This is a genomic window from Neolewinella aurantiaca (assembly GCF_008014675.1).
Classification (GTDB): Bacteria; Bacteroidota; Bacteroidia; order Chitinophagales; family Saprospiraceae; genus Neolewinella; species Neolewinella aurantiaca.
Genome location: NZ_VOXD01000036.1, coordinates 1 through 57,671 on the forward strand (window position 1 = coordinate 1; position 57,671 = coordinate 57,671).

Consider the following 57,671-nt stretch of genomic DNA (forward strand, 5'->3'; position numbering starts at 1 on the left):
TGAGTACCGGTACGCACCAGCCACAGAATGGCGTCAAGTACATCCCGGAGTTGATGTTTTGTCTTGCGGTTGATTGGTAGATAATCTTTAACTTCGTTCCACTGGCTGTCAGTCAACCGAGTCCACTGCTTGGTCATATTTGTAGTGTTTAGCGACTTACAAGATACGACTGGCAGCCTTTATATCTAAATTTTCATAATTTTAGACACGCTCTAAGTAAACTGACATTCCTATTTATCCTCCCGATGCTATTCATCGGCTGTCCACAAAGTAATCAAGGGGGAATGTTCGGAGACGACGACGATGATGGCAGCGGCGGTGGGTCGATGAACGAATGCCCCGATGGCTTCGTTCGTATCGCTGACGACTGTGTTTGTGAATCCGATTTCCAATTTGGTGCTGAAGATTGCATAACATCAATAGATAGCGGATTCATGTATTCTCCCCTAGTTGGGTGCCCGGGAGGTATGGCTATTAAGCTAACTAATGATTTTAAACACAGAGTTGAGCTGTCGGGAGAGTCTTATGAAAGGTTTGGAATGTTTTTTATTCAACCTAGGAGAAATATTAGTGGCAATGAAATTACTCCAATATCTTATCTCAGTAAAAGCCTGGAAGCAGGAAAGGATAGTATTATTTTTGAACTGTCAATAGATAACTACTTTAGTTATGATACTTTAGCTTTTCTTCCCTCTTTCATCTTTCACGGAGTACGCGAAGATTCTACAAGCCTGAGGGGGACAATGTCTTGGGGAGAGCGTCTTGACTATTGGAAGTTTGGTGAAATCTACGGAAGTTGTGACGCTGTTTTTCAGCTGCCTGAATAACTTACCTCTCCGTATTAGCCATCAATACCTCCAACTCATCCTCCCGCAACTCCCGCCATTCGCCTACGGGCAATTTGTCCAGCCGGACATTCATGATGCGGATGCGCTTGAGTGTCTGCACCTCGAAGCCGAGGTATTCACACATCCGGCGGATCTGGCGGTTGAGGCCCTGGGTGAGGATGATTCTGAATTTGAATTTGCCTAGTTTTTCGACTTCGCACTTCTTCGTTACTTGGTCAAGGATAGGCAGGCCTCCGGCCATCCGCTTGATGAATTCACGGTTGATGGGCTTGTTGACGGTAACGATGTATTCTTTGTCGTGCGCGTTTTCGACGCGGAGGATTTTGTTGACGATGTCGCCGTCGTTGGTGAGCAGGATCAGTCCGGTAGAAGGCTTGTCGAGCCGGCCGATGGGAAAGATGCGTTCGGGGTAGTTGACGAAGTCGATGATGTTGGTCTTGTCCCGCCGGTCGGTGGTGCAGGTAATGCCCGGAGGCTTGTGCAGGGCGAGGTAAACGGCTGGGGGCTTAGAGGTGAGGGACTTCCCGTCGACGGTTACGTCGTCGCCGGGTTCTACGCGGTTGCCCTTGCGGGCAACGGTTCCGTTGAGCATAACCCTGCCGGCATCCAGCATTTTGTCGGCCTCCCTGCGGGAGCACATGCCGGTACCGGCAATGAATTTGTTGATGGAGGTGGAAGTATCGTTTGGCATAAGTAGCGAAATATTCAGGGCGCGGCCGCAGGATGCAGAGAAAGTTAAGGGGCTTGGTCTTAAAGGAGCAAGACTTCGTTTCCAGGGCGCAAGGTACAGGTTGTCGGGCTGGTCCCGTTTCCTTGAAGCGTTTTCGTGCGAATAACAGTGGTCCGCTACGGTTTGTAGCTAATGAGATGACTTTACTTCCGTGTCGGCAGGCAAGGTGAGACGGGCGGGAACGCGGAGTAATCGTTTCCTCCCCAAAGACTTCGCTTCTTCCCGTTTTGCCCGTTCATTTTTTCTTGATAAAAAACGAACCAAAAAATCAAGGCTGTGCCACCGGCTGGTCGTGGAATCCAGTTCTTGAAGCCTAAAATGGAAAAACTCGCGGCGGCGTTGGTCAGGTTGCTTCTAAACCCATCGGTTCGTTGAAATCTGGGTAGCTGCGTCCTATGCCTTGAGAACGCTCAGACAGTTTCCATTTTTAAACGGCTTCAAAAACCGGATTCTACTGCCGGTGCCAAGGCCGAAGCCGGAGTGTCGGAGCTCTGTGCTTTGCTTTGAATTGCGGGGCTTAGAGCATTCAGGAAAATCTTTGGTTCGGCCGCCTTCACCCCCGGGGAATAGCAGGGATAAGCGACCTCTGGTCGCGTAATTGGTACGTATGGATTTAATCGGAGTGAAACTCCTCCACCGACACTTTCGACTATAATCATTGCGAAGCGACTTTGGCCTTGGCTCCGGCCACTGATTCGGTTGCTGATGGCCGTTAAAAAAAGCAAACTGTATGAGCCAAAACCGAGTCGCTGCATTTCCGAAGGGCTTCGACTCCCGACGGTTCCAGACTTTGAAGGATCAGTTTGAGGCGAGTTTTTGCTTTTTAGGCCAGCAGTAACCGGATTAGTGATCAGCCGGAGGCACAGCCCGAGGGGTTTGCTTCTTTGCCCCGTCAAAGAAGGCCGCCGGCAGGCAAGGTGAGACGGGCGGTGACGCTAGCCTGCCACCGGTGCCCAAGGATTGTGCTTCTTCCCGTTTTGCCCGTTCATTTTTTTTTGATAAAAAACGAACCAAAAAATCAAGGCTGTGCCACCGGCTGATCGTGGAATCCAGTTCTTGAAGCCTAAAATGGAAAAACTCGCGGCGGCGTTGGTCAGGTTGCTTCTAAACCCATCGGTTCGTTGAAATCTGGGTTGCTGCGTCCTGGGCCTTGAGAACGCTCAGACAGTTTCCATTTTTAAACGGCTTCAAAAACCGGATTCCACTGCCGGTGCCAAGGCCGAAGCAAGAGGGACTGAACTCTGCGTTCCGCACTCTACACTTTGATTACTGAGCGAATATTTAGAATCCCGATCCGGTTTGGCTCTCCTGAAAACTGAAGTTTGGCATTGAAGGCCGCCGGCCGGCATGTTAGACGAGATATGACGCTGTTGTCACCCTGCAAGATTTGCTAAGCACGGAAGTAAAGTCATCTCATTGGCTATAAACTGTAGTGGACCATTGTTCTTCAAACGGCAAGCACTGCATCCTGCGGCCGCGCCCTGAATTATTCAATCTTAACGTTTACTCCGCAATTATTAGTTTTTCCTGCCGTTGTTAAGTCAGTCTCACGAAAAGACATACAGAGGCCCCGGCGCTTCTGAACACCTTACCGGAATCACCGATTCCGAAACCGATATAGAGTAGTTTGAATCTTTGTGCGGCAAACGGAATGAGTTTCGTTTGCCGCTTTTGTATTACGCCCGTATCTTACGGGCATGGATTTTTCACAACTACTACAGCAGCAGCTCAAAGAGCAGCTCAGCGGCGGCCTGATGGACGCGCTAACACAGCAAACCGGTACCGACCGGACTACAACGACAAAAGCTACCAGCGCCATCATTAGCACAATGATGGGAGCGCTGGCACGTAACGCCTCTACGCCACAGGGCGCTAATTCCTTATCCAACGCTCTTGACCGGGACCACGACGGAAGCATTCTGGACGTGATCGGTGGCCTGATGAAAGGCGGTCAGGAAGCACCGGGGCAAGGCCTGCCGACTGGCGGCGGCCTGATGGACCTGGTAACCGGTATGGCCGGCGGCGGAGGCGGAAACGCAGCTGGTGGCCTGCTTGGTAGCCTGCTGGGAGGTGTACTCGGCGGAGGGCAACAACAGCAACCACAAAGCAGTGGAGGCATTGGCGACTTGCTTGGCGGCCTGATGAGCGCGACCCAGGGTAGCGATGGTGGTGGTATCGGTGACCTCCTCGGTGGATTGCTGGGAGGAACCCAAACACCCGGCCACGACAAAATCCCTCCACAATTCCGCAAAACGGTAAACGGTGGCGGTATTCTGGACCACGTCCTCGGAGCACAAAAGACCGAAGCTGCAGAACAGATCAGCCAAACCAGTGGGCTCAGTATGAGCAAAGTATTGCCGCTTATGGCAACCCTGGCACCCATCCTGATGGGAATGCTCGGCAAAACCAAACGGCAAACCGGCACCGATGCCAGCGGCCTCGGCGGAGCCCTCATCGACATGGTGACCAAAAGCCAGAGCAACCCGCGCCAGAATGCTCCGGACCTCGGCCTGGCCGGAACCCTGCTTGACAGCAACGGCGACGGACAAATAATGGACGACCTTCTCGGGATGGGCGCTAAAATGCTGGGCGGTTACTTCTCGAAGTAGGAACCAGTACTATTCTTAAAATATCACTCGCTGACCCTGCGGTACCATTGGTGCTGCGGGGTCTTTCGTTTTGTGCTCTGCGGAGGGGAGGAAGTTGCTCCGGTCGGCCTGCACCTGCGTCTGCGCCTTCCGGGCGGCACTTTTATATTTATAGGCTGATCTCGGGGTAAAGCACCGCTTGTCTGGCTTACCTTTGCCGTATGGATTTTGCACCCCTCCTGAAAGCCATCAAAGGCAAAGATTTTGCTCCGTTGTACCTGCTGCACGGAGATGAGCCCTGGTTTATCGACCAGCTGGAGGCTGCCATCGAAGCCAACGCACTGCAGGAACACGAGCGATCCTTCAACCAAACCATCCTCTACGGCAAAGACACCGAGTACCTGCAGGTCATCGACGCTGCGCGTCGTTTCCCGATGATGGCCGAGCGGCAGTTGGTGATCCTCCGCGAAGCACAGGATATGCGGAGCCTCAAAGAACTGGCTGCGTACGCCGAAAAACCTTCGCCAACCACCGTGCTCGTGATTTGCCACAAGCACAAAAAACTGAACGGAAACACCGCCCTGGCCAAGAAGCTGAAGAAGAACGGCGTAGTTTTTGAAGCGAAAGCTCTCTACGAGAATAAAGTTCCTGGCTGGATCAGTACCTACCTGAAAGGCAAGAAGTACAGCATCGAACCGGAAGCCTCGAACCTGCTGGGTGAGTTCCTGGGCACAAGCCTGGGGAAAATCAGTAACGAACTGGATAAACTGATTATTAACCTGAAGCCAGGAACTACCATCACGGCTAAGATCGTAGAAGACCAGGTTGGCGTTAGCAAAGATTATAATGTCTTCGAGTTGCAAAAAGCCATCGGCCACCGCGATGTAGTGAAGGCCACCCGGATCGTCAACTATTTCAAGGCTAACCCTAAGGCCGGGCCCCTGCCGATGGTGATGGGGAGTTTGTACAACTATTTTAGCAAGGTGTTTTGCCTCAAGGAACTGCACCGCAAGCGGGCGAGTAAGCAGGAAATCATGAAGGCCCTCAGTCTTCGGTTCGATTTTTTTCTGCAGGACTACGAGAAGAGCGCGCGCAATTACTCAGCGCACGGCATTACCCGAGTGTTCTCGCTTTTACGTGAATACGACCTCAAGAGTAAGGGGGTAGAGAGTAATCTGGCCGGCAAGCAAGAGAACGAGCTACTGAAAGAATTGGTCTGGAAGATGATGAACGTAGAGCAATTGCCCGCCTAGAAATACACCCGGCTTGTCCGACCTGGCCTTAAAGCGGCTCTTAGCCGTCGGTTTTCATCGTCTATACTGGTTGTCTTAACAACTGTATCCTTGCTATCTTGCGGCCCCTAACTGAACCACCACCAATTTATGTCTAAAATTCGCGCTGCCATTACTGGCGTCCACGGTTACGTACCAGACTATGTACTGACGAACGAAGAGCTCGCCACCATCGTGGACACTAACGATGAATGGATAACCTCGCGTACGGGAATCAAAACCCGGCACATCCTGAAAGGAGAAAATCAGGGTACATCGGTCATGGTTGTTGAGGCTCTTAAAGGCCTGCTGAAGAAAACAGACACCAACCCGGAAGATATCGATCTCGTAATCTGTGCCACCGTAACCGGTGACGCAATCTTCCCCGATACCGCCAATATTGCGACCTACAAAACAGGTATGGTCAATGCCTTCGGCTTTGACCTTAACGCTGCCTGTAGCGGATTCCTCTATGCGCTGACGGTAGGCGCCAAGATGATCGAAGGCGGAATGCACAAGAAAGTTATTGTAGTGGGAGCCGACAAGATGAGCTCCATTATCGACTATACGGATCGGACAACCTGCGTAATTTTCGGAGACGGCGGCGGAGCTGTACTGCTGGAGCCTACCACCGAGGACGTTGGCGTTATCGATTACCAACACCACGGAGACGGAAGCGGCGAAAAACACCTTTACCTCATCGCCGGTGGGTCGCGGAAACCCGCGACCGTCGATTCGGTCATGTCACGCGAGCACTTCGTTACGCAAAACGGCCGCCCCGTCTTCAAGGCTGCCGTTTCGGGAATGAGCGACGTCGTGAAAAAAATCATGGCCCGCAACAACCTCGATGCCGAAAACCTCGATTGGCTCGTACCCCATCAGGCCAATATCCGCATCATCCAAACGGTCAGCAGAATGGCGGAATTTCCGATGGAGAAGGTGATGCAAAACATCCAGCGGTATGGTAACACCACCGCCGGAACACTGCCCCTGTGCCTGCACGACTACGAACCCCAACTCAAGAAGGGGGATACGCTTGTACTCACCGCCTTCGGCGGTGGCTTCACCTGGGGAGCGCTCTACCTGAAGTGGGCCTACGACGGCGACAAGGTTAAGCGCCTCGACTAAGACCTTACGATGGAACGTGTGTTAATCCTCGGTTGCTCCGGCTCCGGAAAATCAACCCTGGCCCGGCAGCTGGGGGAGCGCACCGGCCTGCCCGTTATCCATCTGGATCACGAGTACTTCGGCCCGGACTGGAAGGAGCCCAGGCGTGAAGACTGGGGTGATACGGTAACTAAACTGGCTGCCCGCGACCGCTGGCTGATGGACGGCAACTACTCCGGCACCTTCCCGCTGCGCATGCCGCGAGCCGATACTATTATCTTTCTCGATCAACCTACGTGGCGTTGCCTTTGGCGGGTGATTATGCGAACCCTCCGGCATTACGGGAAGGTCCGCCCGGGCTCGGCGCCGGGCTGCCGGGAGCGGTTTGATCGTCACTTTTTGCACTACGTAGCTACCTACAACCTGACCCGAAGACCGAAGATTTCCGCTGCTCTTGCGGATCAGCGAAAACTGGGTAAAGCCGTTTTTCACCTGCGAAGCCGCAACGGGCTCAAGGCATTGTTAGAAGCCGGAGCTCTGGTTTAAGCGGCGGCTACCTGACGACAGGCTTCGGCGCAGCGGCGGCAGCTTTCGGCGCAGGCTTTACAATGATCGTGGTCGTGGGCGCCGCATTGTTCGGCACAATAGTCGCATATTTCAGCGCAAAGGCGGCAGTATTCGGGAGCCCATTTGCTTTCTGAGGCGAGCATTTTGATGCACGCGAGGCAGCTTTCCACACACTGTACACAGCAGTACGGGCAGTCGTTCATGCTGTCTTTTCCTGCCATTTTGGTAATGCACACCTGGCAGTCAACCAGGCACTTCTGACACGCCTCGATGCATTCCTGATAGTTGGGTTTGATTAAAGTACTCATGCTTAAGGTTTTATTGCTGGAACGGGAAGAGTGGGCCGGATTGTTCGCATTGCTTACCTTGCGGCCATGCGTATTTCTCTTGCTCTTCGTCGTTTTCTTACCCTGCTTGTCCTGCTGGTAGTCCTTGTGTTTGCTGCTTTTCTGTGGTTCAAACCGTTACTGAACATTGGTGCCGGCTATGCCGCCAAACACGCCTGCAGTTGTCATTTTCTGCAGGGCCGTGAACTGGAAGAGATTCGTGAGCACGACCTGAATTTTTCGGTTCTGGGCATGGTGGGGCTCGAAGTATCCGGTAACGAAGTGGAGAGTTCTTTCTTTGGCCTGGTGGATCGGCGAGCGGTGTTCCGCGAAGGCGTGGGGTGTACCCTGATCAACGACGAAGAAAAGCCATTGGCGGAAGTCAAGGGCGCGGCCGCAGGTGCAAAAAAGGTTGAAGGAGCACTGGTCACTGGCCCCGCTGCCCTTACCGAAGCGTTGGACTTCGGTATGGCGCCTGTCCCCGGCGGCGCAGCCCGCGGACTGGTTGTTATGCAAAACGGTGAAATCATTGCCGAACGCTACGCTCCGGGCTACGATCAAAATACGCTGCTCCTCGGCTGGTCGATGACCAAGACGCTAACGGCCCTCACGTTGGGCAAGGCGTTGGAAGACGAACTTGCCAGCGGCGTATCACCGGAAGAATTGGTCGCTACCGATCACCTCTTCCCTGAGGTGTGGACCGACTCCGCCCGGCAGCTGGTAACCATCGCGGATCTGCTGCACATGAACTCCGGCTTGTCCTGGAACGAGGGCTACGGTAGCCTCACCGACGCTACCATCATGCTCCACGAGATGCCCGATATGGCCGCATACGCAATCGCTGCACCTGCGGTCGCGCCCCGAAACACCGTCTGGAACTACTCGAGCGGAACCACAAACATCATAGCCGAAATTGCAAGCCGTCGGGGAGGCGAATCGTCCTTCGCCGACCTGTACCACGAGTTGTTCAGCGACGTTGCTCCGAGCCTGCTCATCGAGCCGAGTCAGGCGGGCCTTCCCGTTGGTAGTTCCTACGGTTGGGCCACGGCCCGCGACTGGGCCAACCTCGGTCAGTTTATGCTGCAGGATGGCATATGGAACGGCGATACACTACTCACGCCCGGCTGGATAGACTATCTGCGCAAACCAGTCACCGGATCCGAAGGAACCTACGGCGGCCAAACCTGGCTCCCGGGGCCGGATATGCCCTCCCTCCCCAAAGACGCCTTCCTGATGCGTGGTTTTCAAGACCAGCGGGTGTTCGTCATTCCCTCCCGCAATCTGGTGATTGCCCGGCTTGGCCACGGAGAGGATAAGAGTACTGATTTCGACGGGTTGGTAGCGAGATTGATGGATGTAATAGATTGACAGGGCCTGCCGCCCATACCGAGCGCAGCGCGCATCCATATGCGGTAGCACTACCCACTACCTGGGGACCTCGATTCCCCGCAAAATTTCGGCAATTACATCTTTAGCGCCAAAGCCTTCCATCTCTCGTTCCGGCGTAAGGATGATCCGGTGATTGAGGACAGGGTAGGCGACCTGCTGAATATCATCCGGTGTAACGAAATCGCGACCGGCGAGCGCCGCTACAGCCTTGGAAAGACGCAGGATGGCGAGCGACGCCCGGGGGCTGGCGCCGAGGTAGAGGTCCGGGTGCGTCCGGGTGCGGTGGACGAGCGCGGCGATATAGTCGAGCAGTTCATCCCGGATGAAGACTTTTTCGATGAGCGCAGCATACTTCGCGATCAGTTCTTTGGTGAAGACGGGTTTTACGTCTTCCTGCTGTGTCTGGCGAAAATCGTTGCGGAAGCGATAAAGGATTTCCTTCTCTTCTTCCATGTCCGGGTAATCGATGATGATACGGACGAGGAAACGGTCGAGCTGGGCTTCGGGAAGCCGGTAGGTTCCTTCCTGTTCAATGGGGTTCTGAGTGGCAATCACGAAGAAAGGGTCTTCCATCGTGTAGGTTTCACCGTCGGCGGTAATCTGTTGTTCAGCCATGACCTCAAACAAAGCTGCCTGGGTTTTAGCCGGCGCCCGGTTGATTTCATCGATGAGCACGATGTTGGAGAAAACCGGCCCTTTAGTGAACTGAAACTTCGAGTCGGCCATGTTGAAGACGGTGGTGCCAGTCACGTCACTCGGCATCAGGTCGGGGGTGAACTGGATGCGGGAATAGTCGGCCGCTACGGTTTTAGCCAGTAGTTTGGCGATCATCGTTTTGGCGATTCCGGGTACACCCTCTACCAGTACATGGCCGCCAGCCAGGAGGGACGCGATGAGAAGATCGATGAATTCCTTTTGGCCGACTACGAGCTTACCGATCTCGGCGCGGACAGCAATTGCTGCCTGATGCAATTCATCGAGGTCGATACGATCAGCCGGAGCCATTGCGTGAGCGATTTCATCTTCCGGTAATGCATCAGGGACCAGTTCTCCGAGGGACTCCTCCAGCGGAGTCTCGTAGCCTTCCGGAGGGGTAGTAGGAGTGAGGTCTTGGTCTTGGCCGGGGATTTCGTCTTCGGGGAACATGTTTATCAGTTAGTAGTGGGTAGAAAGTAGTCGGTAGGTTCGGTTGTTGAAAGGGAGGGAGGTCAAAGGTTTGGCTCTCCTTGTCTGCAACCGCTACAACCTGTAAAGTGGTTCGATGGCTCGGTAGAAGCGGACCAACTCTCCGTCGGTGAGGTGTTTTTTTGACTGAACGAAACGAATTTCCGCGAGCGCCCGGTGGGCGATTTCTTCGTCTCCACCGATGAGTTCGGCCAGGTTTTTCGGAGGAGGCTCGCCTTCCTTCCAGCGTACGGTGAAGCGGTCTTGCAGGAAAAAGCGCAGGCTGGCCAGTTCCTGGCGGGCCAGAGCTATATGGTGACCCTTTTGGAAGACCAATCGGCTGATGGTGTCGATGAAGCGCTTGCTCGAGTTCTCCCGACGATTGATAATGGGGATGATGCGCTGCCGGCGCTTGCCCCTGAAAATTACGTAAAGGAGGGTGGCGAGCAGTAAGGTGTACCAGGCCAGCGCGAGGGGCGGCTGCTCCTGAATGTAGCTCAGTGCTTCGTTGCCGGTGAGGAGGTTTCGGCCGCCGCTGTAGCCTTGTCCCTGGTTATTGTTGGCCTGGCGGTTACGCTGGCGGGCCACGGAGGGCGGTACGCGACTTACTTCGTCCCAGTAAACCGGACCATCGTCGAGGATGGAAAGAACAGCCTCGGCGTATTCGTGCTGCAGGCTATCGACGAGGTAATAATTAGTGAAGAAAACGGGGTTGTTGTGGAAGTAGAAACTACCGTCTCCCCAACCCAGTCGGGTAAAGTTTATGTTGTAGTCGTCCAGCGTACCGAGCACCTCGTTGTCGAGCAATGTGTCGCACAGCATTCCTCCGTTGAGGTAGCGGGTTGTCCGGTTGTAGGGCTCGTAGTCGTAGATGTTGAAGAGGGTGTAATCATGACTGTCCAGTTGCATCGTGACGGTGTCGATACTGAGGAAACCGATGCGTTCGCTGTCGTTGTAGAAACTGTAATAGCAGTCGTTGCCGAAGAGGTGCCGGGCGAGGTCTTCGGGCAGGTCGTTTGCGGCAATAAACGCGGTGTTGCCCCGCTCTACGAAGTCGAGTAGTTGGGTTACCGACCGTTCGTTGTAGTACGAGTATTCTCCGATGAAAATGTAGTTGGCTGAATTAGCTGCTGCGTCCTGCAGGGAAGCAAGGCTGTCTTCGACGAACACCAGGCTTTCGGGCCGGGCTTCGAGGAGTTCGTACAGAACGAAGAGATCGTAGGGTTGCTTTTTGTCGTAGCGGTAGGTTTCCTGCCAATTGGTCCAGCAGCCAGAACATCCGGAAACGAATACGACTACACAGGCGTAGAAGAGGAGTTGTGTAAATCGTCCGGCCCTATTCATGCGAAGCGGATTTTGCTGTTGCGGCCTGAATTGCTGCGTTCAGGGTCGTGAACTTGCGGTGGACGAGGCGGTAGCTGAGCCGCTCGATGGGGTATTTGCCATACCAGTAGCGTTCGTAGTCGGCGGTTACCTCCCGGAAGTCCTGAAGGAAATCACTGCGGCGCAGTTGGTTTTGGTAGTCGCGGTTGCTGAAGTCACGACGGTACCTGATGAGGCCCCCGTCCTGAAGTTCTTTCAGCAATTGGATATAGAGCAGCCGTACCGCGATATCGAACTGGCCCGCGTTTTCGGCTCTTTGCAGCAGGGTGAGCGATACGCCTTCGGCGACCAATTGTTCTTCTTCAATTTCGGAAATGTTGATCTCGTCCTGATCGTCTTCTTTTCCTTTGGTACGTTTGCGCATGTCCACATCGCCGAGCATCCGGTAGATCAGGTAACCGAGCCCGGCAATAAGAATGGCAAGGATCAGAAGGGTCGTACCGTCTGAAAGGTCAATTTTCCAGTTTTCATAGCTGCCCAGACTATCGAACCAGTCGAAGGGATCTTCCTCTTCGACTTCTTCCTCAATTTCTTCTTCCTCTTTTTCTTTGACGAAACTAAGGTCGTCCATCAACTCTTTGTGGCGGTCGGCGGGGAAGACCGGGCTGGCGGCCTGTTGGCCGACCAGAGGATGGAAGCCCAAACCGACGCCCGCAAGCACTAAGAGCCGTACCTGCGGTACGGACCGCAGTATAATTCTGAGCAGGAAATGACGGAGGATTTGGTGCATATTAGTTTCGGAAGGGAAAGATACGGCAGGGGCGGGAAACGGAATGGGTGGCGGAAAATCTTTATCCGGGTCATCCGGTTCATCCTTCCGAAGGGTGAAAGAGAGGAGCTTGCGGAATGTCCATGGCCTTTATCCTTTTTTTGCACCTGCGGCTGCGCCGGAAAGTATTTCCTGAGGATGTGGCTTTAATCCTCCTGTTTTGGAATACTATACCCATATTTTAGAATTAACTGCAAGCAATTATAACATTTGACCAAATTTTCGCATTATTGTTGAAATATTTCCACCCATAATCGCCGAGAAGGCTCATTTGCCCTCAACGCACAAATTCTATTACCACATGAGTAAATTCGATGAGAAGCTGGCCACCTACGAAGAGGCCCTGAAGAAACTCGATCCTAAGGCTGATATGGACCTCCTCCGTAAAGTAACCAAAGGCCTGGGCCCTTCGATTTATAACAACGACAGCAACAAGGTTGCCTGCAGCCAAAAGACAGAACTGGAGCGTGTAGTCAAGAACTACTGCGAAAAGAAACTTGGCGTCAGCGCTGAGGATGGCGACAAGGCGGTTAAGGCTGCCTGCGAGAAGTACACTGAGCGGGCCAAGCACCGCGCCGTATTCTACTACCTCGTTTGTAAGGACCTCGGCAAGGAAAGCGTTTACGCTTGATGATCAGGACGTCTTAGACATCCCCACATCGGTAAAAGCCCAACGGACTTCGGTTCGTTGGGCTTTTCTGATAATACGAGGTCTGCTGTTTTTTTTATACGACGACCCTGCCCGTGATTCCGCTTCGCACAGACGTCCAGACGGCTTCAGCTACCGTCTCTGGTGCGAGGATGTCGGCGGGTGGTTCTTCGTTGTTCCAGCTGGAGGTGAGCGTGGCTCCCGGGGCCACAAGGGTGGTCTTTACGTTGCTGTTGAGTAGCTCCGATTCCCAGCCGAGATAGAGTCCGCGGAGGGCGTATTTGGTGGCCACGTAAGCCGTGAGGTGCGGTGGTTGAAAATCGGTGCCCCGCGAGCCGATTACCACCAGGTGGCCGGATGGCTGTTGCCGTACAGCGGGTAATAAGCGTCGTGCCAGTTGGTGGTTTGCCCAGACGTTCACCCGCCACAGCCGTCCGTAGATGTCTTCTTCGCCGAGTAAATGGCCCGGAGCAAAGATTGCTGCGTTCAGCACAATTGCGTCGTAGGGATGAACAGGGATCGACGCAATTCCGGCGTCGGTGCCTAGGTCGGCAGTGATGGTGGTGACCTGCTGACCTGAAAACGCTTTTTTCATGGCCAGCAAATCTGCCTGAGTGCGGGCAACGGCCGTCACGGTCCAGCCCTCCCGGGCAAAGCGTTCTGCACAGGCCCGGCCAATACCTTTGGTGGCTCCGGTAATCAGTACGTGTTTGCTCATTCCGCAACGTTTAGCAGCGTTGCCGCCGGATCAGTTACAACCTCGCCGCGGTGGCCGCTTTCGGCCACGCCTACGCGGATGCCCGCCCATGTCCCTCCACAACTGTTGTGAATTACAGCCTTGGGCCCAAGGATCAGCGTTGCGCCGGGGTCTACGTGAATCGCCGCTCTTTCCGGCAGGTGAACCCGGTTGTTGATGCGAAGAGTATAGCCCCGCCGGACATAGATGTCGCTGTTGAAATCTCTTTCGCCTTCCCAGTTCAGGTCTTTGGTGACACGAATCGACTCGGTGTTTGCGTAGTCGCACCAGCGGGGGAGTAGCCACTTTCGTTGGCGGCCTGTGATGTTGGTCATGTGCGCGTGCATTCTTCCGATCTGGCACGGGGTCAGGGCTTGCTGATCTTTACTGTAATCCATGAGGTTGTTGCTCGTCTTTCCCGGCCCGTAGTTGTCGCCATGCTGGCTCCAGGCATTGTTTTTGTGGGGTGGTGTGTCGTCGCAGCCATCGTTGCCCCACGCATGGTTCAGGCCCAAGGCGTGTCCGATTTCGTGGGCCAGAATACCCCGCAATTCCCAGGGCTTGCGGTTACTCTCCAGCCAGCCGGTGATCTTGATGGCGTCACCGAGGTAGATGCCATCGGTGCCGGGAGATCTGAAGGTTTTACTTGTCAGGCTGTCGCGGGGCGGGCCCATGATGAAGATGTTCAGCACGCTATCTCGGTTTACGGCATACTTTTCGATCACCTTACGGCTGGCGCGGTTACGGTTACGACCGTTGTGGAGGTAGCCATACAGCTCGTCGTCGTAGTGTTCGTAGATGGCATGTTCGTTCGTTCCGGGTTTCTTGGGGATGTTGAAATGCAGGCGCCGGGGCAGAGCACTTACTTCCATTCCTTCCGGGGTCAGCCAAAGCTCCGGAGTTTTGCCGATCAGGTCATTGGTATAAAGCAGGACTTCTTTTATGTTGTCTATCGCCTTTTGCCCGTAAAGTGGGTAAAGGGTGTCTGAGCTGTTCATGATGTGGAAGTTCACGTGGAGATACCGCATCGGGAGATACCGCTCGTTGGTAGTGTCGGGTATGTAATGTTCCGGCGTTACTCCACGTTGCCTTGCGAAGGTGTATTCCGCGGGGCGCTGTACGTTATCCGGCCGGTAACGTTCGTATTCAAACGGCGTGTCTTCACGCAATTCGACCACAGTACTTGCAGTGGTGGGTTTAGGCTTACAGGCGAAGGCCAGAAGCGGGAGCAGTAGCAGAATCAGATAGCGGGGCATACTTTAAGATAATTATTCTTATTACATGACGCTATAATGCCCGTTTTGGTTATTACGGGATCGTTAAATAGTCTGCTCCTGTTTGGTGTAGAAAGGTGTTCCGGGAAGGAAGTTTAGGGGCGCAGACGCGGGTGCAGTGCAGGGTTAAACGACCGATAGGCCTCCGTCCATCCCGATTACCTGCCCGGTAACAAAGGCTGCTTTGTCACTCAGCAGAAAGGCGGCCATTGCCGCAATTTCTGAAGCGTCGGCTACCCGGTTGAGGGGGTGGCGGTTGGCGCTTGCTTCACGTTTTTCGTCGGTGGCCAGCAATTTCCCGGCCAGTGGAGTGTCGGTGAGCGATGGCGCAATGGCGTTTACCCTGATGTTGGGCGCGTACTCTGCCGCCAGGCTGCGGGTGAGTCCTTCCACGGCCCCCTTTGCGGCGGCGACGCCCGCATGGAATGGCATTCCGCGCTGCACGGCTACGGTCGAGAAAAAGACAACGGCGGCTTTATCAGACTTCTTCAGCGTTCGCTCGGCCGCCTGCATGCAGCGGATGGCACCAACGACATTGAGTTCGAATGCCTCCCGGAAGGCCGGGGCCTTGAGGCTGCGGAAAGACTTCAGGTCGATACTCCCCGGGCAATACACCAGGCCGTCGAGTTGCTCCGGAATGGCTTCTTTGGGCGGGTCTTCGTCTCCGGTTACGTCGTAGCTGGTAAACTGAACCGTTGCGGGAAGGTCCCGCTCCTGCCGTGCCCAAACGGAGACATTATGTCCTTCATTTAAGAGTTGATCCACTAAGGCGCGTCCGATGCCGGAGCTTCCGCCGATGATAAGGTAGGTTGCCATTGTCGCTTTGTTTTTTAGCGGAACGGCGGGCGGCGAATTTGGTTGCGACGGCGGCCTCAGGCCGCCCTGGCCGGGGCCGGTTTTTGGAGGTTTTCCGTGGCGGTGATGCCCCTGATTAAGTCGTTTTTGTGCTGGTTAAGGCTCGCAGAATTGGAGTTGAATTAAAAATGTAATGATCTTGTATTCAGCGTGTTGTAATTTTTGAATGCGAGTAAATGTTCATTTTGGAGTAAGATGGCAGACAAAATAATGTCGTGGCGATGGCTCTTTTCCCGTCCCAACTTTACATCGTCAGCAGAGGGATAGTGCACGATTGTTTTTGTCTGGCGTGTGGGCTTTAAGCCTACAATGGGAGGTACGCTGAAAATCCCATGTATTTCAAGAGTAGGCATCATTCATAAACCAGTATATCATGAGAATCACCAAGTTACTCAAAGGCAAAGAGATCGGCAAATCCATCGTAGCCGCAGGTTGCACCTGTAACACCTGTACCTGTTCCTGTTCCTGCTGTTGGGGCGGCGGCAGCGCTGAAGTTTCCCTTCAGGCTAACTAGAGCTACCCAAACTATGCCCCGCCGTTCGGTACGCGGCGGCGGGGCCTTTTTTCTCCACCTGAATTTAAGATAGTAAACCATGTACGACATCACGAATTACGATATAATAAAGGACGATGTAAACGACGTTTTCCAGGTCCGCACCAAAGCCAACGTTTTTTTAATCAGCTTTGATGATCCTGAGAAACAGGAACTTTTTGCAGTATTCTGCGATCTGGTAAAGGGCAATAAGGTCAGCTACCAAAAAATCTACCGCGAGCTCACTTCCCGCTATGCGGAGGATAAAGTGCTCGATGTTCTTTCTGAGCTCAAGGAGTATGAACTCCTTCCTCAGGAAATCAACCAGTTGGCTTTCGACGAAACAGGAATTACCGAAGAAGCCACCGCTTACCTCGCTCGTTTCAAGAAGAGTATTCTATTTATCGGTGGCGACAAACTGGGCGTTCCTTTTGTCGAAAAAGCAAAGCGGGAAGGCTACACCAGCGTGAGCCACCTTAACCGCAAGAACTGCGATTTCGAGGCAATTGAAGCAGGGATGGCCGCTGCTGATTTTATCATCGTTGATGGCTACGAGTACAACCCTTCACTCCTTAAACTGATCAACGAGCTGGCGATCCGGCTGGACAAACCCTGGCTGCTCGTTGGAGGCATCGAGGGAACGGAACTTAACGTAGGCCCGATGTTCTACGCCAAAGAAACCGGATGCTACGAATGCCTGCACCGCCGGCGACTCAGCCAGGATGAAGGTCTGGCTTTTAATCAGGTTTACCACCAGCACCTGGAGGACAAAGAGCTTACCGGACAGCCGGATCAGTTCATCGACAACGGGATCCTGATCGACCTCACGCTCAACTATGTATTCATCGAAATGAGCAAGTACCTCGCAGAGTGGTCCGTACCCGAAACCTGGAAAGCGATGCTGCTGATCGACCTGTTCAGCTACAAGATGCGCAAGCACCACCTGCTCAAGGTACCCTACTGCGAAAGCTGCAACCCGCAGGTTCGTCACAACCTCGCTCCCTGGCTCGAAGCCGTCACCCTCAAATAATCCACGGTCATGTATAAGATAGATACCAACCACCTGCAGGCCGTTCGGATGGTCTCCCCCGAGACGGGGATCTTGTCGCACATCATGCGGATGTCCCGCCTCAATGAAGATCCCAAACTAATCAGCTACGGCATATGGCCGGGCGACACTGAGCCCCTGGGCGGAGAAAAATTCGGCGGCCGCAGTAGTGGCTGCGGTTGGGGAGACGAAGACGCGCTACTCGGAACCGTCGGTGAAACCCTGGAGCGTTACAGCTCCGCGTTTTACGACATTAAAATGGCTCGTTATTGCTCCTACAATGAGTTGCCCGATGGCGTCAACGTTCACCCTTCCGAATATGGTTTGTTTCACGAGAAGCAGCACGCCGATGAGCGCTTCAAACTGAAGCCCTTCGACGAAAACATCAAACGACACTGGTTTCAGTGTGTCGATCTCACCAACGGTGCTGAAGGCTGGATCCCCGGCGAGTTCATCTATATGCCCTTTACCGTAGGGCACGAGTGGATCACCCTCACTACCTCTACCGGCCTGGCTGCGCACACCAGTATGAGTAAGTGCCTGCTTACCGCGCTTTACGAAGGCATCGAACGCGATAGCTTCGTGATTACGTGGCTGCAAGGACTGGCTCCGCCCAAAATTGTCATCGACGCAGATATTCAGGCTTACCTCGATGAGCACATCCCCGCCAAGTACGAGTGGAACTTTATTGACATCACCTACGACGTAGGTGTTCCTACCGTGCTCGGTATTTGCATCGGGGAAGCAGAGTTTGGAGAGTTTGTAGCCGTTGGCTGTGCTACCCGGCCTACCCACGGGCAGGCTATCCGCAAAGCCATCAAGGAGATCAGCCAGGGAATCCCCTATTTCCGTTTCCTGCTGGGGCAGGAAAAAGACTGGACCCCGGACGACGACTACCACAAGATCCAGAATTTCGAGCAGCACTCCATCTTCTACACCAAGCGACGTGACCTCTGGCACGTATTTGATCGCTACCGCAACGCTCCTGAGGAGCGTAAGATCGACTTCAACCTGGAGACCGGCCGGACCGACAAAGAAGAGGTACGCCACGTGTTGCGTCAAATCAAGAACGCTGGCTGTAACGTGCTTTTCAAGGACACGACCACGCCCGACGTACGGCAGAGTGGCTTTTACACCGCCCGTGCTTTCGTGCCTCAATTCGTTCAGCTTGCGGGGGCATATCCTTTCTACTACAACGGCGCGCGCCGCCTCTACGAAGTACCCGCAAAAATGGGCTACCCGGTCCGCGACTACGATAACCTCGTAAAGTACCCACATCCCTTCCCGTAATGAAGGAGCGATCTCATCATCGGTCTTGAATTCACAATAAAAACTAATATGACTAACCTAAGAGAAATATTTCGGGAGGCGGATACCTCACCCTTTGGCGACGTAAACGTAGCTCAGTCGCTGGCAATGCTGTACCACGAAAATTCCAAATTTGACCGGTTCTCACAGCGCAAGCTTGGCGACAAAATCAACGCATTCTATTCGCCATACCTAACTAAGCGTTCCAGCCAACCTTATAAATGTTACCCCAACGCACCGCGTATCGACCTTTCTCCTTATAAGGACCTGGCACCGGAAGGGGCGAACTACTTCGATTTGCTGGCCAACCGGTCCAGTACGCGCAGCTACGACCCACGTTATAAGATTTCGATCCCGGAGCTGGCCGTGCTGCTACAGCAATCTTACGGTGTAACGCGTAAGCAGAAAATCGAAACTGAAGGCGTAGATGGCCACGTTGGTTTTCGGCAAATCCCATCGCCCGGAGGGCTCTATCCGCTGGAGATTTACGTCGTGAACCTCCGGTCTCAGTGCGAGCCCGGTTTATACCATTTTCGTCCAGACACCTGTGAGCTGGAATTCCTCAAGCCCGGAGACCACACCGAGCAACTGAGGAAAATGATCTACGCCGAGCCCTACATCAATCTCCCCGAAAGCGGATTGGTAGTACTCACCACCGGAATCATCGAGCGTATGGCCATCAAGTACGGTGAGCGTGGTTACCGTTTCATGCTTCACGAATCTGGCTTCGTGGCCATGACGATGTCTCTCATCGCCGAAAGTCTTGGCCTTGGCAGCTGTATGGTCGGCGGCTATAAAGACGACCAGATCAATGAGTTCCTCGGCGTCGACGGCGTCTTCGAAACGGTGCAAAACGTATTAATCATCGGAAAAAAACAGCCATGTCCTCTCCCGTAATTACCCTCACCGAGCTGGCTTTTCGCGTTGAAGATCGTGATATCCTGCGTGGTGTAAACCTTTCCATCGAGCGGGGCGAAACCTTCGCTCTGCTGGGGAGCAACGGAGCCGGAAAGTCGACCCTGTTGAGTATGATCAGCGGCAACCAGCGCCCCACAGAGGGCGAAGCGATCGTCTTCGGGCAAGCGCCGAAAACGGATAGCCGGGTAAGTATTCTCAGTGATGTCGTTCCGCTCTTCCCCATGCTCAAGGTGAAAGAGATTATCCAGTACTTCGACGCCTTCTACGGGCGTGCACCCAACGCCAATAACGAGTTGGTGGAGGTGCTGGAGCTCGGAACCATCTTCAATAAGCTTTTCCGTACGCTGTCTAAAGGACAGCGCAAACGGGTGGGGCTTTACCTGGCGCTGGCTTCCAAACCTGAATTGCTGATCATGGACGAGCCAACCTCCGATCTCGACCCCCTCATCCGGGAACAAATCTGGAAGCGCCTCCTCAATGATCCGGATATGACGGTGCTCTTTACCACCCACGATTGGGAAGAAGCCCGGGCTTACGCCGATCGCCTCACCTTCATTCACGACGGGGCATTATTGACCCAACCCGCTACCCCACAAGCTCTGCTGACCAGCCCCGAAGGCATCGGCGCCCGTAAACTGGTGATCCCGACCACGGCCGCTGATGAAGGGATGATTGCTGACCTGAGGCACGTTCGTCTCGAGGATGAATACCACATCTTCGCCGATGGACGTACCGAAGAGCTTGTTAGCCGCCTGAGCCGTGTGACGCTCAATTTCTCCGTCCTAGACAGCACGTTGCAGGACGCTTACCAGTACCTCATTAAAACGAAAACAGCATGATCCGCGCACTAGCAATTTCGGCCTGGTTTCAGACGGTGATTTTCGTCCGGTTACGCCAGGCAATGTTTTTTACCATCGTTTTTCCGGCCTTTCTATTTGTCGTTTTCGGGTTCATCTTCGGAACGCCCGGCGATACAGAATATTACCTCTTTCTGATGACAGGAGTAGCGGGAGCTACCGCCCTCAGCGATGGTCTCTTCGCCGTCGGGCCGGTTGTTCGTGAGTTTTACAACAACGGCTTCATCGGTTACGTAAGGCAGATGCCGCATCCTTCGGCTCATGTAGGAGGACTTTTTCTGAGCCGGTATATCGTGTTGTTCGTAGTTGTTTTGCTGTTGATGTTGATAAGCCTGCTGTTTTTTGGCGCAACACCAACCCCTGAAGCTACACTGCGCTTGCTGCTTGCCATAGCTGTCGGTTTTACTGCATTCTCAATTATCGGATTGGCAATTTCGTTTATCGGTGATCGGATGGACAACGGGAAGGGTTTCGGCAATGTGTTGTATTTCGTTGTGATTTTCACCAGTCCGGCTTTTTACCCCATCGACCTGATCAACCCGACAGTAGCCCGTTTTGGTGATTTCCTGCCGCTTACTCCAATACTGCATTTCGCGAGAAATGAAGCAGTGAACTGGTGGCCGCTGATTGTTTGGGGTGCCGTATCCCTGCCGGTGTACCTCTACAGTCTGAAAACCCGCCAAATCAAACGCTGATGTTCACGCCAATAAACTTCCTGATTGCCACCGCTACGATAGTCGTATTAATGCTGCTGCACGAAACAGCCCACTACGTATCGGCGCGGATGATGAACCTGCGGGTCATCGACTTCGGCTTGAAGATGCGCGGGGCTGTCCCTTACCCCTTCGTTGAGGTGGGCTGGACGCCCAATGCGCGCAAACGACTCATTTACCTGATGGCTGGTGTGGCTACGACCGCCAGTTTGTTCAGCTTGTCTCTGATCACATCCGCCAGTTGGCTCATCCCGGGGATCTACCTGGGCTTTGCGGGGCAGCTGGTGCTGGAAACGAATCCGGTGTTCTCCGATTTTGTCATCCTTCAGGGGATGAACTCAGGAAAGGGGAAAAGTGACAACGACCGCATGTTCACCGGGCCATGGTACGTTCACTTCGCCCTCTGGGTTTTGCTGATTGTACTGTTACTCTCTCCCCGCTTTCTGCCCGGGCTCCTGTTTGCCGGGGCCTGATGCAGGGCAAATTCTTCTGATCAGTCCTCGTCTGGCCTGGTCGTACGTGAATCGCTTCTTGGGCGATTACGCGGGTGCAAAGAAGGTTTTTCGAAAAGGCAAACAAACCATATTCATTCAATCTGAAAACCGAGCTCCTCCGGCATCCTGGCCTGGTGGTTAAAGGCTCTTCTATTTCATCAATCACCAAAATTGTTAGCCATGCGCTTCCTTTACCTGTCTGCGTTCCTGCTATTGGGCGCTCTGTTCAACTCCTGCGGAGACGATACTCCGCCACCCCGCCGGCCGCTGGCCGAAGTCGTTCGTCAAATACAGCCCAACGCTACTCTGGAGGGCATCGAACCACGCATTACTGCAGCGACCAACCGCGCGTTCATGCGCAAAAGTGCTTCGCCGCTCACCGACTTACGCGACGAAATCACCAGTGTGAAAGGAGCCGAGTACGAACGCCTCGTTTCTTACTGGGCGGCGTTTACCGATTTTCAGATTGGTGTGTTTGGAAACAGCCACAACGACGATGCCGGCGCAAAAGCAGCCCTCGATCGCGGAATTGCTCTGCTGGAAAGCGTAGAGCGTAAGAACGCCGAAGAACTCAGCCTGCTTGCTTTCCTGCAGGGTTTCAGTACCGAGTTCGCCTCCGATACCGAAGTGATCGGGATTTCGGATAAAGCACAGGCCAACATCGCAGCGGCGATGAAACTGAACCCCGACAATTTACGGACGCAGTACGTTCTTGGTTGCCTGGATTACTACACACCCAAAGAGTTTGGTGGTGGTAAGGTGGCGAAGATTCATCTCAGCCGGGCTACGAACCTGCCCGCCAACAGCATCGATAGTCCTTACCTGCCAAGTTGGGGTAAGGCCGAAGCTTACGAATTACTGGTGCGTCATTACACCGCTGAAGGCCAACTCGACGTAGCAGAGGCTACGCTTGAGGAAGGACTGGCACTGTACCCCGACGATCATCAGCTCAGCTTACTGGTAAGTGCAGATACCGAGTAGGCCAGTAAAGAGACGAGCAGACCGGCAGGATCTACTGGTTGTAAGGTCCCTCCGGCTACCTGCACCCAGGAATGTTCACCGGCCGAAAACCGGTTATTGAACCTGCGCCCTCGCCCGTATCTGGTGTGTCTTGCTTCTTCCCTTCGGGGAGGAGATAGCTTCTCAAAATTATTTACCGACAGTATTGCTTCCTCCGGCGAAGCCTGCTACCGCCATCTTTTAATTCACCCTTTTTAAATGCTCATATTATGAGAAATCTGTTCCTATTCCCCCTGCTGCTGGGGTTTTTGCTCGCGTTTACCTCGTGCGGCGAAGACAATGCTGCATCCGTTCAGCCACCTCTGGCAAGTGTTGTTGAAGAATTGCCACCCAACGCTACGCTGGAAGGTATTGAGGCAAAAATCACTAAGGCCACCAATGAAAGCTTTTTCAACGTCGACGCAGCTCCTCTGGCGAGACTGCACGAAGAAATCAACGCCGTGGCTACGCCTGGGTACGATCGTCTGGTCGCCTACTGGTCTGCCTACAACGACTTTCAGACCGCCATCTTTCATATGAAGAACGAAGAGCCTGCTGAAAGTGAGCGTACCGTTCGTCGGGGCATCGATGCTCTGGCTGCGATTGAAGGTAAAAACGCCGAAGAGTTAACGCTCCAGGCTTTCCTGCAGGGCTTCGCGATCCAGTTCAATACCGGCATGGCAACTGCTCGTGCGGCTAACGAAGCCATGGCCAGCATCGAAGCTGCCCGTGAACTGAACCCAGACAATCTGCGGACACAATACGTACTTGGTAGTCTCGATTTCTACACTCCCGCTGAATACGGAGGTGGTAAGAAAGCCGAAGGCTTCCTCGTGAAAGCCATCGACCTGCCCGTGCAAACCGTAGCGAGCAGCTACCTGCCAAGCTGGGGTAAAGCCGAAGCTTACGAACTGCTTGTACGCCACTACAAAGCTGCCGCTGACGAAGCAGTCGCTAGTCGCTACCTCAAAGAAGGACTTAGCCAGTACCCCGATAACTACCAACTCAGCGCGCTTAACACCGCCGGAGAGTAAAGACGTTTTTCAGCACCCAAACGAACATGATTTCACACCTCCGATGAGCATTTTCCACGTAGGCAAAGCCTGACAGAAATGATGCATCGGAGGTGGAAATCAACCGTTCCGAACGATTTCCGCTCTGCTCTTTCAGCGGGCTGGAGAGGACGCCGACTTCAAGTAAAACATTACCTAAATAAAAACTACAACCATGAAATTTTCTCACTTCTTCCTGTCATTCATGTTACTGGGCCTGCTGTCCGGGCAGCTTTCTGCAAACGATACTACCCCACCCGATGAGGTACTGAAAAACGTAGAGCAGCGCATCAACACAGCCATGAGCTATGCTTTCATGAAGCGCAGCATAAGTTTCCTGACCGATCTCCGCGCTGAAATAGCAGCGGTGGAGGCACCGGATCAGCGCCGCCTGGCGGCTTACTGGACAGCTTACACTGATTTCCAGATTACGATTTACCAGCTGAAAAGCCGCAAAGCGGAAGAGGCTGTTGCTACCCTGAACAACGCCGTGGCGGCCGTGGAAGCCATGGATTCAAAAAACGCTGAAGAACTGACATTGCTCGCTTACCTGCAGGACTTTGCTGTCCAGTTCGTTGCTCCGGAAGAGCGCGAAGCACTATCGAAGGCTGCAAGCAAAAACGTAATGGACGCATTGAAGCTTGACGGCTCAAACTTGCGCGCCAACTATGTGTACGGCCGGCAAATGTTCTACGACGGCGCCACCGATGAGGTGGAAACCATCCTGAAGAAAGCCATCAGCCTTCCTGCTAACCCGGGTAATGATGATACCCAGCCGGGCTGGGGTAAAGCTGATACGTACGAACTGCTGGTGCAGTACTACCTCAAACAGGGGCGGAATGCTGATGCCAAAACGACCCTCGATGCAGGACTTAAAGCCTACCCTGACAACTATCAACTGAGTGTGTTGGTGCCGGAGGTTGAAAAGTCCGGCAAGAAGTAGGAAGTCAGGTTGCGGGCCATTCGTTGCCAGGGAAGTTAAAAAGCAGGAAGCAGCGCTTCCCGTTTGCCCCCGGCTTTTACAAACCAACATTACCTCCGGCGGCAACGATGTGCCCGCCCTCTTTCTCTAATAGATTTAAAACCTTTCACCATGAAAATTTTGTACCTGGTGGTGGTCTTGCTGTTCGGCATCCCGGCGGCGAATTACACCTCTAAGATTCTGACCAGCCACTACGGCGAAAAGACAGCCGTACAGCCCGAAAATATACTGCTGGGTGTTGAAAAACGCATCAGTACCGCCATGACCCGCTCTTTCATGCGCCGCTCGCTTGCGCCACTGACTGCGATCCGAAAGGAAATCAGTCAGGTTGAGAGCCCCGAACAGCAGCAACTGGTAACCTACTGGTTGGCACACACCGATTTTCAGATCGCGGTTTACTACCTGACGGCTAAAGACATGAAAGCCTGCGAGACCGTAATCAAAAGAGGGATCAGCCTCCTGGAAGGGGTGAAGAACAAGAACTCGGAAGAGTTGGCTTTGCTGGCCTACCTCCAAGGGTTCAGTATCCAATTCAGTAAAGGTCTGGGCGCAGCGAAAATATCCAAAAGGGCCAATGCCAATTCGAGCAACGCCGCCAAGCTCGATGCGGAGAATCTGCGCGCGCACTACGTGATGGGGAGTCTCAATTTTTACACACCAAAAGCTTACGGGGGAGGTAAGAAAGTCGAGGAACATCTGACCCGGGCCATTTCATTGCCCGCCAACAAACTTGGTAATCCTTACCTGCCAGGGTGGGGTAAAGCAGAAGCTTACGAGTTGCTGGTTCGTCATTACCGGAACACCTCGCGGGAAGACGAAGCTGAAATACTCCTTAGCGAAGGCCTTGAGCTTTTTCCCGACAACTACCTCCTCAACTCTCTGGCCGCCAAAGGGAAGTAAACCTCGCTTTTTATTCACCAGCAAAACATCAAATCATGATCTCACGCTACCGCATTCTTTTTTTCGTGCTGGTGCTGGCTATGGCTGGCAGCGTCGGTGCTCAAACGTCCTCCGGCACCATAACCTCGGACGGAACCCCCATCTTCGGCGCTGCAGTGTACTGGGCTTCTCAACCAACCGGTGGTACCTTCTCGGGGGGTGGGGGAGTGTTTACGCTTAAACTCCCTGAAGGGGACTTTCCCGATACCCTCAAGGTGGAATACTTAGGTTTTGCGCCATCCAAAACCGTTTTTACCGAAGCTCCTACGGAGGACATCGCGGTTTCGCTGGAGACCTCCGCGATCGCTATCGCGGAGATTGCTGTAACCGCAAACCGAACGGCGGGGCAGGTCTTTGCACCGGAGCAACTCCAGCAACTCGACATTTACCTGAGCCCCAACAGTTCTGCAGATCCACTCAAAGCGGTACAGAACGTAGCGGGAGCTACGATCACCGATGAAACGGCTAACCCTGTGTTACGGGGCAGTGGCGCGGGGCGGAACCGGGTGTTGTTCAACGGGGTGCCGATTCGTAATCCCGTCCGTAATTCCACCATCAACGGGTTGGGCTATTTCAGCATCTTCAGTCCCGAATTTGTGGACAGACTGGATGTTTACCCCAGTACCCCCCCACTATCGCGTGCTGCTACGGCAGGAGGGTTGATTGATATCCATTCGGTTAATAAACTGGAGGCAGAACAGAATCAGGTCAGCTTGTCGCTCGCTTCGGTAGGAGGGTATTTTTCGCGCGCCATCAAGGGTGACGATGAGCATTTTGTTCAGGTTTACCTGAACCACCAGTTGTCCGGACCTTTCAAGGCGGCGAATGGTAACCGGTTTGACTTTCTGGAGGACTTTCATAATACGAACGTAGGCGTAAACTATCACCGTCCGTTAGGTAAGCACGCCCAGGTGAATGTGTTTTCGTCGGCGATGAAGGAAGGGAGTGAAGTTTTTGCCCCTTTCCTGAACTACGAAGGCACTGCAGTAAACAGCACCCGCCGTTGGTTCAACGTGGTCAACTTTCGCTACTTCAAGGGGCGCACTGCTATCAGTTTCAACAGCGGGACAAATTTTAATTCTCCGTATTATAAGTTCGGAAATATCGAGGCTGACTACAGTGAGACGAACTTGCACCACGCATTGTACGTCGACCATTACGCGACTGATCGTCTGACGCTGCGGGCCGGTGTGTCAGCAGAGTACCATGATTATTCCTTTACCAACACTTACCCCCAGCGTTACTATGCCTTCAGACCGGAACACCCTACGGCAAACAATGATACCAGTATCAACCTGTGGCATCCGGAGCTGATTCTTTACGCAGACTGGGAAGTGGCCGATAACCTGCAATTTGGAGCCGGCATCAGAAAAAATATTGCGATAGGCCCTGATGCCCGGTCTTACCTGGCCCGGCAGATCAGCCTTCGGTATGAGCCCCATCCCTCACACATGTTCTCTCTGGGGGGCGGGCGTTACAACGATTTTTTCACACCTAACGTAAACGTTCAGTCTTTTGAATTGCTGACCAGTACCCAATATGCACTGGAGTATACCTGGACCGCCGCTTCTAACTTCTCACTCTCTGCCGCGGTGTACCATAAGCAGGAAGAAGGGCTGGTAGATTTGAATCAGCCCGAAATCGGAGAGATTCAGATTTGGGGTGCAGAATTAGGTTTGAAGGGCAAAGCAGGTAAGAGGTTCAGCTATTTCCTGAACGTCACCCACCTCGATAAAAAGATCGATCTGGGAGAACAGCCGGTACCGGCGAGAGACGACCTCGATTACCTCGCAACCGGAGGAATGCAATACCTCCATGAAAAACTTGGCGCGTTCAGCATCACGGTGAACGCCAGACCGGGCTTGCGCTATACTTCAATTACCGGTGGAGTTTTTGAAGAGGACTTCGGTGTCTACCGTCCTGTTTATTCTCCGCAATCAAACGGAGAGCGATTGGATGACTACCGCCGGATCAGTTTCGGATATAGCCGGAGCTTCAAGCTTGGCCGGGACCTGAATTTTCTGGGCTTCCTCAACCTGTCTAACCTCGAGGGGCGGCAGAACGAGCAGACTCTTTACTACGATGAAAGCTACCAAACCGAAACCCTTAATTATTTTCCCGGCCTTTCCCTCTATTTTGGAGGCATAATCAGCTGGTAATGTCTCTGTTTTCACTGCTTTCCTGCCGTGTTGCGGAGAGGCTGGTTGTGACACATTCGTAATGTTTTACTATCTTGGTTGCCCTGCTGGTTCTTCGCCAGTAGGGCTCTTTGTTTTCGGTCTCACAAATCTGTTTTTCTTTGAAAAATATCCAGGAACTTATACGGCTCACGGAATCTATGTCAGCTTCGGCAGACTTGCGAAGCAGAAAGAAGAATGATAACAAAACGGGTAAGCTCTACCGGGCTATACTCAGGTACAGCGAGGCGGACGAAGATGAGATAGTGCGCAAAGTGTACGGAAAGAAGGCTGACGCCAGCCTGCCTGCCTACCGTAAATTGAAAACGCGCCTTCGGAATATCCTGGTGGACATTTTGCTGGATACCGGTGCTTCAGACAAGCCAAATTATACGAATTACGTAGAAACCTACCGAAGCCTTCAGCGGCAATACGCTTCGGCTCAGGTACTGATCAGTAAACGCGCGTACCAGAACAGTGCGCGGATCCTGGAAAAAGTATATCGGATCGCCCTGGATAACTCGATGACCGAGCTGCTCTACCAGAGCAGTCAGTTGTTGGCAGGGATTTACCTGGGAATGATTGCCAACAACCGAAAATTTGAATTCTATACCCAGGCGGCCGCCAAACACCGACAGGAGTTTGTGGATCTGGGGCTGGCCACTGAGTGCTATTATCATTTCAAGTCGTTGCTCTATAACCGGACCTTGCCGATGGAGGAAATCGGCAAAATCGCCACCGATAAGGCTGCAGAAATGTCTGAGGTCTTTGAGCGCAACCATAATCTGCACAACATTGCCATTAAGTACCACGACTTAATCTGCTTTGGCCATTACCTGAGCGGGAACTTTGAAGCTTCCTTCAAGTATGCGGTAGCTGCCGAGCAACACCTGCTTGAGCTTGTAGATAAGACATCCAGGAAGCTGTACCCCTCACGGTTGATGCAGTTGAGGTCTCTGGGATTCTTAAACCGGGTAGTGGAAGGCGAAGAACTGCTTAACCGTTTGTTTGAAGATACCCAGATATATTCGGTTGACTGGATCAACCTCGTTGAAGAAGAGCTTCTGTTTTTTGTCCGTTGCAAAAAATACCAAAAGGCGTTTGATGCCGCAATTAAAATTGACAGGAGAAGACTCAGGAATAAACTCTCAAATGAGAACAAGCAGATATGGGAGGTTATTGATGCTACTATCTACCTGTTGATTATCTGCGGTAGAATAGAATTACCCGCAACGGACAACAGGTTCCGGAATTTTCGGGTGATCCGGTTCCTGAATAGCGTCCCTACTTACTCAAAAGAAAAGTGGGGAATGAACGTACAGATCCTGGCAATCCATACGATGTTGTTGATTCTTCAGAAAAAATACGATCAGGTGATTGATAGGGTAGAGGCGCTTGAAAAATACTGTAGCAGGCACCTCCGCAACAACGAACGGTTGCGAGGGAATTGTTTCATCAAAATGCTTACTAGTGTGGTGAAGGGTAACTTCCACAAAGTGGCAGCCGAGCGCAATGCCAGCAAGTACGTAAAACGCTTGCAAGGTACTCAGTCGAGTAATCTTGATCAGGCTGCGAATATTGAAATAATCCCTTATGAAATTCTATGGGAAATGCTTCTTGAAAACCTGGATCAAAAGATCCATATAGTTCGTGTCCGGACACAGTCTTCAGCTTAGTATTCTACAGGTGAATATCTTCGTTTACTACGTGGCCAAGTGCGTCCCACTGTTCGGCAGCCCAGTCTGAAGCAACGGCAACCCAGTTGGCAATACTGCCGTAGATTGTTTCGAGGTAAGCGATGGTGTCGGGGGTGAGTTGGTCGAGGATGGTATCCATAATGCGGTGGTTTTGTTGTTTTGCTATGCTGTAAAATTGAGGCTAAAAAACCTCTTTCCCTTTGACACGATCCTGAAAAACGTCTTATGGTGTATAAATCAAATGCGCCTCTTTTTGTTATTGTTTTAACTGATTGTCAGTTATTTATGTGGGCGTGTTCTCCTTTTCATCAGACAAGTTTGTGGCGTATCAGGCTTGTGAGAGCATTTGTAGGGATAATTTAGGTAGGCCGGTGGAGCTTTTCTGTAACGCCGGGCCGCTAATAATTATTTATTCACTGCCAGGGCCTGAATTGAGGGCAGGCTGCTTATTTGGCAAGATTGTCATGGGGTGTTTTCAGGGGAGAAACCAACCTCTGTTTTCTAACTGAAGACGATGTCGGTGAAGTGAATTGGGAAGCACAAAAAACGATCTGTCAACCTTGGTCTGAACTGGTTGAAATGTGCTCATTACCGGGGTAAGCGGAAGGTGGTTGATTGTACCTTTCCGGAAAGAATAAATTAATGATGTAGTACCGCTGAGGGTGCTCTGTTTTTGTACCCGTTATTATCATTTATGGGTTCCGAAACGGAAATATATTTTGGGGTACAGGGTATATCTGAACCTGCTCAGGTCGGGCAGAGTCGTCGGGAAGGTCGCAAAATGCTTATAAGTAAATACTGGTGGCTGTGTGCTGCGTGGAAGTCTGACTGGTAGCTTCTCTGGTTCCGCTCGGAGGCCGGTGTCCGGTAATCCATGCAGTCGTGCCTGCGGCACGGCTTGAACGTGGAGGATTCACGGGGCACGAGCGAGGCCGGGGAGGAATCCCCGCGTCTCGTATACTGATCTGTTGGTGATGCCAGGATGGCTTTAACCGGACCTGCCTGAAGGGGCCGTTTAATCTAGTTTCGCCTGTCCTTTTGCGAGCATTGAAGCTTTCAGAGCCTTGCCGTACTTCTGTCCGTTGAACTGAGTCGTGATCTTCAGTTTGGCCTGCTCATCTTCGGGCAACTCGATAAACTCTTTACACTGTGTGGAGCAGCAGTCGTTGAAGGCTTCAGCGCACTCTTCACACTGAACGAAAAGAATGTGGCAGGCTTCGTTAGCGCAGTCAAGTTGACGGTCAGATGGTTTGCCGCACTGGTGACAGTGAGCTACTACGTGTTCGCTGATCCGTTCGCCGAGGCGCTCGTCAAAGACAAAGTTCTTGCCGAAGTACTTATTCTCCAGGCCCAGTGCTTCGCACTGGCGGGCGTACTCAATGATGCCGCCGTCTACCATGCAAACGTTCTCGAAGCCGCGGTGAAGGTAGTAAGCGCTGGCTTTTTCGCAACGGATACCACCGGTACAGTACATCACTATCGGCTTATCTTTTTTATCGGCGAGCATGTCCTCCACTACGGGTAGGAGGTCGCGGAAGTTGGTGATGTCGGGGCGAATTGCACCTTCGAAGTAGCCTACCTCGCTCTCGTAATGATTGCGCATGTCTACAACGATGGTATCGTCCTGGTTCAGTAGTTCGTTGACCTCCTTCGCGTTGAGGTGGCGCCCACGTTTGGTGACGTCGAAGGTCTCGTCTTCCAGTCCATCGGCCACGATCTTCGGCCGAACTTTTATCTTCAATTTAAGGAAGGATTCCGCTTCCGCTTCGATCGCGATGTTAAGGCGCATTCCGTCCATGAAATCAACGGCGTAAAGCATTTCTTTGAAGGCTTCAAATTTTGAAGCAGGTACAGATACCTGGCCGTTGATGCCTTCGGTAGCGATATAAACCCGCCCGAAAACGTCGAGTTGGCTCCACTGTACGTAGCATTGATTGCGGAAGTGCTCCGGATCGGGGATGTGCGCGTAGCGGTAGAAAGAAAAGGTTACACGCGGCTCCGTTTCCGCCTCGAGGCGGGCACGTAGTTCTTCGGGACTGAGGAGGTTGCGTAGTTTGCGCGTAGACATAACACTATTAATTTCGGAAGCGGCAAAATTACGGAAAATCCTGATGGCTTGTCAAGTGTCTTCGTAAATGTGACGTGAGCCAAACGTATGCACAGTTTGACGACGAGATGCCAGCCCTCCGCTTTCTGCCCGGCGAAGCCAGCCTCATTGATTGCTGGCGGTGTACATCCCGTAATTCAATGATCCGCCAGGGAAAGGTAAAAGAAAGGCGCTGGCCTTCCCGTTGAGCCGGGCCGCTGGGTACGGGAAAGGGCATCTCTCCTCGTCTCGCAGGCAAAGAAGACAGTTTGCCAGGCTTACCAGGCCTGATCGCTCTGGTATGCCCAGGTGAAGCGTTTATTGCACCTGCGGTCGCGCCCGGTTACCGTATTTACTCCATAACAGCCTTGGCTTCTGAGAGGCGAACAGGAGGTCGAAGCTCTACTGCTTAGCGTTGGGTATAGCTGTTGTTGGAATGGAGAGCCGGAGTGATAAAATTAAAAAACCCGCTCCCGGGCCGAAGCTCAAGAGCGGGTTGTCTTTACTGCAGTTTTGATTCCGAAGAATACGCTGCTAGCTGTTGGTAAGCTCCTCCCGGATTTTATTCAGAGCAGAACCGGAACGGACCCACTCGATTTGAGCTGCGTTGTAGGTGTGAGCTACTTCAAATTCGTCGTTAGTACCATCGTGGTGGTCCAGTTTGATGGTCAGGTTCTTACCTGGTGCCATCTGGTCAAAGTCCTTGATGGTAACAACATCGTCCTGGCGTACCTTGTCGTAATCATCTTTGTCCACGAAAGTGAGGGCCAACATACCCTGCTTTTTCAGGTTTGTCTCGTGGATGCGGGCGAATGACTTCACGATAACCGCATTAACGCCCAGGAAGCGGGGCTCCATCGCTGCGTGCTCACGGGATGATCCTTCTCCCAGGTTCTCTTCACCAAAGACAACAGTCCCGATACCTTTAGCCTGGTAGGCTTTCGCGGAGTCCGGAACAGCTACGTAATCATTGACGACGTAGTTCAGCACCTTGTTCGGTTTGTCGTTGAAGAAGTTGATCGCACCCGTGTAACAGTTTTCAGAAATGTTTTCGAGGTGACCGCGGTACTTCAACCAAGGGCCAGCCATAGAAATGTGATCTGTTGTACACTTACCTTTCACCTTGATGAGGACCCGCATGTCCGTCATGTCGTCCTGAGTGATAGGAACGAACGGCGTCAGAAGTTGCAGGCGATCAGATGTTGGTGCTACGACTACTTCTACACCACTACCGTCTTCGGCAGGTGGGTTGAAGCCACGGTCTTCTACGTCAAAACCGTTTGGTGGGAGCTCGAATCCGGTTGGTTCGTCGAGCATCACTTCTTCACCCTTGTCGTTGGTAAGGGTGTCGGTCATCGGGTTGAAGTCCAGACGGCCAGAAATTGCAATTGCCGCCACCATTTCAGGAGAGGCTACGAAAGCGTGGGTGTTGGGGTTACCATCCGCACGCTTGGAGAAGTTCCGGTTGAAGGAGTGGATGATGCTGTTCTTCGGTGCATTCATGGGGTCGTTGTAACGAGCCCACTGGCCGATACAAGGGCCACATGCGTTGGTGAAGATTTTCGCGTTGAGGTCCTCGAAAGTCTTGAGAATGCCGTCACGCTCTGTTGTGAAACGAACCTGCTCAGAGCCGGGGTTAATACCAAATTCTGCTTTGGTAGTGAGGCCTTTATCGACTGCCTGGCGGGCAATAGAAGCGGCCCTGGACAAATCCTCATAGCTGGAGTTGGTACAAGAGCCGATGAGGCCCCATTCTACGTCAAGCGGCCAGTTGTTAGCTGTTGCTTTTTCGGTCATTTCTGAACCGGCAGATGTAGAGAGGTCCGGAGTGAAAGGTCCGTTAATCAAAGGCTTCAGTTCCGAAAGGTTGATCTCGATCACCTGATCGAAGTACTTTTCAGGATCAGCGTAGCACTCTGGGTCGGCAGTGAGGTGTGCCGCAACTTCTTTTGCCGCATCAGCAACGTCCGGACGGCCGGTTGCCCGGAGGTAGCGGTCCATGCTTTCGTCGTAACCAAAGGTGGAGGTAGTTGCTCCGATCTCGGCACCCATGTTACAGATGGTGCCTTTACCGGTACAGCTCATGCTTTTAGCGCCTTCGCCGAAGTACTCAACGATGGCACCGGTTCCACCTTTTACGGTGAGGATGTCAGCTACTTTCAGGATAACGTCCTTCGGAGCAGTCCAGCCGGAGAGTTTTCCGGTCAGTTTGACACCGATCAGTTTTGGGTTCTTGAGTTCCCATGCCATGCCGGCCATTACGTCAACGGCGTCTGCGCCACCAACCCCGATAGCGACCATGCCCAGGCCACCAGCGTTTACGGTGTGGCTGTCGGTACCAATCATCATGCCGCCGGGGAATGCGTAGTTCTCCAGTACTACCTGGTGAATGATGCCTGCACCTGGCTTCCAGAAACCGATACCGTATTTGTTGGATACGGACTCAAGGAAGTTGAAAACTTCGTTGCTGGTATTGATTGCGTGTTGAAGATCAGCATCTGCACCAATTTTGGCCTGAATCAGGTGGTCACAGTGTACCGTGGAAGGTACGGCTACTTTATCACGACCGGCCATCATAAACTGGAGAAGCGCCATTTGGGCGGTTGCATCCTGCATGGCTACGCGGTCGGGCGCAAACATTACGTAATCTTTTCCTCGGCCGTAGGTAGCCAGGGGGCTTTCCTCGTGGAGGTGAGAGTACAGAATTTTTTCAGTCAGGGTAAGTGGGCGCCCCAATTTTTCGCGGGCGGCGTTTACTTTGCCGGGTAGGTCTGCGTAAACCTTTTTGATCAGATCGATGTCAAATGCCATGATGTGCTTTACGTTATACTTTATAATTTGAGTTCCGAATCAGATTCAGAACCACATTGTTCCTGTTCGGGAATTTGGTGGCGCGGCCGCAGGTGCATGGAAAGGTATTGATAAGCAATATCTTTCTGGCCATCGTTGAAAAACCCTACTACTACTACCCTAACAGCTTAGTTGGGGAAAAGTCGACAAATGTATCAAGATTCGTGCACTTTACGTAGGATCAACCTGTGCACAATGGGGTATTGGCAGTCTTTGCGCCGAAAAACAACTAATTCGAATAGTTTAACCTGGGCTTGTAGTCTGAAAACGGGCATTTTGTAACCCGTCTTTGCATCCTGCGGCCGCGCCCCGAAATTATTCGACGGCGGTTTTACCGACAGAATCAGTACATCGGGCAGCCGCAACCGGCAGCCTTACAGCCCGAAATGAACAGCAACGCAAGGGCAAAAAAGAAATAAATCGAAGAACGTTTCATGCGCACAAGATAAACCGTTTGCGGAAACCGTACCTTCACAATCAAAGAATCACCCGCTATGTTCCCATCCCTTTACGACCAGCAGACGCTGGACGAAATGCTCGCCCGTATCGATCAACTCACGCCCGAATCTCAGCCTTTGTGGGGCAAAATGAGCGTCGCTCAGATGCTGGCCCATAACAACGTCGCTTTTGACATCACTTACGGATCTACGCCCGTCAGTTATAATTTCCTGATGCGCTGGATGCTGAAGCGATTCGTGAAGCCGATTGTGGTCGGAGACAAGCCCTACGAGAAAAACGGCCGCACCGCTCCCGTCTTCATCGTTGCCGATGAACGCGATTTTGCCAAAGAGAAGGCCGAGTTGATCGCGAATTTCAATCGCTTCCACAACGACGGTGCGGCTGCGTTTGAAGGGAAAGAATCTGCATCCTTCGGTAAAATGACGAGCCAGGAATGGAGCAACCAGTTCTGGAAGCATATGGACCACCACCTGCGCCAGTTCGGGGTCTGAATTCGGAAAACCCGACAGGGTTATTTCATCAGGTCCGCAATCATCTCCCTGGCTAGCTCCATGCCTTCACTGCCTCCGGTTTCGATGGTGTGGATGTTGCCCCGTCGCTTCAGCTCGTAATTGATGCTCGGTTTGGGGTCGATGTAGATAACCGGTATGTCATCGTCGGCATAACCAACGAGCCCCGCTGCGGGATACACTTGCATGGACGTGCCGACAATGATGATGAGGTCGGCGCGGCTTACCACCCGGGCGGCGTTTTCAATTTCGGGTACGGCCTCGCCGAACCAGACGATATGCGGGCGCATCTGGTTGCCCTTATCGTCGGTGTCGCCGAGTTTAATGTCTCCCGGCCAGTCGACGATAAAGCCGTCGGCATTGGCGGGCCGCGCCTTGAGGAGTTCGCCGTGGAGGTGGATGATGTTGGTGCTCCCGGCCCGCTCGTGCAGGTCATCGATGTTTTGGGTAATGACGGTGACGTCGTAGTCGTCTTCGAGGGCTGCGATGAGTTTATGGCCGTTGTTCGGCTCCACGGTGTGGAGCTGGGCCCGCCGCTGGTTGTAGAAGTTGAGGACCAACTCAGGGTTGGCGGCGAAGCCTTCGGGGCTGGCTACGTCTTCGACGCGGTGGTTCTCCCACAGGCCGTTGCTGTCGCGAAAGGTGGCAATGCCGGATTCGGCGGAAACGCCGGCACCCGTCAGGATGGCTATTCTTTTCATGCGTGGGTAACGACTGGGGAAAGCCAGAGGTTGCACCCAAACGATGATGCATAGACCAAAAATAACAGGGTGACGGCAAAAAGCCCTTCCCCGCAGCAGCGGAGAAGGGCTAAATCTTTACGGACCTTCCGGAGGTGAGCCGGTAAGGTGGTATTACTTCTTGTAAACCTGGTCGGAAACAGTCAGTTTCGCGCGGCCTTTAGCGCGGCGGCGGGCGATCAGTTTACGGCCGGACTTCGTGCTCATGCGGCTACGGAAACCATGCTTGTTAACACGACGGCGCTTGGAGGGTTGGAACGTTCTTTTCATTGTTCTTTATTTTTGGGAAGGGCGGCTAAGCCGACCGGAAGGATTCGTTAAGGGGCGCAAAGGTAAGGATATGTAGCCTGTAATGCAAAACCTCGGATCAATTATTTATTGGAAGTCGAAGTCCTTACCTTGCAGGTTCTTAAGATCATAACTACATCTTATGAATCGTTCTTTCTCCCCCAGACCAAACTTTCACTGTCGGGAAATCAAAACTCAGGCTTAATGAAAACATTACTACGCTGTACGGGCCTTGCACTGGCCATGTTCTACTCTGTCGTTACTGTGGCTCAGTACGACCTGTCTCCCGACAAACTTGCCGCCATCCCCGTGGAGGTGATGCCAGCGCAGGATAATGTTAGCCTGCGGGCTGCCGAGGAAAAAGCGGACCGCCCGGGCCGGGCACCGGAATTTGCGGTCGTTATGCCGGTCAAAATCCGCCCCGGAACCAATGGTGCCTGGGAGACAAAGGGCGCAAACTCGGTTTGGCGCACCCGCATCAGCAGCCCCGGCGCACTGACCCTCAACCTGGGCTTTTCGGAATACAACCTGCCGGAGGGGGCCGAACTTTACCTCGTAACCCCAACAGAACGCTTTGGTCCGTTGACCTCAGCGGATAACGAAGACCACAACCAATTGTGGACGCCAATGCTGGACGGTGATGAAATGATGGTGGAACTCACCGTACCTACCGCAAGCAAAAAAGAGGTGCAGTTGTACCTCACTGCGGTCAACCACGACTTCAGGGGGGTCAGTAAGCTCTTTTCCGGAGCTTGCAATCTCGATGTGATTTGCGGCGAAGCAAACGGCTACGGTATTGTGGATCAGTACCGCGATATCATCCGTAGTGTTGCAGCCTATTCCTTAGGCGGTAGTCGTTTTTGTACAGGGTTCCTCGTCAATAACGTCAACAACGACGGTAAACCGTTCTTCATGACTGCTTATCACTGCGGAATCGGGACCAATGAAGCCCCCAGTCTGGTGGCTTACTGGAACTACGAAAACCAATCCTGCCGGAACCCCAACAGCAGTGCCAGCGGCTCTAACGGAAACGGAAACCTCACTACGGTAAACCTGGGGGCAACTCACCTGGCCAGTAACCCGGCTTCGGATATGACTATCCTGCTGTTGGATGACCCGGTGAACCCGGCAGCCAATGCTTTCTTTGCTGGCTGGGATGCCCGCGCCGAAACCCCAACCGATACCCTGATCGGAATTCACCACCCCAGTGGCGAAGAGAAGCGAATTTCTTTCTCCTTTCAGGAACCCTTCCGCGCTGAGTACAACAGTTTGAATGAAATCCCCGATGGCAACCACCTGACCATCCCCGACTGGGATATCGGTACTACCGAAGGAGGCTCCTCCGGTTCTCCAATCTTCGACCGCTTTAAGCGCGTACAGGGCCAGTTGCACGGAGGTTTAGCCGCCTGTGGCAACGACCTTCGTGACAGCTACGGTTACTTCCACACCAGCTGGGAGGGAGACGGAACCCCCGAGACCCGCCTGAAGGACTGGCTCGATCCCTGTAATACCGGCACCCTGTTCATCGATGGCTTTGATGCATCAGAGATACCAGTTACCCTTACCGCCGAGAGCAACTGTACGAATGGCTGTAACACGAGCGATAATATGATCAGTTTCACACTCGGTGAAGGTTTTCCCGCAGGAACAACGCTGGAAATTGAGAGCTTCACCGGGGGAATCAGCCCTCAGCTCTCCACGGCAACTGCCACGGGAGGCGAAGTGGTCGACCTCATCATTCCCGGAGGTGCGGATATTGCGATTGGCGATTACGAAATTACCGTTCGTGCAACCGGTGGCGGTGCCACCGATGATATTACCTTCGAAATCACCCTCACGACCGGAGTGCTGGCAGCTCCCTCCGTTGCGGAGCCTGCTGACGGAGCCACCGAGGTTATTCCCAGCCTGACCATCGGTTGGGTTGCCGTAGATGACGCCGTTGGCTATGACTTCGAGTTGTCCGACGAGAGCGATTTCAGTAATATCCTGATTTCGGTATCGGGGACAGAGGAAACCAATCTGTATATTACTGACCCCTTAGATGGCGCCACAACCTTTTACTGGCGCGTCCGCACCCTCAACGATTGTGGCCCCGGCGAATGGGCTACTTACTCTTTCAGTACCGCCGATATCAGCTGTGCGGCTTCCGAAGGCATGGGACTGCCCGCAGCAATCAGCGCCAACGGAGGCAACGTTCAGGTGCCCGTAGCACTTGAGGTTACTGAGAGTTTTAGCGTGGCTTCCATAGAAGTCTCGATCGATATTCTGCACACTTACGTTGGAGACCTCGACGCACGGCTCATTTCTCCGGAAGGAACGGAAATCAGCCTCTTTGGCCGCATCAACGACGGCCCCTGTGGTGGCGACAACATATCGGTCACCTTTTCTGATGATGCCGATCTTACCCAGGCAGATTTTCTTTCGGAATGTAACGCCGGAGATATTTCTACCCAGGGAACTTTCCAGGCTGCAGAGCTGCTCTCGACTTTTGCGGATGAACAGGCGATGGGCACCTGGACGCTCATCGTGACCGATAACGCCAATGCAGACGGCGGATCAATTACGGGATTCAGCATCCTCTTCTGTGGTGGCGGAGATATAACCGACCTCAGTATCAGTTCCACAACCCAATCGCTGGAGGTTTGTGAAACCGGCGGCGCGAGCGTCGGCCTCGAACTCGGTAGCAGTTTCTCCGGCGACGTCGGCCTGCGTGTAGATGCAGGTGGTCAGATGCTGGACAACTACACGTTCAGCTACAACGAGGAGGACCAGACCATGACCGTAGACTTTACGGCATTCACTCTGCTGGGCGAAGGGGATTATACGATGACCTTCACCGTGATCAACGGCGATGGATCGGAGGAGGACCTCTCCATCTCCTTACGTGTTGAAGCAGGCGTTGTGGAAGCGAACCTGGCCAGCCCGGAAGACAACGTTGAAGTACTGGACGGAGAAATTACCTTCAACTGGGATGCATCCGCGGGAGCTACTTCTTACGTGCTCCAGTACTCCACCAATGCAGACTTCTCGGTCATCACTTTCGAGGAAGAACTCACGGGCACCATCCGGACACTGACCGGCATACCTACCGGCGACATCATTTTCTGGCGCGTCATCGCCCGTAATGACTGTGGCGAGGCGATCAGCCCGGTACGCCAGTTCCGGATCATCCCGAGCGGTATACTCGACTTTGGTTCCGGCCGCGAACTCTCGGTTTATCCTAACCCGGTAAGAGGCCTGCTGACGGTAGAAGCTACGGGCAACTGGCCTACAGACCTTCGTGCTGTTTTGTTCGACGCCACCGGTCGTCACCTGAAGGAATACAACCTCAACGGAGCCGGTCAGGTACAATGGGACCTCGGGGCCATTCCCGCTGGTGTGTACTACCTGCGGTTTGCCTCCCTCGGTCTGGAACGGACGGAGCGTTTGGTCGTACTTCCGTAACCGGGGAGTATGCAGCGTTCAGGAAGAAGGCCACGACAATGCGTTGTCGTGGCCTTCTTCTTTTCGGGAGGGACATGTTTTTTTTGCCTACATTTTAGTGAGGGCTTCTTCTACTTCGTTCATGAAAGCGACGAACGCGGGGGCACTGTCGTCTTCGCTACGGGTCCATGCGCTGATGTCTCCGTTTTCGACGATGATGAAGTAAGGGCATACGCCATCGTAAGCCATTTCGGGACAGTTGAACTTGGGGGCGATTTGGGCGAAGATCGCAGGTGCATAGTTCGTTTTCAGTTCGTTCATGGCCGCGAGGCCGGTAGCGGACCTGAAGGGTTTGAATTCGCCACCGGCTATTTCCTCCGCATTGCCGAGCCCCCTTTCTTTTACGGATTCGTAGAGTTTCCCCGCTTCGAGCTTGTAGGCAGATCCGCCGCCCCAACCGCCGGTGTAACCGATGATGTAAGTAGTTTCCGGCGCCGTGGCTTTCGGTTGGTTGCCCATGGTGACGGGCCTGGAGCAAGTACATAAAAGAACTGCGAGGAGAGCGAAGAGAATCGATTTCATGAATAACTGTTTTGTGGGGTAACACCGGGGTGGACGGGAGCGTTCGGGCCAGGGTCTGTATTGCTCGTTTAACCGCTCTTGCACCTGCGGTCGCGCCAAAATGTGTATGAGCGCCCTAAACAGTAGATTGATCCGTAAATTTGTGTCTCAACCCCATATCTCATGAGAACCTGCCTGCTGTATTTTGTTTTCCTGTTCCCGCTATTTGCTTTTTGCCAGAACGACAGCCTTATGGCCGACCCTGATTTTCAGGTAGAGTTTGTTGCTTATTGGGAAGTGGGCGACGAATACCGTTATAAAGTAGAAAAGCACGACATCCGTTACCGGGGAGAGGAAACAACAAAAGACGATACCACCCGCTACACCGCGCTGTTTACGGTACTGGATTCAACCGCAACCTCCTACCGGATAAGCTGGAAATTTGAAGACTACGAACTGACCGGCGAGGGAGAAGAACTGATGGAAGCCGTTTTAGCGAATCCGTCCGAAGAACTGGCCTCTGCGCTGCAGTTTGAAGAGGTGATTTTTACTACCGATGAGCTGGGGACGTTTCAACAAATTGAAAACGTCGATGAGATCATCAGGACGCTGGATGTTTTTATCGAACAGGCTACTGCCAGCATAACCAAAGAGTACGTGGATCAGCCGGAAGTGCTGGAAAAAGTAAAGCAAGCACTGGAAGTAACCTATACTGCAATGCGAACGCAGGCTTATCTCGAAAACACGATGTTCGTTGAGATTGCTCACCTGTTGAACCCGATGGGAGCTGCTTTTTCGCCTACAGACACCCTCTATTACGACGACCGGTTTCCGAATAATTTCGGAGGCCCCGAAATAAAGGCCGAAGGGCGTTATTACTTCGATACACTGGATGTGCAGAACGACTACTGCCACCTGAAAAATTACGTAGAGCTGGACCCTGACGATACCCAGCGGATGTTGAAAGACTACTTCGCTAAAATAGGGTTAGACGATGGAAAAATACTCGACGTCCTGAATGATAGCACCTATGATATCTGGGAGAACAACGATTACTTCTACTATTACTACCCGGGAATTCCGATTTACATCGATCAAATGCGGGTGGTTGACTTCAACCTGGCTGGTGAAAAGGCGAAAGCGGTGAAACGATACATATTAGAATGGATTGACTAAAGCGCCGGCCCGCAACTTTTCGGGAGGCGATAGGGTTCACGACTGATTGATCATAAAATTCAGCTTCTATGGAGTTCAGCATCCTTTCTACCGCACTTCTGTTATTCTTCATCCTTGATCCGTTGGGTAATATCCCACTCGTGCTGACCCTGCTGAAGGATATGGACAAAGCCCGTCGGCAAAAGATCGTGATCAGGGAGTGCCTCATCGGGCTGGTAATCCTGGTGATGTTTCTTTTCGGCGGAGAGACCTTCCTGAATGTTTTCCACCTGGAAACCGAGGCCGTTCGCATTGCCGGAGGACTCATTTTCTTGTTGATCGGGCTCAAAATGGTTTTCCCTTCCGCGGATGCACCCTTGTTCCCGGCCGACGAAGAACCCCTGATTGTGCCCATCGCGCTGCCGATGATTGCAGGGCCTTCTGCTCTGGCGACGCTGCTGGTTCTCTCTCATAATCACCCGGATGAGCAAATGGGCCTGCTTTACTCATTGTTGCTGGCCTGGGGCATTTCTACGGCACTGTTGTTCTCTGCGCCCCTTTTGTACCGGGTGCTTCGCAAAAAAGGACTCGTTGCGATGGAGCGCCTGATGGGGATGCTGCTGCTCATTCTGTCGGTGCAGATGTTTATCGATGGCATCCGGGGGGTGATGGGGTAGGTTATGAGTTTTTATCTTACTGTCTCTGGTTTCCAGTTAAAGAAATTTAGAACTGTCAGGTGAAAACCCTGAGTCAAAGCTCATCAGGAGTTCACATGCTCCGCAACCGTTACGTTCACCAGGCCTTCTTCATCAACGTTCTTTAGTTCCATCGGTACGAGATGATTCACCCAGCTGTCGTCGGCGGGGAAGGAGACCTTCACGTAGTTGTCCGTAAAGCCGTGGAGGATACCTTCGGTCTTTGACTTTTCGAGCAGGACGGGACGGACCTCGCCGAGGTACCGTTCCTGGTGCGCCCGTTTTTTCTTCTCGCTCAGGATGCCGAGCATTTTGTTGCGGCGTTTGCGCTCCTGCATGGGCACGGCGCCGTCCATTTCCGCAGCGGGGGTATTGGCGCGTTCGGAGTAGGTGAAAACGTGGAAGTAATCGACGGGTAGCTCCTGAACGAATTTGTACGTCTCGAGAAAATCCTCCTCTGTTTCGCCGGGGAAGCCGACGATGAGGTCGACGCCGATGCAGGCGTGCGGCATTACCTGTCGGATGTGGGCCACGCGCTCGGCGTAGAGCTCGCGTTTGTAACGGCGGCGCATCTGAGCTAGCTGTTTGTTGTTGCCCGACTGCAGAGGCATATGGAAGTGCGGCGCGAAGCGCTTACTGCCGGCTACGAAGTCAATCACCTCGTTCGTACACAGGTTGGGCTCGATGCTGGAGATGCGGAAACGGGTGATGCCTTCAACTTCGTCGAGGGCGCGGGCCAGGTCGACGAAGAGGGCTTCCTTGCGGGGGCGGACGCCCTCGATGACGGAGGTGCCGTTGCCGAAATCACCGATGTTTACACCGGTGAGAACGATTTCTTTGACGCCCCTGGCGGCGATGGCTTCGGCGTCATTAACGATCTGTTCCACGGTCGAGCTGCGGCTTTTGCCGCGGGCCAGGGGGATGGTGCAGAAGGTGCATTTGTAGTCGCAGCCATCCTGAACCTTGAGGAAGGAGCGGGTCCGGTCCCCGAAGCTGAAACTGCTGATGAAAGAGTCGGCCTCCTTCACCTCGCCGGCGCGGACCATGCCCTTGCCGGAGCCTCCTGCAATACCGTCGATGTAGTCCAGTATCCGGAATTTTTCCGCAGCACCGAGCACGAGATCGACGCCTTCGATGTTGGCGATCTCTTCGGGTTTCAGTTGTGCGTAGCAGCCAACTACAACAATTTTTGCACCTGCGTTTGCGCCTAATGCCCGCCTTACGATGTTACGGCATTTGCGGTCGGCAAAATCCGTTACCGAGCAGGTGTTGATCACGACTACGTCGGCTCCGTCTTTAAAGCCAATCTCCTGGTAACCCGCCTCCGTAAACTGACGGCCGATGGCGGAGGTCTCGCTGTAATTGAGTTTGCAGCCGAGGGTATAGAAGGATACGGTACCGAGGGTAGACATATTAATTCGTTGATTCATTGGTGCGCTGACTTAAATTGCCAACGCGCCAAAATGCTAATGCGGCGCGGACGCGGGTGCAAAGATACGGTTAAGGAGTAAAGCTGGCGAGACTGTTATTTTTAGAGTGGTATGACTTACTTTGCCACTCCAAAATTATCCAATAGTTGAAACTCACTAACGATTTTTACACCCAAATTTCTGACTTAGAGACCGATACTTTCTGGGTGCTGGCCACTACGGCCCTCAGGAATTCGTCCTACGAGTGGAGCCCGGAAAGCGTTTCGGAAGTCCTAGGAGCCGCTGGTTATCTACGCAGAACCGGCGAGCCGTTCAGCAAGGCTTTTGTACAAGCGACTTCAGAGTCGCTTCAGAAAAAAAAGTGGGCCATTGGTTTTGATTACGGTACGAATTTCTTGGTATCGGAACTGGTCATTCGTAGCGTTCGGCAATACTTATTGGCTCATTTCAATGAAGAAGCGGACCATCTTGCGGCTACGTTACTAAAGCAATATGGCCGCCGGGGGAAATTGTATTATAACTACAGCAAACCCGACCAGACGGACAAGTACCTACTAAAAAGCTTTGCCGGTAAAACGGATGTAGTGGGTAAAATACTCAACGAAATTTACCCAGCCTATGAAGAACAAGAATGGGGCGGCGTCGAACTGGAATGTGATGTATGTGGAGATGAGGTAGAAGCGGCTTCGCTTTTCCTTCCGCCCTACCCTCCGGGCTTTCTAGCTGCCATCCCCAAAAAGATACGGTTCGGGATTGCCCACGTTTTTGCCCAGCAGCCGCAAATTTTTCTGAGCCAGGCGCATTCTGAACTTTGGGGATTAGTCGAACAGCAGACGGCAAAACATCCCCAGCTAGTAGTGCGGGCGGCTATGAATTTTCTGCCCAACCTGCCACCAGGAGCCGGGGCCGATCTTTGGGAGCGTTTCCCCGACTTGGCCATTGTGGCGGGCTGGGCCGCCGGGCGGGATAGCCCAGCCAACGACCAGGCTTTTTTTGATCCCTGCCCTGCCCGTCCTAACCTCGCCTGGCACCTGCGCGCCGTCGCCCGCATGAACGCAAATCAGGTTGCCCCTGAAACCTTACGCCCCGCTTTCTCCCGGCTGAAATACCTCCAGAATAGCACCCTGGCGGCACAGCTTCAGGCCGGACAGAAGCCCGACGGAAGGTTTTATGCCTTCCGAGACCTTGGACTCTATGCTCTGGCGATCAACTTTCTCACCCTTATCTGGATCGGAGAAGACGACAAGCTAAACATTGAGAGCTCTGTTCACATAGGTATCGGCAGGCTGAACGCCTCACCAACGAGTTGGCTTTACGGGCAGTTGGCCAGCGTAATGGCCCGCATAACTTCTTTCAAAGAAGATGCCGAGCGTTGGCAAAAAATAGCACTGGATAGCGCCCAGGTAAACGGCCATCGTTATTTCGACAACCTGATGGAACCACCCGCCGAATGGGAAACCTTTCTGAACTCTTTAGAAGTAGGGGGCGCGGCCGCAGGTGCAAAGAAGGTTGAACAAGCAGTGGAAGGAGACAAGCGGATCATCTACGTCTACGATGCCGGGCGGGAGACATTACTCGTGCGCGAACAAAAGATGGGCAAAAAAGGCTGGTCCGCTGGCCGGAAGATCGAGTGGTCGAAATTTGCCGATCAGGTAACAGCTCTGCAAGACAAAGCAGTTGTGCCAGCCCTGCGTACGTACCGGAATGCCCCCGTGATCGACAGCCCCTACATGTACTGGGACAACGAGGCCTATAAAGCAGACGTCCCGCACGCTCTCTACCTCTTGGCGGGCCACCCCCATGTATTTGAAGACGATCGTAAGCGGGTGCCATTGACCGTTGAAACCGCTGAGCCGCAGCTGTTGGTAGACCACGATGAAGACGGCAACCTCACCGTCCGGATGGAGCCACCCGCCCTGAAGGAAGGTTACACCGTCCGCCGGGCCGGGCCGGGCAAACTGGTAGTTTACCAAGTTTCCGAAAGCCTGATGGAGATCACCAAGCACATTCCCGAAACGGGCATGACCCTGCCCGCCGCCGCCGCCGGTCGATTCGAGCGGGTACTGCCGCGCCTGCGCAAAACCCTCGACGTACAGAGCAGTACCGACTGGATGAACCAGGACCTGCCGGAAGTCATGGGCCTACCACTACCTTGCTTCCATCTCGTTCCGCTGGGCGATAGCGAGCACCGGCTGGAAATTTTCATCAAGCCGATCCCCGAAGGAAACTTCTACTTCCGCCCCAACGAGGGGCTTTCCCGCAGCCTCATCGCTACCGAAGCCGCCGGCCGCTCCGTCCTCGTGCGCACCCTCGAAGCAGAGAACGCCGCAGTAAAAGCATGCCTTAAAGACTGCCCCACCCTTAGCGCCTGTGAGTTTGAAGGCAACGACGCTCTGCTGGGAACCGACCGCCAAACACTGGAGGTATTGCACGAACTCCAGGCCCTCACCCAAACGGACCGCGCCCTGCTGGAATACCCCAAAGGGCAGCGCCTCCGCCTGGGGCAGACCGTTGATGAAGACCAACTTCAGGTGCAGGTAGCCAGCGGCCGGGACTGGTTCCGCGTGGAAGCAGGCCTCCAGCTCGATGAAGAGCGGGTGATCGACTTTGAACTCATCCTCGAAGGCCTGCGCAATAAGGATAAGTACGTCAAGATCGGAGAAGACGAATACCTCACCCTCACCGAAAGCCTGAAGCAACGCCTGCATAAAATGGACGGTCTGCTGCACCATAGCCGGGGCAGTATGGAGCTGGCGCCTCTGGCCGGTACGGCTTTCGCCGAAGCCCTCGAAGGCCTCGAACAAGTACAGACCGATGCCGACTGGCAGGACAACCTGGAGCGGATGGCGCAGGCTGATAAATTCGTCCCACCACCACCGCCCGCTGCGTTCAAAGCCGAACTGCGCGATTACCAGCTAACTGGCTACGAATGGCTGTTGCGCCTGGCCGAATGGGGCGTAGGGGCTTGCCTGGCCGACGATATGGGGCTGGGTAAAACCATCCAGGCGCTAGCCGTGCTCACCGAACGGGCCGCTGGCGGGCCAGCCCTGGTGATTGCCCCCGCCTCCGTGATCCGCAACTGGCGAACGGAAACCGAGCGCTTTGCCCCAACCCTGACGCCGAAACTGATTGCTTCCGCAGCAGAAGCAAAAGAGGTGATTGCAGGGCTGATGCCGGGAGATATCGCACTGCTTAGTTTCGGCCTGCTCACCTACATCAGTGAGTCGCTGCTGGAAGCTAATTTTCATACCCTCGTCGTTGACGAAGCTCAGGCGATCAAGAACCCAACGACCCAACGGGCGCGGGTCGTCCGAGACCTGCCAGCCGACTGGAAGGTAGCCACGACCGGCACCCCGATTGAGAACAACCTGGCTGAGTTGTGGAGCCTGTTTCGCTTCCTCAACCCTGGCCTTTTCGGCAGTTATGCCCGCTTCCGGCAGCAATACGAAACGCCCATCGTCAAGCATCAGGACGAAGCTCGTGCGGAGCAGCTCCGGCGGATTGCCCGTCCGTTCATCCTCCGCCGCAGGAAAGACGATGTACTAAAAGAATTGCCTCCGAAGACGGAGATCGTCCGGACCGTCGAGCCTGGTCCAGAGGAAAAAAGCCTGTACGAAGCCTTACGCCGTAAGGCCCTGAGGGATATTGACGATGCGGACCAGATGAAGCGGCGCTTTGTCGTTTTGCAGCAGCTTACCCAGCTCCGGCAGGCGGCATGCCACCCGAAACTGCTCAATAAAAAAAGTAAAGTCCCCTCTGCTAAACTGGTGGCAGTAGGCGAAACTATTCAAGAAATTCTCGCTGGTGGCCATAAGGCTTTGGTCTTTAGTCAGTTCGTCGGTCACCTCAAGTTGGTGGAAAAATGGGTGAAAAGCGAAAAAATTTCTTACCAGTACCTTGATGGCTCCACCCCCGGCAAAACCCGACAAAAACGAGTAGAAGCGTTTCAGGATGGAGAAGGTGAACTTTTTCTGATCAGCCTCAAGGCGGGCGGTACGGGCCTAAACCTTACTGCAGCGGACTATGTCCTCCACCTTGACCCTTGGTGGAACCCCGCGGTAGAGGACCAGGCCAGCGACCGCGCTCACAGAATGGGGCAGCAAAATCCCGTCACCGTTTACCGGTTTGTCTCCGAAGGAACCATCGAAGAGCAGATTCTCGAACTGCACGCCGCCAAACGAGACCTGGCTGATCGGCTGCTGGCCGGAACGGATGGAGCCGGGAAGCTCAGTGTTGACGATGTGGTGAAATTGTTACGGGAGGGGTGAATCAGGACATAGGCCGCTCGCCGTAACCATTCGTTCACCCATTACGAGCCCGTTATTGAAATCATTTTACAGAGTATGGCGCTCTTTTTACTCTCCTGAGTACCTTTGCCCCCGATGTATAAAGATAAAAAAGTGGTCGTCGTGATGCCGGCCTACAATGCAGCGCTGACCCTCGAGAAAACGTACGCCGAAGTTCCCCGTGACCTCGTCGATGAAGTCATCCTCTGCGATGATGCCAGCAAAGACGAAACCTCCGCCCTGGCCAAACAACTGGGCGTAGACCACGTGATTACCCACCCGCGCAACCGCGGCTACGGTGGTAACCAGAAGTCGCTCTACAATAAAGCTCTCGAAATAGGGGCCGACATTGTGATCATGGTTCACCCGGACTACCAATACACGCCGTTGCTGATCCCCACCATGTGCAACATCATCGGCGAAGGACTTTATCCCGTTGTGCTCGCCAGTCGGATTCTCGGCAAGGGCGCACTCAAGGGCGGCATGCCACTCTACAAATATGTCGCCAACCGCTTCCTTACGGCTACCCAAAACTTCCTGGTCAGCTATAAACTCAGCGAGTATCACACCGGTTACCGTGCCTTCAGCCGTGAAGTGCTCGAAAAGATCGACTTCAACGCCAACGACGACGACTTCGTCTTCGACAACGAGATGCTCTCCCAGATCATTTATCATGGTTTCGACATCGCCGAGGTAACCTGCCCGACGAAGTATTTCGATGAGGCCAGCTCCATCAACTTCGTGCGCAGCTCGAAGTACGGGCTCGGCGTGCTTCGCGTAAGCATGATGCACCGGCTGAATAAGTGGGGCCTGGCGAAGTCGAAGATTTACCGGTAGAGGAGTTGCACTCCGATTACATTGATTGAAGGCAGGAGTGCAACTCCCCGACCGGGATTATAGCTTCTCTTCCCGTAGAGTTTCCTGCTCCCCCGTCCCCATCGTCTTAACCGAATACTCCCCACTCTCCGCTTCGCGGCTGCCAATGATCACCACCTTAGGCGCATTCCGTTGGTCGGCGTACTTGAGCATTTTTTGAAGTTTTCCGGCTTTGGGGTAGAGGTCCGCGTGCACACCCCGCGCCCGGAGGCGTGAGACGAGGCCAAAGCCGTGGTTAAGCGTCTCTTTGTCGAGGCAAACTATGAGATACTGCAGGTCTTCGGAAGCGTCAGCCGGGAAGGCATCGAGTTCTTCCAGAACATCGTAGATGCGCTCGGCACCGAAGCTGACGCCGACGCCGGGCATGTCTTTCATCCCGAAGATGGAGGTAAGGTCGGCGTAGCGGCCACCGCCGGCGATGGAGCCCATTTTGATGTTTTCCTGGCCGGGCGCGTCGGTGTCGACGGCGACTTCCCAGATGGCGCCGGTGTAGTAGTTGAGGCCACGGGCGAGGGTGACGTCGAATTCTAGGCGGTTATAAACCCCCTCCCCGAACCCCTCCCCACGGGGGAGGGGAGAACTTTGTTTGATCAGGTCAAAGACCTCCTGTAACTCTGCGATACCCTCTTTACCGATCTCGCTGTCGGCCAGCAGGGGAGCGACGGAATCCAATGATTTCGCGTCGAGGAATTGCTTGATAACCTGCAATGCACCCGCGTTCGCGCCCCGGCTGGTCAGGTCTTCGGCCACCTTGTCCCAGCCGATCTTGTCGAGCTTATCGATGGCGATGGTCATGTCCATCATGTTGTCGGCCATGCCGGCGATCTCGGCCAGCCCCGCCAGGATTTTCCGGTTGTTGAGGCGGATGACGGCTTTGAGACCCAGTTCGTGGAACACCCCGTCGAGCAGCTGCGTCAGCTCCGCTTCGTAGAATAGGCTGTCGGAGCCGACGACATCGGCGTCGCACTGGTAAAACTCCTGGTAGCGGCCTTTTTGCGGCCGGTCTGCCCGCCAAACGGGCATGATGGCGTAGCGCTTGAAGGGGAAAGCCAGGTCGTTCTGGTGCATCACCACGTAGCGGGCGAAAGGCACGGTCAGGTCGTACCTAAGGCCTCGTTTGCTGATAGAAGCGAGCACTTTGTCGCTGTCTTTTGCTGCCAGGGCATCAGCGTCTGCTTTGCCCAGGAAATTGCCGTTGTTGAGCACTTTGAACAAAAGCTTGTCGCCTTCTTCGCCGTACTTGCCGGTCAGGGTCGCTAAATTTTCCATCACGGGCGTCTCGATCGGCTGATAGCCAAAGCGACGGAAATGCTTCTTGATAACACTAAATATGTAGTCGCGGCGGCGTACTTCGGAGGGGAGGAAATCTCTTGTTCCTTTGGGGATAGACGGCTTCATGGGGCGAAGATAGTGATATGCGATATGCGATTGGTGATATTTGATCTGTGATTTGGTTGCTGCGAGAGAAAGGCTTCAACAAAGAGCTGGTTTTGAATATCTTGGAAAATAAGTTGTTTGTAAATTTAAATAAAATCATTTGTATGTTTTTCGTTTTAAACGCTTATATTCGGCGGTACATTGACGCAACACCATGACACCTAACGAAAAGTCCGCTCAATTCGAAGACCGGTTAATTGAATTCGCAGTTCGCATCCTGAACGTATCAGAGATACTCCCAAACTCCAAGGCTGCTCAGCATTTATGTGGCCAAATTGTGCGCTCCGGCACTGCTCCTGCATTACTTTACGGAGAAGCGAGGGGGGCGGAATCAACAAGCGATTTTAGACACAAAATCTCTGTTGCGCTAAAGGAGCTTAGGGAAACTTACATCAACCTGCGAATTATCTCCAGTAAAGGTTACATACCTGAAAACAAACTGAGTAGTATTCTTGACGAGAACAATCAGTTGATAAGTATTCTAGTTGCGACCGTTCGAAAGTTGAAAACAAGCAAAAGATAAAAGGGACTCTGTTTTCGGTCGCCAATCGCATATCGAAGTCACACATCCTCGTGCGACAGCAAAATCGCATATCAGATATCGCCAATCGCATATCGAAGTCACACATCTTTCACGTGCGGTAGCACAATCGCATATCAGATGTCGCATATCGCCAATCGCATATCGAAGTCGCGTAACTTTCTCGTGCGGCAGCAAAATCGCATATCAGATATCGCATATCGCCAATCGCATATCGAAGTCACACATCTTTCTCGTGCGGTAGCGCAATCGCATATCAGATATCGCATATCGAAGTCACATATCATTGATGAGCGCCTCCGCTTTCCCGCGATACGGATGCCCGGGCGTATCCCGGATTTCCTCCAGTACGGTTTCGGCAGCAATGGAGTTTCCTTCCGCCAGGTAAGCAAGCACTTCGTACCATTCGGCGTACGGGCGGTAAAAGTCACCGCGTGGTATTTGTTCAAACCAGTCGAGAGCGCGGGTGGGTTGTTTGAGCGCCAGCGCGCAAACGCCCAGATAAAGCGGAGCTGCCGGGTAGGCCTGGGCGACTGGTAATAACTCGTCGTAAGCCGTGCGGTAGTCTTTGCGGTCGTAGTAGTATAAAATCCTTTCCAGGTCTTCTTCTGCGGCGTCGCGTGGCGTCATCCGGTCGAAGATGTTGGGCATCGGTTCGAAGTGGGCAACGGACTTTGCCTGCGGAGCCGCAGCTCCGAAGGTTGTCCACAGGACCCAGCCGAAAACCGCAAATAAACCGATGGCAAAAAGCGTCTGAAGGTCAGGAAGTTCCAGTTTTCCGAGTTGAATGCCGCCTTTTTTTCGGGGAGACAATTTCACTTTCGGCGCGCTCGCAGGTGCAAGGGGACGTTTACGGGCGTACTTCGCTTCTTCCCTGAGCAGTGTTTCCATCAGGTCTTGCCGACCTGCCACCGTAACGACTTCCGCCCAGTCTTCGCGCAGCTCCATCGCTCTGCGGAAGACCGAGTCTACCGGCCGGCGTGCTTCCACATCCCACCGCTCGGCAACGCCGAGCTCTCCGGCGTAATACTGGTCAATAAGCTCTTCGTCTATCGGCGAGGGGATGTGTACAGGATCCGTGATGCCTCCGGCTTGCCATGCTTCACGAACCATCAGTAAGCATTTCTGTCGGCGATGCTCTGTTTCCTCAATCTGACCTTCCAGACCGATTATCTCAGCAATCCGCGCGTAGCTCAGGTGATGATAGTCAGACATGAGGAGAAGATCCTGACAGCTCTTACCCAGTTCTTTGAACTGAGCAAGCATAACCTGCTGGGTGGTGTTGAGCTGAATGGGGCGGGGAAGGTGATTAAGCGGGTTTTGCTCCTGCTGCACGCCGAGCTCCGCAATCGGCATTCGCTCAGCGGCAATCACGGCTTCGTTGATTTTACCGGAGAAATAAACCTGTGCGACCCGCTGTACGTAGTTCTGAACTGGCCCGGTATATGGCTCTTCTGGGTCAATCCGGGCTTCGTACCAACCAATAAGTGCACGCCGGTAATGCCCCAGGGTTACCTCGTCGGCCTGGCGGTAGTTGGCGGCCCATTTAAGAAATGGGCCACGAAGGGCATCGAAGTTGCGGGTCAGTGCCGCAAGGTGTTGACCTTGGTTAGACATATCGCGAAGGTAAGGGGCCGGTGCCAATTATGCTGCAACGGTTCCCCGGTAGCTGTACTATTCTGGTGGCGTGGGTTATCGCATCAGAATTACGGTTCCGGCTTCCCGTTGTAAAACCCCGGTAGTAAGCCGGACTTCTGCAATCCAGACGTAGGTGGAAACGCCCGCCACCTTACCGTTCAGCATTCCGTCCCAACCCCGACGACCATCGTTAGGAGCAAAATCATAGTCTTCCCACAGGAGCTCTCCCCAACGGGAGCGCACCTGAAAAGACATAACCCGCTCTACCTGATCGGTATTGGCGTAAATGGCTACGTAGTCGTTGGTACCGTCTCCGTTCGGCGTGAAAATATTGGGGACGTAAACAGGAATCCTTCCGTCTACCGCCACAAAGGTGACCAGGCTGTCGGTGCAACCGTATATGTTGTCAATCGCAAGACTGATCGGCTGACTGGAGGGAGCGCTTACCGTTGGGTTGGGACAGGTCGGGCAATCAAAGAGCTCGGCCGGGTGCCAGCGGTAGGCCGCTATTTGGTCCAGTGGTACAAAGTATTCTGCTTCAACTACCGAGCTGCCCGCTACTTCCTGAGGCACGAAATTGGGCAGCCGTGCAGGACGTCGCGTTGCCGTTGGGTAGAAAAAATTGGGCTGTTCCGTCTCGCATCCCACTGCATCCCGGATACGAAGGGTGTAGTATTCTCCTTCGTTGAGACGCCCGAATCCGTCGCGGTCGAAATAATTGACACCGTCAATGCTGTAGGTGTACGGCGGCACGCCCCCCGCCGCAGAAAGAACCAATGGTGGCCGGCGAACGGTGGTACAACTAATGTCGATGGGGCTCAAAGGCGCAGGGTCGCGCAGGGTAAGGTTTCGTTCGCTGGTGCAGCCCAGCCCGTCGGTTACGGTCAGGGCGTACTCGCCGGCGGGCAATCCGGTTGCCGTTAGTCCGTCTGGGGTCACACCCTCCCAGTCATAAGTGTATGGTTCTACTGTTGGTAGGTGCGTTACAGAAATCGAGCCATCGGCAAGGCCCCCGCAGCTTGGGTTTTGAAGCCGGGGATTTATCGCAGGGTCAAAGAAGTCGGCCCGTATCGTAGTGTCCGTAGCAATGCGGCAGGCGCGGTCTTCAACGGCGATGATCCGGTAATTGCCGCCCCGGGTAATGGGTTGGCTTTGCCGACCATCAGCATCGAAGGTCCATTCTTCCAGTGGCCCTCCGTTGAGCTGGTACGTCACCGTAATGGGCGTCGCCCCGGTGAGGTCGAAAACGATCGATTGCTGCTCGTCGCGGCAGGCACGTAAATCCTGAGGAGGCAAACGAACCGAGGGAGGGGCACTGCTGAACGTAGAAATGGATTTGTTAACGACCTGGCCGCAATCGTCGGTGACAACAAGGTTGATGGATGTAGGCAGTGGTGGCGTCAGGACAGGGGTGGAATCTGTACTACCAAAACTCCACTGGTACCGGAAAGGAGGCACTCCTCCACTCACCTCGGGGAAGAGGGTGGCTGTTTCGCCGGGGCAGTAAAAGGCCTCCTCAAGCCCTACCATCAAAGGTGAAGGCTCATCAATAATAAGCTCGATGGAGTCGGTGTAACAGGCACAAGGGATATCGAGGTAAAGCCATACGTTTTCGGGGCCTTCAACCGTAGCGTCAGGAAAGGCAATAATTGGAATTTCTGCGAACATCTCTCCGGCAAGGATCGTCACTTCCCCCGGTCCGGCGGTGAAATCGAGGCCTTCGGTGGCCGCTGAGTTCGCGCCGATGCGGTAGGCAATGGTCTGGTCTCTGTCGGGGTTACTTTCGGGGCCGCGTTGAACGCGAAAATTGGTCACTTCGCACCCTTCGTAGATGGTCGTTGTCGTCGAGTCTCCTCCTTCTCCGGTAAGACTTACGCTGCCACCCAGATCGAAACTTCCTGCTTCCAGAAATACAGCCGAGTCGAGGTCGCCGTCTGCTACGTCACCTACGAGCAGACGAATATGGTAGGTCTGGCAGGTTTGCAACTCTACGGTTGCGGTGAGGACTACAGTCTGCCCGTCGTATTCGATGAGGTCGAACCGGGGGCCAGTACTGTTGTTGCCGCCGCAGTTGGCGATGGATCTAACGCTGGGGAATTCGTTATCGAGATAAAACGACGGGTTGGTGGCAAAATTTACGTTGTTGATGCTCACCGGTTGGTTGGTGCCTGGAATGCGGGCGAGATTGATAGCTCCGTTACTGAACGGCCCGCTCAGGCCCGGTCCGCTAATGAAGAAACCGAAAATATCGTTGAAGGCGGCGCCTACAAATTCACAATACTCTTCGGATGCAAAAACGTAGCGGAAGGTTACGGTTGGTTGCAGTGGGATGAAGTCGAACTCCAGCCCCGAACGATCAAAGATGTTTCCGGTGCTGGCAAGACTGAGGTCCGGGTCGTTGGTCTGGCCTTCCAGCTCGGTACCAACACCGGTATCGGAATTCGGGCCTGCAGCATCGGCAACGCTACCGGTGGAGAGGATGATTCCACGGTCGAAACCAACGACGTTGTCGGTGCCGGAGAAATAACCAATGCCGTCGGGATTGTTGCCGATCTGGCGGATGTTGAAGATGGTTTCGCACTCTCCGGAGGCGAAAACTTCCCGTACGAGGCGCTCAGCATCGTAGTCGGGGTCCACCGTCAGGTCCTGACCAAAAAGACAGGCCGGAATTAACAGCGGTAGGAAGAGAAGGTGGCGTGAAGTAAACAAGAATTCTGTTTTTGGGAGAAATCAGATAATGGGTGGCCCGGTCGCAGAGTCACAGAATTACTGCCACAAATCTTATTTGTGATGGTAATTCAGCAACTCGTCAATTGGGCGGCGGCTTGAAGCGTAAGTGTAGTTAAATCGGTTGGTTTGTTCGGGCGCGTTCGCAGGTGCAAAATGGCGTTGTGAAGCAAAGACCGGACAGACTTGCGGCTTGGCTTATTGCCTTCACGCAGCGTTCTTTGCTCCTTTAACGATTGGCCGGCACCTGCGGCCTCGCCCTAACATCAGTAAAAGCGTTAAAATTGTCCACAAAGTAATGGTATCTGAATGGATCACATATAAAATTTATTGTGATCGGAGGCAATTCACTAAATTTACACGATAATCTCACATAGGACTTGCTAAGGGTTCTGGTTCTCGGCCAAGAATGCACGTGATCGAGTATTGAAAGCGGCCACACAAGTCGGCTCATGCACCACGTAACCAACGCGCGGTGGTTGTTTTCGATGCGAAATACACGTGTCCTCTTGCGGAGGAAACCAGTGCTTCGAAATAAGTTCTTTATGAGGAGATGTTGTCTACTGCCTGCTCATCGTCCTCAAAAACATTGTTATGACAAAGAATCTTTACACCGTCTCTTTACTAAGTTTTTTCTGTGCTTTTCTGTCGACCAGTTTATTTGCTCAAAACCCTAACGGGGACAATCGACCATGCCAGGAAGACGCCATCATCTCTCTCGCTTTTTCCGGTGCCACGGAAATTGGAACCTGTACCGACGATGACGTCACCGACCGTATCCGGTTTCAGGTCGTACCCTTCAATCAGGCTTATGCCTACGTTGTTGTGGATGCCACTGATGTAATTCGCTACATCGGCTTCAGTAACCGAATCAATTTTGACCTCCTGCCCGGCGGCGCCCTGCGCGTTTACGCCTTTTCCAACTACGGAAACATCACCGCAAGCGTAGGTGATACCTTCACCGGTGCGACGCTCTCTACGCCCTGTTTCGGCATGACGGCGAACTTCGTCTCGGTCAATAACGGATCTTCAGGAGACATCCTGATCGCATCCGATCAGGACAGCTACGATGTCTGCCCCGGAGACGGAGAAGCAGACATCATCACCGTCAGCTCCGAAGCCAGCAGCGTTACTTACCTCATCACTACCCCCGACGGTGAGCTGCTTAACAGCAACACTACCGGGTCGATCGACTTCGACGGAGCACCCTTCGGAACCTGCTACATCTACGCTTTTGCAAACCCCGGGCCGCTGCCCATCAGCCCCGGAGACAACATCAGCGATCTTGCAGCCTTTCAGGGCTGCGGAACGGGCCTCTCCGATAACTTCATTACCGTAAACCGCGTCAATGTCGACGGCGGAACGATCACAACTATGGATCAGGAAACAACCGTCCGCATCTGCCCGAGCGATGGAAACCCTGACGAAATAGTCTTCAGCAATGCCTCCACCAGCAGCGGTGAGCTGAGACTGGTAATCACTGACGACGAAGGCATGATCATCGGCCTTCCGGAGGTGTTTACCGTCGACTTCGACGTAGCCGGCCCGGGCATCTGCCGGGCGTACAACGTCACTTATACGGGCAACTTCACGGCTCAGATCGGCGATCAGATCACCGACGCTGTATTCTCCGACGGTTGCTACGATGTCTCCGATATGTTCGTTGAAGTTATCCGCGAAATACCCGCCGGCGGAACCGTTCTTACCGTAGACGGTGAGAGCGAAGTAGAAACCTGCCCGGGAGACGGAAACGCCGACGTAGTAGCCGTGGTCAACACCGGAGCATCCGGAGGAGACCTCGTTTACCTCATTACCGACGATAACAACGCACTGCTGAACTTCAGCTTCAGTCCCAGCTTCGACCTGGAAGGTGCCGGCAACGGAACCTGCCGCATCTGGTCGCTTACCTACCAGGGAGAATTGTCTCTGGCGGTAGGTGCGGACGTTACCTCCGCAGAACTTGCCGACGGATGTTTTGAACTCAGCTCAGACTTCGTAACCGCAATTCGTACTACTCCCAATGGTGGGACGGTAGCTACCGAAGACGGCGAAACCGAAATCACCGTATGCCCGGGTGATGGCCTTGCCGACCTGTACACCTTTGTCTCCACCGGAGCCGACGGCGCTAACTTCGCCTTCATCGTTACCGACGAAGACAACAACATCATCGGTGTTCCGGAAAGCAATATGGTTGACTTCGACGGTGCCGGTACCGGCATCTGCCGCGTCTGGGGCCTGAGTTACGCCGGAGACCTGACCGCCGCTACCGGCGACAACCTCTCCGAATCCCTGGCTACCGAGTGTTCCAGCCTCAGCGATAACTTCGTTACGGTAATCCGTACCATGCCCACCGGAGGTACCGTCCGCCTGGAAAGCGGAGGCACTTCTGCCACCGTCTGCCCCGCTGATGGTGTAGCCGACGTGCTTACCTTCGTAAGCGAGGGAGGTGTTGGCGAAGAAGGTGCCTGGATCTTTACCGATGAAAACGGAATGATCATTGGCTTCCCGGCCAGCAGCACAGTCGATTTCGAAACCTTCCCCACCGGCGTATGCCACGTCTACAGCATCGTTTACTCAGGTGAACTGACTGCGATGATG

Annotated in this window: 46 protein-coding genes (1 of these 46 running past the window's edge); 28 read left to right on the forward strand and 18 right to left on the reverse strand. The window is 53.6% G+C overall.

The genetic code is table 11. The annotated features are described in order from the left end of the window. The first annotated feature begins 284 nt into the window (after positions 1-284). Positions 285-827 (forward strand): hypothetical protein, encoded by a 543-nt coding sequence (locus FUA23_RS18565; RefSeq protein ID WP_147932268.1) that lies wholly within the window; start codon positions 285-287, stop codon positions 825-827. A gap of 1 nt (position 828) precedes the next feature. Here the strand turns inward: FUA23_RS18565 and rluF are convergent, their stop codons facing one another. Beyond that, the gene (gene rluF, locus FUA23_RS18570) at positions 829-1,539 is read right to left on the reverse strand and encodes a 23S rRNA pseudouridine(2604) synthase RluF (RefSeq protein WP_147932269.1); all 711 of its coding nucleotides are present in this window, start codon (positions 1,537-1,539) and stop codon (positions 829-831) included. Positions 1,540-3,275: 1,736 nt separating this feature from the next. Here rluF and FUA23_RS22945 point away from each other — a divergent pair. The 4 genes from FUA23_RS22945 to FUA23_RS18590 all read left to right on the forward strand — a co-directional run bounded on the left by FUA23_RS22945 (position 3,276) and on the right by FUA23_RS18590 (position 7,090). Beyond that, entirely contained in the window at positions 3,276-4,187 is a 912-nt protein-coding gene (locus FUA23_RS22945; RefSeq protein WP_147932270.1) for a DUF937 domain-containing protein, read from the forward strand. A 200-nt stretch (positions 4,188-4,387) separates the two neighbouring features. Then, positions 4,388-5,419: a DNA polymerase III subunit delta gene (holA, locus tag FUA23_RS18580; protein ID WP_147932271.1), complete on the forward strand. Its 1,032-nt coding sequence runs from the start codon at positions 4,388-4,390 to the stop codon at positions 5,417-5,419. A gap of 129 nt (positions 5,420-5,548) precedes the next feature. Further along, positions 5,549-6,565, forward strand: a complete 1,017-nt coding sequence (locus tag FUA23_RS18585; RefSeq protein ID WP_147932272.1) for a beta-ketoacyl-ACP synthase III — start codon at positions 5,549-5,551, stop codon at positions 6,563-6,565. A gap of 9 nt (positions 6,566-6,574) precedes the next feature. Beyond that, positions 6,575-7,090 (forward strand): P-loop NTPase family protein, encoded by a 516-nt coding sequence (locus FUA23_RS18590; protein ID WP_147932273.1) that lies wholly within the window; start codon positions 6,575-6,577, stop codon positions 7,088-7,090. On the opposite strand, the gene FUA23_RS18595 is transcribed toward FUA23_RS18590, so the two are convergent. Beyond that, positions 7,087-7,419: a four-helix bundle copper-binding protein gene (locus tag FUA23_RS18595; RefSeq protein WP_147932274.1), complete on the reverse strand. Its 333-nt coding sequence runs from the start codon at positions 7,417-7,419 to the stop codon at positions 7,087-7,089. The two genes, FUA23_RS18590 and FUA23_RS18595, sit on opposite strands and share 4 nt — an antisense overlap. Before the next feature lie 66 nt (positions 7,420-7,485). On the opposite strand from FUA23_RS18595, the gene FUA23_RS18600 reads away from it, so the two are divergent. Further along, on the forward strand, positions 7,486-8,805 hold the full coding sequence (locus tag FUA23_RS18600; RefSeq protein ID WP_147932275.1) for a serine hydrolase domain-containing protein: 1,320 nt from the start codon (positions 7,486-7,488) through the stop codon (positions 8,803-8,805). 57 nt (positions 8,806-8,862) lie between these two features. Here FUA23_RS18600 and FUA23_RS18605 read toward each other — a convergent pair whose 3' ends face one another. The 3 genes from FUA23_RS18605 to FUA23_RS18615 all read right to left on the reverse strand — a co-directional run bounded on the left by FUA23_RS18605 (position 8,863) and on the right by FUA23_RS18615 (position 12,103). Continuing rightward, positions 8,863-9,972 (reverse strand): AAA family ATPase, encoded by a 1,110-nt coding sequence (locus tag FUA23_RS18605; protein ID WP_222707065.1) that lies wholly within the window; start codon positions 9,970-9,972, stop codon positions 8,863-8,865. Positions 9,973-10,065: 93 nt separating this feature from the next. Further along, the gene (locus FUA23_RS18610; protein WP_147932276.1) at positions 10,066-11,334 is read right to left on the reverse strand and encodes a DUF4350 domain-containing protein; all 1,269 of its coding nucleotides are present in this window, start codon (positions 11,332-11,334) and stop codon (positions 10,066-10,068) included. Further along, complete coding sequence (locus tag FUA23_RS18615; RefSeq protein WP_147932277.1) at positions 11,327-12,103, reverse strand: DUF4129 domain-containing protein; 777 nt, start codon at positions 12,101-12,103, stop codon at positions 11,327-11,329. Before FUA23_RS18615 ends, FUA23_RS18610 begins: the two co-directional genes overlap by 8 nt. 340 nt (positions 12,104-12,443) lie before the next feature. On the opposite strand from FUA23_RS18615, the gene FUA23_RS18620 reads away from it, so the two are divergent. After that, positions 12,444-12,773 carry a DUF2853 family protein gene (locus tag FUA23_RS18620; protein ID WP_147932278.1) on the forward strand — a complete coding sequence of 110 codons (330 nt, stop codon included), beginning with the start codon at positions 12,444-12,446 and terminating at the stop codon, positions 12,771-12,773. Between the two features lie 94 nt (positions 12,774-12,867). Here the strand turns inward: FUA23_RS18620 and FUA23_RS18625 are convergent, their stop codons facing one another. From FUA23_RS18625 to FUA23_RS18635, 3 genes are all read right to left on the reverse strand, one after another. Then, positions 12,868-13,509 carry an SDR family NAD(P)-dependent oxidoreductase gene (locus FUA23_RS18625; RefSeq protein ID WP_147932279.1) on the reverse strand — a complete coding sequence of 214 codons (642 nt, stop codon included), beginning with the start codon at positions 13,507-13,509 and terminating at the stop codon, positions 12,868-12,870. Next, a complete protein-coding gene (locus tag FUA23_RS18630; RefSeq protein WP_147932280.1) occupies positions 13,506-14,783 on the reverse strand; it encodes a M43 family zinc metalloprotease in 1,278 nt (425 codons plus the stop codon). The genes FUA23_RS18625 and FUA23_RS18630 overlap by 4 nt, the downstream gene beginning before the upstream one ends. 144 nt (positions 14,784-14,927) lie before the next feature. After that, positions 14,928-15,617, reverse strand: a complete 690-nt coding sequence (locus FUA23_RS18635; protein ID WP_147932281.1) for an SDR family NAD(P)-dependent oxidoreductase — start codon at positions 15,615-15,617, stop codon at positions 14,928-14,930. Positions 15,618-16,029: 412 nt separating this feature from the next. On the opposite strand from FUA23_RS18635, the gene FUA23_RS22435 reads away from it, so the two are divergent. The 13 genes from FUA23_RS22435 to FUA23_RS18695 all read left to right on the forward strand — a co-directional run bounded on the left by FUA23_RS22435 (position 16,030) and on the right by FUA23_RS18695 (position 29,351). Continuing rightward, positions 16,030-16,170 (forward strand): hypothetical protein, encoded by a 141-nt coding sequence (locus tag FUA23_RS22435; RefSeq protein ID WP_187271126.1) that lies wholly within the window; start codon positions 16,030-16,032, stop codon positions 16,168-16,170. Between the two features lie 79 nt (positions 16,171-16,249). Then, positions 16,250-17,218 (forward strand): TOMM precursor leader peptide-binding protein, encoded by a 969-nt coding sequence (locus FUA23_RS18640; protein WP_147932282.1) that lies wholly within the window; start codon positions 16,250-16,252, stop codon positions 17,216-17,218. A gap of 9 nt (positions 17,219-17,227) precedes the next feature. Next, positions 17,228-18,526 (forward strand): YcaO-like family protein, encoded by a 1,299-nt coding sequence (locus FUA23_RS18645; RefSeq protein WP_147932283.1) that lies wholly within the window; start codon positions 17,228-17,230, stop codon positions 18,524-18,526. Positions 18,527-18,574: 48 nt separating this feature from the next. Beyond that, a complete protein-coding gene (locus tag FUA23_RS18650; RefSeq protein WP_147932284.1) occupies positions 18,575-19,441 on the forward strand; it encodes a SagB/ThcOx family dehydrogenase in 867 nt (288 codons plus the stop codon). Continuing rightward, positions 19,426-20,301, forward strand: coding sequence for an ABC transporter ATP-binding protein (locus FUA23_RS18655; RefSeq protein ID WP_147932285.1), 876 nt, complete (start codon positions 19,426-19,428; stop codon positions 20,299-20,301). Before FUA23_RS18650 ends, FUA23_RS18655 begins: the two co-directional genes overlap by 16 nt. Continuing rightward, positions 20,298-21,014 (forward strand): ABC transporter permease, encoded by a 717-nt coding sequence (locus tag FUA23_RS18660; protein WP_147932286.1) that lies wholly within the window; start codon positions 20,298-20,300, stop codon positions 21,012-21,014. Before FUA23_RS18655 ends, FUA23_RS18660 begins: the two co-directional genes overlap by 4 nt. Further along, on the forward strand, positions 21,014-21,505 hold the full coding sequence (locus FUA23_RS18665) for a hypothetical protein (protein ID WP_147932287.1): 492 nt from the start codon (positions 21,014-21,016) through the stop codon (positions 21,503-21,505). The genes FUA23_RS18660 and FUA23_RS18665 overlap by 1 nt, the downstream gene beginning before the upstream one ends. A 201-nt stretch (positions 21,506-21,706) precedes the next feature. Continuing rightward, positions 21,707-22,507, forward strand: coding sequence for a tetratricopeptide repeat protein (locus FUA23_RS18670; protein WP_147932288.1), 801 nt, complete (start codon positions 21,707-21,709; stop codon positions 22,505-22,507). 248 nt (positions 22,508-22,755) lie between these two features. Next, entirely contained in the window at positions 22,756-23,559 is an 804-nt protein-coding gene (locus FUA23_RS18675) for a hypothetical protein (protein ID WP_147932289.1), read from the forward strand. Between the two features lie 193 nt (positions 23,560-23,752). Further along, on the forward strand, positions 23,753-24,520 hold the full coding sequence (locus FUA23_RS18680) for a tetratricopeptide repeat protein (protein ID WP_147932290.1): 768 nt from the start codon (positions 23,753-23,755) through the stop codon (positions 24,518-24,520). A gap of 150 nt (positions 24,521-24,670) precedes the next feature. Next, positions 24,671-25,459 (forward strand): hypothetical protein, encoded by a 789-nt coding sequence (locus FUA23_RS18685; RefSeq protein ID WP_147932291.1) that lies wholly within the window; start codon positions 24,671-24,673, stop codon positions 25,457-25,459. A gap of 35 nt (positions 25,460-25,494) precedes the next feature. Continuing rightward, complete coding sequence (locus tag FUA23_RS18690) at positions 25,495-27,657, forward strand: TonB-dependent receptor plug domain-containing protein (RefSeq protein ID WP_147932292.1); 2,163 nt, start codon at positions 25,495-25,497, stop codon at positions 27,655-27,657. A gap of 140 nt (positions 27,658-27,797) precedes the next feature. Beyond that, positions 27,798-29,351, forward strand: coding sequence for a hypothetical protein (locus tag FUA23_RS18695; RefSeq protein WP_147932293.1), 1,554 nt, complete (start codon positions 27,798-27,800; stop codon positions 29,349-29,351). 4 nt (positions 29,352-29,355) lie between these two features. Here FUA23_RS18695 and FUA23_RS22440 read toward each other — a convergent pair whose 3' ends face one another. The 3 genes from FUA23_RS22440 to FUA23_RS18705 form a co-directional block, all read right to left on the reverse strand. Continuing rightward, positions 29,356-29,511 (reverse strand): hypothetical protein, encoded by a 156-nt coding sequence (locus tag FUA23_RS22440; protein ID WP_187271127.1) that lies wholly within the window; start codon positions 29,509-29,511, stop codon positions 29,356-29,358. 876 nt (positions 29,512-30,387) lie between these two features. Next, entirely contained in the window at positions 30,388-31,440 is a 1,053-nt protein-coding gene (gene trhO, locus FUA23_RS18700) for an oxygen-dependent tRNA uridine(34) hydroxylase TrhO (protein ID WP_147932294.1), read from the reverse strand. 552 nt (positions 31,441-31,992) lie between these two features. Further along, the gene (locus tag FUA23_RS18705) at positions 31,993-34,269 is read right to left on the reverse strand and encodes an aconitate hydratase (protein WP_147932295.1); all 2,277 of its coding nucleotides are present in this window, start codon (positions 34,267-34,269) and stop codon (positions 31,993-31,995) included. A 533-nt stretch (positions 34,270-34,802) separates the two neighbouring features. Here FUA23_RS18705 and FUA23_RS18710 point away from each other — a divergent pair. Next, complete coding sequence (locus FUA23_RS18710; RefSeq protein ID WP_147932296.1) at positions 34,803-35,258, forward strand: DUF1569 domain-containing protein; 456 nt, start codon at positions 34,803-34,805, stop codon at positions 35,256-35,258. A 20-nt stretch (positions 35,259-35,278) separates the two neighbouring features. Here the strand turns inward: FUA23_RS18710 and FUA23_RS18715 are convergent, their stop codons facing one another. Together FUA23_RS18715 and rpmH are read right to left on the reverse strand one after the other, a co-directional pair. Further along, positions 35,279-35,977 carry an SIR2 family NAD-dependent protein deacylase gene (locus FUA23_RS18715; protein WP_147932297.1) on the reverse strand — a complete coding sequence of 233 codons (699 nt, stop codon included), beginning with the start codon at positions 35,975-35,977 and terminating at the stop codon, positions 35,279-35,281. A gap of 153 nt (positions 35,978-36,130) precedes the next feature. Then, positions 36,131-36,286 (reverse strand): 50S ribosomal protein L34, encoded by a 156-nt coding sequence (rpmH, locus tag FUA23_RS18720; RefSeq protein WP_147932298.1) that lies wholly within the window; start codon positions 36,284-36,286, stop codon positions 36,131-36,133. A 222-nt stretch (positions 36,287-36,508) separates the two neighbouring features. On the opposite strand from rpmH, the gene FUA23_RS18725 reads away from it, so the two are divergent. After that, the gene (locus tag FUA23_RS18725; RefSeq protein WP_147932299.1) at positions 36,509-39,748 is read left to right on the forward strand and encodes a proprotein convertase P-domain-containing protein; all 3,240 of its coding nucleotides are present in this window, start codon (positions 36,509-36,511) and stop codon (positions 39,746-39,748) included. Positions 39,749-39,835: 87 nt separating this feature from the next. On the opposite strand, the gene FUA23_RS18730 is transcribed toward FUA23_RS18725, so the two are convergent. Then, positions 39,836-40,309, reverse strand: a complete 474-nt coding sequence (locus tag FUA23_RS18730; protein ID WP_147932300.1) for a hypothetical protein — start codon at positions 40,307-40,309, stop codon at positions 39,836-39,838. 162 nt (positions 40,310-40,471) lie between these two features. Between FUA23_RS18730 and FUA23_RS18735 the strand changes: the two genes are divergently transcribed. Both FUA23_RS18735 and FUA23_RS18740 read left to right on the forward strand, forming a co-directional pair. Next, complete coding sequence (locus FUA23_RS18735; protein ID WP_147932301.1) at positions 40,472-41,464, forward strand: hypothetical protein; 993 nt, start codon at positions 40,472-40,474, stop codon at positions 41,462-41,464. Positions 41,465-41,532: 68 nt separating this feature from the next. Next, positions 41,533-42,120, forward strand: a complete 588-nt coding sequence (locus FUA23_RS18740) for a MarC family protein (protein ID WP_147932302.1) — start codon at positions 41,533-41,535, stop codon at positions 42,118-42,120. An 83-nt stretch (positions 42,121-42,203) separates the two neighbouring features. Here the strand turns inward: FUA23_RS18740 and mtaB are convergent, their stop codons facing one another. Continuing rightward, positions 42,204-43,550 carry a tRNA (N(6)-L-threonylcarbamoyladenosine(37)-C(2))-methylthiotransferase MtaB gene (mtaB, locus tag FUA23_RS18745; protein ID WP_147932311.1) on the reverse strand — a complete coding sequence of 449 codons (1,347 nt, stop codon included), beginning with the start codon at positions 43,548-43,550 and terminating at the stop codon, positions 42,204-42,206. Between the two features lie 164 nt (positions 43,551-43,714). Here mtaB and FUA23_RS18750 point away from each other — a divergent pair, with 164 nt between their 5' ends. Then, on the forward strand, positions 43,715-47,836 hold the full coding sequence (locus FUA23_RS18750; RefSeq protein WP_147932303.1) for a DEAD/DEAH box helicase: 4,122 nt from the start codon (positions 43,715-43,717) through the stop codon (positions 47,834-47,836). Between the two features lie 114 nt (positions 47,837-47,950). Then, positions 47,951-48,691, forward strand: coding sequence for a glycosyltransferase family 2 protein (locus FUA23_RS18755; protein WP_147932304.1), 741 nt, complete (start codon positions 47,951-47,953; stop codon positions 48,689-48,691). Between the two features lie 57 nt (positions 48,692-48,748). On the opposite strand, the gene hisS is transcribed toward FUA23_RS18755, so the two are convergent. Next, positions 48,749-50,128: a histidine--tRNA ligase gene (gene hisS, locus FUA23_RS18760; RefSeq protein ID WP_147932305.1), complete on the reverse strand. Its 1,380-nt coding sequence runs from the start codon at positions 50,126-50,128 to the stop codon at positions 48,749-48,751. A 193-nt stretch (positions 50,129-50,321) separates the two neighbouring features. On the opposite strand from hisS, the gene FUA23_RS23175 reads away from it, so the two are divergent. Further along, positions 50,322-50,690: a four helix bundle protein gene (locus FUA23_RS23175; RefSeq protein ID WP_147932306.1), complete on the forward strand. Its 369-nt coding sequence runs from the start codon at positions 50,322-50,324 to the stop codon at positions 50,688-50,690. Between the two features lie 294 nt (positions 50,691-50,984). On the opposite strand, the gene FUA23_RS18770 is transcribed toward FUA23_RS23175, so the two are convergent. Together FUA23_RS18770 and FUA23_RS18775 are read right to left on the reverse strand one after the other, a co-directional pair. Next, the gene (locus tag FUA23_RS18770) at positions 50,985-52,325 is read right to left on the reverse strand and encodes a tetratricopeptide repeat protein (protein WP_147932307.1); all 1,341 of its coding nucleotides are present in this window, start codon (positions 52,323-52,325) and stop codon (positions 50,985-50,987) included. A gap of 75 nt (positions 52,326-52,400) precedes the next feature. Further along, positions 52,401-55,055, reverse strand: a complete 2,655-nt coding sequence (locus FUA23_RS18775) for a choice-of-anchor L domain-containing protein (RefSeq protein WP_147932308.1) — start codon at positions 55,053-55,055, stop codon at positions 52,401-52,403. A 612-nt stretch (positions 55,056-55,667) separates the two neighbouring features. On the opposite strand from FUA23_RS18775, the gene FUA23_RS18780 reads away from it, so the two are divergent. Continuing rightward, on the forward strand, positions 55,668-57,671 hold the 5' portion of the coding sequence (locus FUA23_RS18780; protein WP_147932309.1) for a T9SS type A sorting domain-containing protein. 3,078 nt of this gene lie beyond the right edge of the window; 2,004 of the gene's 5,082 nt are visible here — the first part of the coding sequence; the start codon lies at positions 55,668-55,670; its stop codon lies off the right edge, out of view.

Bases quoted from the DNA above. Each gene is read 5' to 3' on its own strand.
- FUA23_RS18630 (WP_147932280.1), bottom strand. From the start codon at position 14,783: ATGCCCCGCTATCTGATTCTGCTACTGCTCCCGCTTCTGGCCTTCGCC.
- FUA23_RS22440 (WP_187271127.1), bottom strand. From the start codon at position 29,511: ATGGATACCATCCTCGACCAACTCACCCCCGACACCATCGCTTACCTC.
- FUA23_RS18730 (WP_147932300.1), bottom strand. From the start codon at position 40,309: ATGAAATCGATTCTCTTCGCTCTCCTCGCAGTTCTTTTATGTACTTGC.
- rpmH (WP_147932298.1), bottom strand. From the start codon at position 36,286: ATGAAAAGAACGTTCCAACCCTCCAAGCGCCGTCGTGTTAACAAGCAT.
- FUA23_RS18620 (WP_147932278.1), top strand. From the start codon at position 12,444: ATGAGTAAATTCGATGAGAAGCTGGCCACCTACGAAGAGGCCCTGAAG.
- FUA23_RS18740 (WP_147932302.1), top strand. From the start codon at position 41,533: ATGGAGTTCAGCATCCTTTCTACCGCACTTCTGTTATTCTTCATCCTT.
- FUA23_RS18715 (WP_147932297.1), bottom strand. From the start codon at position 35,977: ATGAAAAGAATAGCCATCCTGACGGGTGCCGGCGTTTCCGCCGAATCC.
- FUA23_RS18690 (WP_147932292.1), top strand. From the start codon at position 25,495: ATGATCTCACGCTACCGCATTCTTTTTTTCGTGCTGGTGCTGGCTATG.
- FUA23_RS18770 (WP_147932307.1), bottom strand. From the start codon at position 52,325: ATGTCTAACCAAGGTCAACACCTTGCGGCACTGACCCGCAACTTCGAT.
- FUA23_RS18600 (WP_147932275.1), top strand. From the start codon at position 7,486: ATGCGTATTTCTCTTGCTCTTCGTCGTTTTCTTACCCTGCTTGTCCTG.
- FUA23_RS18650 (WP_147932284.1), top strand. From the start codon at position 18,575: ATGACTAACCTAAGAGAAATATTTCGGGAGGCGGATACCTCACCCTTT.
- FUA23_RS18585 (WP_147932272.1), top strand. From the start codon at position 5,549: ATGTCTAAAATTCGCGCTGCCATTACTGGCGTCCACGGTTACGTACCA.
- FUA23_RS18625 (WP_147932279.1), bottom strand. From the start codon at position 13,509: ATGAGCAAACACGTACTGATTACCGGAGCCACCAAAGGTATTGGCCGG.
- FUA23_RS18615 (WP_147932277.1), bottom strand. From the start codon at position 12,103: ATGCACCAAATCCTCCGTCATTTCCTGCTCAGAATTATACTGCGGTCC.
- FUA23_RS18610 (WP_147932276.1), bottom strand. From the start codon at position 11,334: ATGAATAGGGCCGGACGATTTACACAACTCCTCTTCTACGCCTGTGTA.
- hisS (WP_147932305.1), bottom strand. From the start codon at position 50,128: ATGAAGCCGTCTATCCCCAAAGGAACAAGAGATTTCCTCCCCTCCGAA.
- FUA23_RS18675 (WP_147932289.1), top strand. From the start codon at position 22,756: ATGAGAAATCTGTTCCTATTCCCCCTGCTGCTGGGGTTTTTGCTCGCG.
- FUA23_RS18590 (WP_147932273.1), top strand. From the start codon at position 6,575: ATGGAACGTGTGTTAATCCTCGGTTGCTCCGGCTCCGGAAAATCAACC.
- FUA23_RS18665 (WP_147932287.1), top strand. From the start codon at position 21,014: ATGTTCACGCCAATAAACTTCCTGATTGCCACCGCTACGATAGTCGTA.
- trhO (WP_147932294.1), bottom strand. From the start codon at position 31,440: ATGTCTACGCGCAAACTACGCAACCTCCTCAGTCCCGAAGAACTACGT.
- FUA23_RS18725 (WP_147932299.1), top strand. From the start codon at position 36,509: ATGAAAACATTACTACGCTGTACGGGCCTTGCACTGGCCATGTTCTAC.
- FUA23_RS18710 (WP_147932296.1), top strand. From the start codon at position 34,803: ATGTTCCCATCCCTTTACGACCAGCAGACGCTGGACGAAATGCTCGCC.
- FUA23_RS18735 (WP_147932301.1), top strand. From the start codon at position 40,472: ATGAGAACCTGCCTGCTGTATTTTGTTTTCCTGTTCCCGCTATTTGCT.
- FUA23_RS18565 (WP_147932268.1), top strand. From the start codon at position 285: ATGTTCGGAGACGACGACGATGATGGCAGCGGCGGTGGGTCGATGAAC.
- mtaB (WP_147932311.1), bottom strand. From the start codon at position 43,550: ATGTCTACCCTCGGTACCGTATCCTTCTATACCCTCGGCTGCAAACTC.
- FUA23_RS18660 (WP_147932286.1), top strand. From the start codon at position 20,298: ATGATCCGCGCACTAGCAATTTCGGCCTGGTTTCAGACGGTGATTTTC.
- FUA23_RS18645 (WP_147932283.1), top strand. From the start codon at position 17,228: ATGTATAAGATAGATACCAACCACCTGCAGGCCGTTCGGATGGTCTCC.
- rluF (WP_147932269.1), bottom strand. From the start codon at position 1,539: ATGCCAAACGATACTTCCACCTCCATCAACAAATTCATTGCCGGTACC.
- FUA23_RS18605 (WP_222707065.1), bottom strand. From the start codon at position 9,972: ATGTTCCCCGAAGACGAAATCCCCGGCCAAGACCAAGACCTCACTCCT.
- FUA23_RS18655 (WP_147932285.1), top strand. From the start codon at position 19,426: ATGTCCTCTCCCGTAATTACCCTCACCGAGCTGGCTTTTCGCGTTGAA.
- FUA23_RS18680 (WP_147932290.1), top strand. From the start codon at position 23,753: ATGAAATTTTCTCACTTCTTCCTGTCATTCATGTTACTGGGCCTGCTG.
- FUA23_RS18755 (WP_147932304.1), top strand. From the start codon at position 47,951: ATGTATAAAGATAAAAAAGTGGTCGTCGTGATGCCGGCCTACAATGCA.
- FUA23_RS22435 (WP_187271126.1), top strand. From the start codon at position 16,030: ATGAGAATCACCAAGTTACTCAAAGGCAAAGAGATCGGCAAATCCATC.
- FUA23_RS18635 (WP_147932281.1), bottom strand. From the start codon at position 15,617: ATGGCAACCTACCTTATCATCGGCGGAAGCTCCGGCATCGGACGCGCC.
- FUA23_RS18670 (WP_147932288.1), top strand. From the start codon at position 21,707: ATGCGCTTCCTTTACCTGTCTGCGTTCCTGCTATTGGGCGCTCTGTTC.
- FUA23_RS23175 (WP_147932306.1), top strand. From the start codon at position 50,322: ATGACACCTAACGAAAAGTCCGCTCAATTCGAAGACCGGTTAATTGAA.
- FUA23_RS18595 (WP_147932274.1), bottom strand. From the start codon at position 7,419: ATGAGTACTTTAATCAAACCCAACTATCAGGAATGCATCGAGGCGTGT.
- FUA23_RS18640 (WP_147932282.1), top strand. From the start codon at position 16,250: ATGTACGACATCACGAATTACGATATAATAAAGGACGATGTAAACGAC.
- FUA23_RS18685 (WP_147932291.1), top strand. From the start codon at position 24,671: ATGAAAATTTTGTACCTGGTGGTGGTCTTGCTGTTCGGCATCCCGGCG.
- holA (WP_147932271.1), top strand. From the start codon at position 4,388: ATGGATTTTGCACCCCTCCTGAAAGCCATCAAAGGCAAAGATTTTGCT.
- FUA23_RS22945 (WP_147932270.1), top strand. From the start codon at position 3,276: ATGGATTTTTCACAACTACTACAGCAGCAGCTCAAAGAGCAGCTCAGC.
- FUA23_RS18705 (WP_147932295.1), bottom strand. From the start codon at position 34,269: ATGGCATTTGACATCGATCTGATCAAAAAGGTTTACGCAGACCTACCC.